33 protein-coding genes are annotated in these 57,671 nt (G+C 57.1%); 26 read left to right on the forward strand and 7 right to left on the reverse strand.

Annotated elements, in window-relative coordinates; translation table 11 throughout:
- Positions 1–12 precede the first annotated feature (12 nt).
- The 8 genes from FHS18_RS25000 (at position 13) to FHS18_RS25035 (ending at position 28,841) form a co-directional block, all read left to right on the forward strand.
- Positions 13–7,524: a non-ribosomal peptide synthetase gene (locus FHS18_RS25000; protein ID WP_246427898.1), complete on the forward strand. Its 7,512-nt coding sequence runs from the start codon at positions 13–15 to the stop codon at positions 7,522–7,524.
- Between the two features lie 46 nt (positions 7,525–7,570).
- Positions 7,571–18,337, forward strand: coding sequence for a non-ribosomal peptide synthetase (locus FHS18_RS25005; RefSeq protein ID WP_183603124.1), 10,767 nt, complete (start codon positions 7,571–7,573; stop codon positions 18,335–18,337).
- 69 nt (positions 18,338–18,406) lie between these two features.
- Positions 18,407–22,327 (forward strand): non-ribosomal peptide synthetase, encoded by a 3,921-nt coding sequence (locus FHS18_RS25010; RefSeq protein ID WP_183603125.1) that lies wholly within the window; start codon positions 18,407–18,409, stop codon positions 22,325–22,327.
- A gap of 11 nt (positions 22,328–22,338) precedes the next feature.
- Positions 22,339–25,515, forward strand: a complete 3,177-nt coding sequence (locus FHS18_RS25015; RefSeq protein WP_183603126.1) for a non-ribosomal peptide synthetase — start codon at positions 22,339–22,341, stop codon at positions 25,513–25,515.
- Positions 25,516–25,529: 14 nt separating this feature from the next.
- Complete coding sequence (locus FHS18_RS25020) at positions 25,530–26,252, forward strand: 4'-phosphopantetheinyl transferase family protein (protein WP_183603127.1); 723 nt, start codon at positions 25,530–25,532, stop codon at positions 26,250–26,252.
- A gap of 11 nt (positions 26,253–26,263) precedes the next feature.
- Entirely contained in the window at positions 26,264–27,814 is a 1,551-nt protein-coding gene (locus tag FHS18_RS25025; protein WP_183603128.1) for a cysteine peptidase family C39 domain-containing protein, read from the forward strand.
- A 92-nt stretch (positions 27,815–27,906) separates the two neighbouring features.
- A complete protein-coding gene (panD, locus tag FHS18_RS25030; protein WP_183603129.1) occupies positions 27,907–28,293 on the forward strand; it encodes an aspartate 1-decarboxylase in 387 nt (128 codons plus the stop codon).
- Between the two features lie 26 nt (positions 28,294–28,319).
- Positions 28,320–28,841, forward strand: a complete 522-nt coding sequence (locus tag FHS18_RS25035; protein WP_183603130.1) for a YbaK/EbsC family protein — start codon at positions 28,320–28,322, stop codon at positions 28,839–28,841.
- Between the two features lie 497 nt (positions 28,842–29,338).
- On the opposite strand, the gene FHS18_RS25040 is transcribed toward FHS18_RS25035, so the two are convergent.
- The gene (locus FHS18_RS25040) at positions 29,339–30,280 is read right to left on the reverse strand and encodes a ribose-phosphate diphosphokinase (RefSeq protein WP_183603131.1); all 942 of its coding nucleotides are present in this window, start codon (positions 30,278–30,280) and stop codon (positions 29,339–29,341) included.
- 265 nt (positions 30,281–30,545) lie between these two features.
- Between FHS18_RS25040 and FHS18_RS25045 the strand changes: the two genes are divergently transcribed.
- Positions 30,546–31,730: a methyltransferase domain-containing protein gene (locus FHS18_RS25045; protein WP_183603235.1), complete on the forward strand. Its 1,185-nt coding sequence runs from the start codon at positions 30,546–30,548 to the stop codon at positions 31,728–31,730.
- A gap of 4 nt (positions 31,731–31,734) precedes the next feature.
- The gene (gene nudK / locus FHS18_RS25050; RefSeq protein ID WP_183603132.1) at positions 31,735–32,739 is read left to right on the forward strand and encodes a GDP-mannose pyrophosphatase NudK; all 1,005 of its coding nucleotides are present in this window, start codon (positions 31,735–31,737) and stop codon (positions 32,737–32,739) included.
- 104 nt (positions 32,740–32,843) lie between these two features.
- Here the strand turns inward: nudK and FHS18_RS25055 are convergent, their stop codons facing one another.
- On the reverse strand, positions 32,844–33,110 hold the full coding sequence (locus tag FHS18_RS25055) for a hypothetical protein (RefSeq protein ID WP_183603133.1): 267 nt from the start codon (positions 33,108–33,110) through the stop codon (positions 32,844–32,846).
- A gap of 251 nt (positions 33,111–33,361) precedes the next feature.
- Between FHS18_RS25055 and FHS18_RS25060 the strand changes: the two genes are divergently transcribed.
- The 7 genes from FHS18_RS25060 (at position 33,362) to FHS18_RS25090 (ending at position 43,798) form a co-directional block, all read left to right on the forward strand.
- A complete protein-coding gene (locus FHS18_RS25060) occupies positions 33,362–34,918 on the forward strand; it encodes a response regulator transcription factor (protein ID WP_183603134.1) in 1,557 nt (518 codons plus the stop codon).
- A complete protein-coding gene (locus tag FHS18_RS25065; RefSeq protein WP_183603135.1) occupies positions 34,915–36,630 on the forward strand; it encodes a cache domain-containing sensor histidine kinase in 1,716 nt (571 codons plus the stop codon). The genes FHS18_RS25060 and FHS18_RS25065 overlap by 4 nt, the downstream gene beginning before the upstream one ends.
- A 114-nt stretch (positions 36,631–36,744) precedes the next feature.
- Entirely contained in the window at positions 36,745–38,136 is a 1,392-nt protein-coding gene (locus tag FHS18_RS25070) for an extracellular solute-binding protein (RefSeq protein ID WP_183603136.1), read from the forward strand.
- 124 nt (positions 38,137–38,260) lie between these two features.
- On the forward strand, positions 38,261–39,217 hold the full coding sequence (locus FHS18_RS25075; protein WP_183603137.1) for a carbohydrate ABC transporter permease: 957 nt from the start codon (positions 38,261–38,263) through the stop codon (positions 39,215–39,217).
- Complete coding sequence (locus tag FHS18_RS25080; protein ID WP_183603138.1) at positions 39,214–40,017, forward strand: carbohydrate ABC transporter permease; 804 nt, start codon at positions 39,214–39,216, stop codon at positions 40,015–40,017. The genes FHS18_RS25075 and FHS18_RS25080 overlap by 4 nt, the downstream gene beginning before the upstream one ends.
- 945 nt (positions 40,018–40,962) lie before the next feature.
- On the forward strand, positions 40,963–41,496 hold the full coding sequence (locus tag FHS18_RS25085; RefSeq protein WP_343060671.1) for a collagen-like protein: 534 nt from the start codon (positions 40,963–40,965) through the stop codon (positions 41,494–41,496).
- 169 nt (positions 41,497–41,665) lie between these two features.
- On the forward strand, positions 41,666–43,798 hold the full coding sequence (locus FHS18_RS25090; protein ID WP_246427899.1) for a GMC family oxidoreductase: 2,133 nt from the start codon (positions 41,666–41,668) through the stop codon (positions 43,796–43,798).
- 129 nt (positions 43,799–43,927) lie between these two features.
- Here FHS18_RS25090 and FHS18_RS25095 read toward each other — a convergent pair whose 3' ends face one another.
- From FHS18_RS25095 to FHS18_RS25115, 5 genes are read right to left on the reverse strand one after another with little or no spacing between them, the layout of a single operon-like run.
- The gene (locus FHS18_RS25095; protein WP_221401457.1) at positions 43,928–44,842 is read right to left on the reverse strand and encodes an aldo/keto reductase; all 915 of its coding nucleotides are present in this window, start codon (positions 44,840–44,842) and stop codon (positions 43,928–43,930) included.
- Positions 44,843–44,869: 27 nt separating this feature from the next.
- Positions 44,870–45,775: an RraA family protein gene (locus tag FHS18_RS25100; RefSeq protein ID WP_183603140.1), complete on the reverse strand. Its 906-nt coding sequence runs from the start codon at positions 45,773–45,775 to the stop codon at positions 44,870–44,872.
- Between the two features lie 58 nt (positions 45,776–45,833).
- Positions 45,834–47,219, reverse strand: a complete 1,386-nt coding sequence (locus FHS18_RS25105; RefSeq protein WP_183603141.1) for a mandelate racemase/muconate lactonizing enzyme family protein — start codon at positions 47,217–47,219, stop codon at positions 45,834–45,836.
- Between the two features lie 39 nt (positions 47,220–47,258).
- The gene (locus FHS18_RS25110; protein ID WP_183603142.1) at positions 47,259–47,996 is read right to left on the reverse strand and encodes an SDR family NAD(P)-dependent oxidoreductase; all 738 of its coding nucleotides are present in this window, start codon (positions 47,994–47,996) and stop codon (positions 47,259–47,261) included.
- On the reverse strand, positions 47,993–48,796 hold the full coding sequence (locus FHS18_RS25115) for an SDR family NAD(P)-dependent oxidoreductase (RefSeq protein ID WP_183603143.1): 804 nt from the start codon (positions 48,794–48,796) through the stop codon (positions 47,993–47,995). Before FHS18_RS25115 ends, FHS18_RS25110 begins: the two co-directional genes overlap by 4 nt.
- Positions 48,797–49,073: 277 nt before the next feature.
- On the opposite strand from FHS18_RS25115, the gene FHS18_RS25120 reads away from it, so the two are divergent.
- The 9 genes from FHS18_RS25120 (at position 49,074) to FHS18_RS25160 (ending at position 57,645) form a co-directional block, all read left to right on the forward strand.
- Positions 49,074–49,721, forward strand: coding sequence for a GntR family transcriptional regulator (locus FHS18_RS25120; RefSeq protein WP_183603144.1), 648 nt, complete (start codon positions 49,074–49,076; stop codon positions 49,719–49,721).
- 66 nt (positions 49,722–49,787) lie between these two features.
- Positions 49,788–50,990, forward strand: a complete 1,203-nt coding sequence (locus tag FHS18_RS25125; RefSeq protein WP_183603145.1) for a helix-turn-helix domain-containing protein — start codon at positions 49,788–49,790, stop codon at positions 50,988–50,990.
- Between the two features lie 118 nt (positions 50,991–51,108).
- Positions 51,109–52,059: a carbohydrate ABC transporter permease gene (locus FHS18_RS25130; protein WP_183603146.1), complete on the forward strand. Its 951-nt coding sequence runs from the start codon at positions 51,109–51,111 to the stop codon at positions 52,057–52,059.
- The gene (locus FHS18_RS25135; protein WP_183603238.1) at positions 52,059–52,892 is read left to right on the forward strand and encodes a carbohydrate ABC transporter permease; all 834 of its coding nucleotides are present in this window, start codon (positions 52,059–52,061) and stop codon (positions 52,890–52,892) included. The genes FHS18_RS25130 and FHS18_RS25135 overlap by 1 nt, the downstream gene beginning before the upstream one ends.
- A 41-nt stretch (positions 52,893–52,933) precedes the next feature.
- Positions 52,934–54,271, forward strand: coding sequence for an ABC transporter substrate-binding protein (locus FHS18_RS25140; RefSeq protein ID WP_183603147.1), 1,338 nt, complete (start codon positions 52,934–52,936; stop codon positions 54,269–54,271).
- Positions 54,272–54,290: 19 nt separating this feature from the next.
- Complete coding sequence (locus FHS18_RS25145) at positions 54,291–55,253, forward strand: mannonate dehydratase (RefSeq protein ID WP_183603148.1); 963 nt, start codon at positions 54,291–54,293, stop codon at positions 55,251–55,253.
- Positions 55,254–55,290: 37 nt separating this feature from the next.
- Complete coding sequence (locus tag FHS18_RS35030; protein ID WP_183603149.1) at positions 55,291–55,533, forward strand: ATP-binding protein; 243 nt, start codon at positions 55,291–55,293, stop codon at positions 55,531–55,533.
- A 171-nt stretch (positions 55,534–55,704) separates the two neighbouring features.
- On the forward strand, positions 55,705–56,835 hold the full coding sequence (locus FHS18_RS25155; protein ID WP_183603150.1) for a Gfo/Idh/MocA family protein: 1,131 nt from the start codon (positions 55,705–55,707) through the stop codon (positions 56,833–56,835).
- Between the two features lie 51 nt (positions 56,836–56,886).
- Positions 56,887–57,645 carry a sugar phosphate isomerase/epimerase family protein gene (locus tag FHS18_RS25160; protein ID WP_183603151.1) on the forward strand — a complete coding sequence of 253 codons (759 nt, stop codon included), beginning with the start codon at positions 56,887–56,889 and terminating at the stop codon, positions 57,643–57,645.
- Positions 57,646–57,671 lie beyond the last annotated feature (26 nt).

Raw genomic sequence — 57,671 nt, forward strand, 5'->3', positions numbered from 1 at the left:
AGGAAGCAGTACATGCTGCAGGACAGCGGGGCGAAGGTGCTGGTCAGTTGCGGCCAGACGAAGGATGGAGCGTCCTTGGGCGTGCCGGTGCTCGATTTGTCGCAGCCAGACACCTGGGCGCTTACCGAAGGAGAGACACCGTCAGTAAGACGCGGAGAATCGGATCGGTTGGCGTATATCATCTACACCTCGGGAACGACCGGAGAGCCGAAAGGAGTTATGGTCGAGCATCGCAGCGTCGTGCGACTGGTGCAGGGGCTGTGGGAGCGCGTGTACCGGGAGTTCGAGACGCCGCAGCCAGTGGCGCTGGTGGCGCCGTATGTATTCGACGCTTCGGTACAGCAGATATTCGGGGCGCTGCTGCTGGGGCATGAGCTGCATCTGGTGCCGGAGGAAGCACGGCGCGACGGGGCGAAGCTGGCGGAGTATTACCGGCGATACGGCATACGGGTATCGGACGGGACACCGCTTCATGCGCGGATGCTGTCAGAGGCAGGGGAACGGCTGGAGGTGCGGCGCTTCCTGATCGGAGGCGATGTGCTGACGGCGTCGACGGCGCAGGCGTTGATGAGACAGTGCAAAGAAGGGGCGAAGGTGTTCAACGTCTACGGCCCGACGGAATGCTGCGTGGATTCGACCTGCTGGCAGGTGGACGCGGCAGACTTGGAAGGCCGGGAGGAATCGCCGGTCGGGCGTCCGTTCGTCAACCGGATTCGGATCCTGGACAAAGGCGGCCGATTGTCGCTGCCGGGCGTTCCCGGAGAGGTATATATCGGCGGACCAGGTCTCGCACGCGGATACCGAAACCGCGAAGAGCTGACAGCGGATCGATTCGTATCGGACCCGTATACGCCTGGAGAGCGGCTGTACCGGACGGGTGACCGCGGAAGATGGCTGCCAACCGGCGAGCTGGAGTACGGGGGACGTCTGGACGAGCAGGTGAAGGTGCGTGGCTATCGGATCGAGCTTGGGGAGATCGAGAGCCGGTTGCTGGAACATCCAGCTGTGCTGGAAGCAGCGGTTACGGTCCGCAGCAATGCGGAAGGCGAGAAAGAACTGTGCGCCTATGTGCGGACGGCGGGTTCGGTGAACGTAGTGGAGCTGCGGTCGCATTTGTCCGAGAAGCTGCCGGAGTATATGTTGCCGTCGCACTATACGTCGGTGGAGAAGCTGCCGATGACGGTGAATGGCAAATTGGACCGCAACGCGCTGCCAGAGCCGCAAATGAACGTGGAGAGCGGTACGGCGTACGCTGCGCCGCGAACGGAGATCGAGCAGGAGCTGTCGGAGATTTGGACCAAGCTGCTCGGCCGCGAGCAAGTCGGCATTCACGACAATTTCTTCGCGTTGGGCGGCGACTCCATCAAAGCGCTGCAAATGGCGGCCAAGTTGCATAAATTAAAAATTACGCTTGAGCTGGAGCATATTTTTAACTATCCGACCATTGCGGAGCTGGGCCTGCGGGTGAAGAAGGGGCAAGCCCAAGGGGAAAATGAGCTCGTCACCGGAGAAGCGGTGCTGACGCCGATTCAACGGCTGTTCTTCGATAAGCGGTACGAGCAGGAGCACCATCGGAACCAGTCGATTATGTTGTACAGCCGCAAGGCGCTTGCGGAGGCAGCGCTGCACAGCGCAGCGAGGAAGCTCGCGGAGCATCACGACGTGCTGCGGATGGTGTTCAAGCGGGAAGCGGACGGCACGGCAACCGCCTACAACCGTGGAATGGAGTCCGAACCTTATCGCCTGACGGCGCTGGATCTGAGAGGGCAGGAGAACGTATCGGACCGGATCGAAGCGGAAGCCGGACGCATCCAAGCCGGCCTGGATTTGGCGAACGGTCCGTTGTTCCAGCTAGGCTGGTTCCGCACGGACGCAGGGGATCATCTGTTGCTGGTTGTCCACCATTTGGCGGTGGACGGCGTGTCGTGGCGGATCCTCTTCGAAGATTGGACATCCGCTTACGAGCAGGCGGCGGCCGGGAAGAGCATCGAGCTGCAAGCCAAGAGCCATTCGTTCCGGACCTGGGCGAAGGAGCTGCACGCCTACGCGCAGAGCAAGGAAGCGGCGAGAGAGCTGCCTTACTGGCGGGAAGTGGACCGGAAGAAAGTAGCGGCGCTGCCGCGAAGGACGAGCCTCGCGAGCAAACTGAAGGAGAGCCGGACATTGTCGGTCGACTTGGACGAGACGTACACGAAACGGCTGCTGCAGCAGAGCCACGGCGCGTACAACACGGAGATCAACGACCTGCTGCTGACGGGACTGGGCCTTGCGATCCGGGAATGGAGCGGGCAGGAGGAAGTGGCGGTCAATCTGGAGGGCCATGGCCGCGAGAGTCTGGTGAAGGGGATGAATATCACCCGGACGGTGGGCTGGTTCACGGCGATGTATCCGGTCGTGCTGGATATGCGGAAACCGGAGGATGTCGGGTACCAGATCAAGGTGGTCAAGGACGGACTGCGCAAGGTGCCGAACAAAGGGATCGGCTACGGCTTGCTTCGGTATATGCGTGAGGATGCGTCTGGTTCGAATGAAACATGGCAGCTGGAACCGGAGATTAGCTTCAACTATATGGGACAGTACGATGAGGATTTGCAGCAGGGACAAGGCTGGATCGAGCTGTCGGGCGAAGCGATGGGGCCGCAATACAGTCTGGACATGGAACGCGATCATGTACTTGATTTTAACGGCGTCGTACAGGGCGGTCGGCTGACGATGACGTGCAATTATAGCGAAGAAGCTTATGCGGAGGATGAAATCTCCTCTTTGCTGGCCGCTTATTGCAAGCAGCTGGAACGCATCGTCGACCACTGCGTGGCGCGCGAGGAGAGCGAATTGACCCCGGGCGACTTGCTGTATAACGAGTTGACGATCGAAGAGCTGGAGGAGCTGGGACCGAAGAATATCGCCGATGTCGGCCCATTGACGCCGATGCAGGAGGGCATGCTGTTCCAGCATCTGTTCGATCAGCAGTCCGAAGCTTATTTCACGCAGATGTTCTTTGAAATCAGGGGATCGCTGCATGCGGACCTCCTTGGCCGGAGCTTCCAACGCCTGATTGACCGGCATGAGGCTCTACGGTCGGTATTTAATTATGGCAGGGACAAGCGCAATCTGCAGATTGTTCTGAAACAATGCCAGGCTGATTTTAAGGTGATTGAGCTGGTTGAACTGGATGAGGCGGAGCAGCGTCGACGGCTTGAAGCTTACAAAAAGGATGAACGCGCCGCAGGCTTCGATCTAAGTTCGGATCGGCTCATTCGGGCTACCGTATTCCGTTTGGCGGAAGAGCGCCATGCAATACTGTGGAGCCATCACCACATTCTGATGGACGGCTGGTGCATCGCGGTATTGGCCAAAGAATGGCTGGAGATGTACGAAGCGCTGCTACGCGGCAAGGAGCCGGAGTTAATTCCGGTGCCGCCATACGGCGGGTATATCCGCTGGCTGCAGCAGCAGGATAAGCAGACCGCGCTGGATTATTGGCGGACTTATCTGCAGGGCTACACTCGCGCTGCAAGTCTGCCTCGCAAAAGCGTGCCCGGGCCTTCGCAAAGAGCCGTTCATCTATTCAAGCTAGATGAACAGATGACGCAGGGGCTGAACCAGCTGGCGCAGCGTCATCAGGTGACGGTGAACACCGTTCTCCAGGCGCTCTGGTCGGTCATGCTGCAGCGATACAGCGGTGCCGGCGACGTGGTGTTCGGCACGGTCGTGTCGGGACGTCCTCCGGAGGTGGATGGCATTGAACGGATGATCGGCCTGTTCATCAACACGGTTCCTGTACGGGTAAGGACGGAGGCAGGGCAGACGTTCGGACAGCTGATCGGACAGCTGCAGAAGGAAGCGGGAGAATCGACGGCGTACCACCACTTCCCGCTGTATGAAGTACAGGCGCAGAGCGAGTTGAAGCGTGAGCTGCTGAATCATCTGTTCGTATTCGAGAATTATCCGGTGGACCGGGAGCTTACGGGCGTAAGCGAAGCAAGCGAGGCGCATATCGGAGAACGGATCGGCAGCGTCGAGGTGTTCGAGCAGACCAATTACGAGTTTGAAATCGTGATCTCCCCGGGCACGGAGATCGAGATCCGGTTGAAGTACGATGCCGGCGTGTATGATGAGAAGCTGATTCGGAATATCGGGAGTCACTGGCAGCAGGCGGCGAGCTTCGTTGCGAGCGGCCCGAATGCCCTGGTGGCCGACATTCCTCTGCTGACCGAACAGGAACGCGAGCTTATCCTGGGGGATAGCCCGCGACCGGCTGCATCGTATCCGCAGGACAAGACTCTCATCGACCTCTTCATCGAACAGTCGGAACGGGTGCCGGACCGTATCGCGGTTACGGGAGCGGGAGAGCAGCTGACCTATCGGGAGCTGAATGCCCAAGCCGAGCAGGTAGCGCAGGCACTGCGAATGAAGGGCATTGGCCCGGAGAAGATCGTCGCGATTATGATGGATCGATCGCCGGCCATGATCGTCGGCATCTTGGGGATTATGAAGGCCGGAGGCGCTTATTTGCCAATCGACCCGCAGCTGCCTGTCGAAAGGAAGGCCTATATGCTGGCTGACAGCGGCGCGCAAGCGGTACTGACGCGAAGCGGAGCTGGCGAAATAGCCGGCGTGCATGTCGAGGAGCTGGGCGTGGAACCTATTCTTAACGGGGCCGAGTTCGATCGTCAGGCGATAGGCGCTGAATCTGCGGAGCATGCCGGAGCGGGCAAGGCCGTCCCGTCCAGCCTGGCCTACGTGATCTATACATCCGGGACAACCGGCCAGCCGAAAGGCGTGATGATCGAGCACCGCAATGTCGTAAGCCTCTTCTTTGGTCAGTCCGACATGGAGCGGTGGTTCGAGTTCAATGAGCATGACGTATGGACGATGTTCCATTCCTTCGGATTCGACTTCTCCGTATGGGAGATGTACGGCGCGCTGCTGTTCGGCGGCAAGCTGGTGATTGTTCCGCACGAGACCGTCCGGACGCCGGCCGCATTCCGAGAGCTGCTCGTTAGCGAGCAGGTAACGGTGCTCAATCAGACGCCGACGGCATTTCAGTCTCTGTTAAAGGAAGAGACCGCTCACCGCGATTGCGGATTGGGCTTGCGCTATATTATTTTTGGCGGCGAAGCGCTCATCCCTTCGATGTTGAAGGATTGGTATGCCAAATACGGCGAGGCGACGCTGCTTGTCAATATGTATGGCATTACCGAAATCACGGTGCATGCGACATTTAGACCGATGACGCCGTTAGACACGACGCGAAGCGATTCGCCGATCGGCGTTCCGCTTCCATCCTTGGCCGCCTATGTGCTCGGAGCTGACCGCCAGCTGCTGCCGGTAGGCGTACCAGGTGAGCTCTATATCGGCGGGGCGGGCGTAGCGCGCGGCTATCTGAATCGTCCGGAGCTGACGGCAGAGCGGTTCGTGCCTAACCCGCATGTGTCGGGAGAGCGGCTCTACCGGACCGGCGACCGCGCACGATGGTTGCCAGACGGCGAGCTGGAATACGGGGGCCGATTGGACGAGCAGGTCAAGATCCGCGGCTACCGGATCGAGCTTGGGGAGATCGAGAGCCGGCTGCTGGAGCATGAGTCGGTTAAGGAAGCGGCCGTAATCTTGCGTACCGCTGCCGACGGGGAGAAGGAACTGTGCGCCTATATGCGGACGACAGGTTCGGTCAACGTGGCACAGCTGCGGGCGCATCTGCTTCGCTATTTGCCGGAATATATGCTGCCTGCCCGTTATACGGTGCTGGAGCGCATGCCGATGACCGTGAACGGCAAGCTTGACCGTTCGGCATTGCCCGAGCCGCTCGGCAACGTGGACAGCGGGACGGCGTATGCCTCTCCGCAGAATGCTATCGAGCAGGAGATGGCTGACATTTGGTCCAAGCTGCTTGGCCATGATCAAGTCGGTATTCATGACAATTTCTTCGCTCTGGGCGGAGACTCGATCAAAGCGCTGCAGTTCTCCTCACGATTAAACAAGCAGGGATACACGTTGGAGCTCAAGGATCTGTTCACTTATCCGACCATTGCGGAGCTGAGCCTGCGGGCGAAGAAGGGGCAAGCCGAAGGGGAAAATGAGCTCGTCACCGGAGAAGCGGTACTGACGCCGATTCAACGGCAGTTCTTCGATAAGCGGTACGAGCAGGAGCACCATCGGAACCAGTCGATTATGTTGTACAGCCGCAAGGCGCTTGCGGAGGCAGCGCTGCACAGCGCAGCGAGGAAGCTCACGGAGCATCACGACGTGCTGCGGATGGTGTTCAAGCGGGAAGCGGACGGCACGGCAACCGCCTACAACCGCGGAATGGAGTCCGAACCTTACCGCCTGACGGCGCTGGATCTAAGAGGGCAGGAGAACGTATCGGCCCGGATCGAAGCGGAAGCCGGACGCATCCAAGCCGGCCTGGATTTGGCGAACGGTCCGTTGTTCCAGCTGGGCTGGTTCCGCACGGATGAAGGGGATCATCTGCTGCTGGTTGTCCACCATTTGGCGGTGGATGGCGTGTCGTGGCGGATCCTCTTCGAAGATTGGACATCCGCGTACGAGCAGGCGGCGGCCGGGAAGTGCATTGAGCTGCAAGCCAAGAGTCATTCATTCCGGACCTGGGCGAAGGAGCTGCACGCCTACGCGCAGAGCAAGGAAGCGGCCAGAGAGCTGCTTTACTGGCGGGAAGTGGACCGGAAGAAAGTGGCGGCGCTGCCGCGAAGGACGAGCCTCGAGAGCAAACTGAAGGAGAGCCGGACGCTGTCGGTCGACTTGGACGAGACGTATACGAAACGGCTGCTGCAGCAGAGCCACGGCGCATACAACACGGAGATCAACGACCTGCTGCTGACGGGACTGGGCCTTGCGATCCGGGAATGGAGCGGGCAGGAGGAAGTGGCGGTCAATCTGGAGGGCCATGGCCGCGAGAGTCTGGCGAAGGGGATGAACATCACCCGGACGGTGGGCTGGTTCACGGCGATGTATCCGGTCGTGTTGGACATGCGGAAGCCGGAGGATGTCGGGTACCAGATCAAGGTGGTCAAGGACGGACTGCGCAAGGTGCCGAACAAAGGGATCGGCTACGGCTTGCTTCGGTATATGCGGGAGGATGCGTCTGGTTCGAATGAAGCATGGCAGCTGGAACCGGAGATTAGCTTCAACTATATGGGACAGTACGATGAGGATTTGCAGCAGGGACAAGGCTGGTTCGAGCTGTCGGGCGAAGCGGCGGGACCGGAGTTCAGTCCGGATATGAAGCGAGATTACGTGCTTGATGTCAGCGGCAAGGTGCAAGACGGATGCCTGACCATGGCATGCGCCTACAGCCAAGCCGATTATGAGGAAGAGGAAATCCGTCGCCTGTTGACAAGCTTCCGGCAGCAGCTGGAGCGCATCGTTGACCACTGCGCGGAGCGCGGCGAGACGGAACTGACTCCGGGTGATCTATTGTACGACGATCTGACGATTGAGGAGCTGGATGATCTGGCCGAAGAGCTTGGCGGCATCCTAACGTTAACGGGCCAGACGAAGAGGTAACTGAACGCTACGCTTGTTTGTAGACTTGGTAGTCGAAGGAGCACATATGTCGAATAAAGCGCAAATCGCCAACATTTATCCATTGACGCCGATGCAGGAAGGGATGCTGTTCCAGCATCTCTACGACCCGCATTCGGAGGCGTATTACATTCAAATGTCGTTCGAGCTGACAGGATGGATATCCGTATCCATCCTGCAGCAAAGCTTCCAACGCCTGGTTGACCGGCATGAGGCGCTGAGGAGCGTATTCAAGTACGACCGGGACAAGCGAAATCTGCAAATCGTATTAAAGGAGCGGCAGGCGGATTTTGCCGTGGTGGATCTGAGCGGCCTAGATCAAGCCGAGCAGCTTCGGCATATGGAGGATTACAGGACGCGCGAGCGTGCGGCCGGCTTTGATCTGAGGTCGGATATGCTGATCCGGGTGACGGTGTTCCGCTTGGCGGAAGATCGCCATGCGGTACTGTGGAGCCATCATCATATTCTGATGGACGGCTGGTGCGTCGGCCTGTTGTCGAAGGAATGGCTGGACCTGTACGAAGCGCTGCTGCACGGCCGGGATGCAAGACTGGGCTCGGTGCCTCCGTACAGCGGATATGTAAGCTGGCTGCAGCGTCAGGACAAGGAGGAGGCGCTTTCCTACTGGCGATCCCATCTGGAAGGTTATAGTCAAGCCGCCGGTATCCCCCGGAGAAGCGTGCAGGGGCCTTCGCGGCGGTGCGAGCATGTTTTCAAGCTGGACGAGAAGATGACCCAGGGGCTGAACCAGTTGGCGCAGCGTCATCAGGTGACCGCGAATACGGTTCTCCAGGCGCTCTGGTCGGTGTTGCTGCTGAGGTACAGCGGTACAGCCGACGCGGTGTTCGGTGCAGTCGTGTCGGGACGCCCCCCGGAGGTAGACGGGATCGAGCGGATGGTCGGCTTGTTTATCAACACGATTCCCGTCCGGGTAAGGACGGAGGCAGGGCAAACGTTCGGACAGCTGATCGGACAGATGCAGAAGGAAGCGGGAGAATCGACGGCTTATCACTACTTCCCGCTGTATGAGGTGCAGGCGCAGAGCGAATTGAAACGCGAGCTGCTGAACCATCTGTTCGTGTTCGAGAATTATCCGGTGGACCGTGAGCTTGCAGGCAAGGCCGGTGCAAGCGAGGGACATCTGGGCGAGCGGGTCGGGCATGTGGAAGTCGTCGAGCAGACCGGCTATGCGCTGGAAATCGTCGTATCGCCGGGCACTGAGATCGAGATTCGGATGAGATACGATGCCGGCGTATACGAAGAACAATTTATCCGTCGGATCGAAGGCCATTGGCAGCAGGCCGCGGGCTTCGTGATCCAGCATCCGAACGGTCAAGTAACGGATATTCCCATTCTGACCGATGCGGAGCGCAAGGCGATTGAGCAGGCCCATTTGGTTACGGAAGCAGCGTATCCGCAGGAGCGGACGATCGTTGATTTGTTCGAGGAACAAACGAAACAGTCCCCAGGCCGCATGGCCATCAGGGGAGAAGGCATGCAGCTGACCTATGGAGAGCTCGACGCTGCGGCTGAACGGGTAGCGAAGGTACTGCGAGCGAAAGGAGTAGGCCCGGAGAAGATCGTCGCTGTCATGATGCATCGTTCGCCAGCTATGATTGTCGGCATCCTGGGGATTATGAAGGCGGGCGGCGCTTATCTGCCCATCGATCCGGGGCTGCCCTTGGAGCGCAAGGCGTACATCATGGCGGACAGCAGCGCATTAGTCGTGCTGACGCGAAACGGCTGTGGCGAAGCAGCAGGCTTGAATATCGAGGAGCTGGGCGTCGAGTCCATAACGAGCGGCGCAGAGCCCCTTGCGCTGGAAGAATCCCTGGGGCATGCGGAGAATGATCGGCCGGGCAAGGCTTCCCCGTCTAACCTGGCCTATGTCATCTACACGTCCGGGACGACAGGACAGCCTAAGGGCGTGATGATTGAGCATCGTTCGCTGGTGAACCGATTGTATTGGATGCAGAACGAGTACCGCCTAAGCGAATCGGATGTCATTTTGTTCAAAACGCCGTTTACCTTCGATGTTTCGGTATGGGAACTTCTGTGGTGGATGATGGCGGGGGCCTCCTGCGCGGTGCTTGATTCGGGCAACGAGAAGGACCCGTCCGCAGTTGCGCAGGCAATCGCGCGATATGGCGTGAGCCACATTCATTTTGTCCCGTCCATGCTTCATGCCTTCTTGGATGAGTCGGAAGTTTCGGGGACTGCATATGCGGCTTCACTGAAGCAGATATTCGCCAGCGGGGAAGAGCTGAAAGTTGCGCATGTCGAGAAGTTCAATCGGCTGCTGCGGGACACCCTTGGCGTGGAGCTTCATAATCTTTATGGACCAACGGAGGCGACGATTGATGTAACGGCCTACGATACGGCGGACTTGGCGGGCGGATCGGAGCGCGTTCCCATCGGCAGACCGATTGCCAATACGCAAATCTACATCCTGGATAGCAGCCGGAAGCCGGTTGCGGAAGGCGTAACGGGCGAGCTGTACATCGCCGGCGACGGATTGGCGCGTGGCTATCTGAACCGGCCGGAGCTGACGGCCGAGCGGTTCGTGGCGAACCCCTTGCGGGAAGGACGCATGTACCGCAGCGGCGATCTGGCGCGCTGGCTGCCAGACGGAACGATCGCCTACGCAGGACGCGCAGACGATCAGATCAAAATACGGGGCTATCGGATCGAGCCGGGGGAAATCGAGCATCGGCTGCATGAGCATGAAGCGGTAAGCGGCGCGATCGTGCTGGGCGAAGAGGGCGAACTGACCGCGTATATCGTGCTGAGTCGCGAGACGACGGTGCAAGAGCTGCGGGAGCATGTGCAGGCAAGCTTGCCGGCATACATGACGCCGGAGCGGTTCGTGCAAGTGGAGACGATTCCGCTGACGGCCAACGGGAAGGCGGACCGGCGGGCGCTGCGGGAGCAGGGCCAGCGGCTGGGAAGCGCCGAAGCGGCGGCGGAGCCTGCGGACGAGTTGGAAAGCCGGCTGGCCGGGATGTTCGCGGAGGTGCTGGGCCATGAGCGCGTCGGCGCGACGGACGATTTCTTCGCCCTTGGCGGGCACTCGCTGAAAGCGACGGTGCTGGCTAACCGCCTGCGGCAGCAGATGGAAGCGGAAGTGACGCTGCGGGAGGTGTTCGAGCATCCGACGGTACGCAGAATGGCCGAGGCGATTCGCCGCGGCGCGAAACGCCGGGAGTCTCCGATCCCGACGGCAGCGGTACGGGACGTCTATCCGCTGTCCTCGGCGCAGAAACGGCTGTACATTCTGAACAAGCTGGAGGAAGCGGGCACCAGCTACAATACGCCGGGCGTGCTGGAGCTGTCCGGCAGGCTGGACGCGCAGCGGCTCGCGGGCGCCTTCGAAGCGCTGGTGCGGCGGCATGAGGTGCTGCGTACGTCCTTTATCTGGCAGGATGGAGAACCGGTGCAGCGAGTCCATGAGGAAGCGAAGCCGGAGTTCCTGGAGCTTGCGGCAGCATGCGAGAGCGAAGCGAGGACAATGGCGGCGAGCTTCGTGAAGCCGTTCCGCCTGGAGGAAGCGCCGCTGCTGCGCGCGGGTCTGATCCGGTTGAGCGAGGAACGCCATATCCTGGTGTTCGACATGCATCACATCGTGTCGGACGGGGTGACGCTCGATCTATTGGCGCGGGAGTTGGGCCAGCTGTACGCGGGGGTATCCGGGGAAGCGCCGCGCGTGCAGTACAAGGATTACGCGGTATGGCAGCAAGCGCGGCTGAAGAGCGGGGAGCTGGCCCGGTCGGAGGCATATTGGCTGGAGCGGTTCGCGGAAGGCGTGCCGGTGCTGGACTTGCCAGCGGACAAGCCGAGGCCGGCGAAGCCAAGCGGAGAAGGCGGGCGTGTCCATGCGGAGGTCGACGAGCAGACGCTGGCGGCGGTGAAGCGGCTGGCGGCGGAGAGCGGCTCGACGGTTTACATGGTGCTGCTGGCCGCGCTTCAGGTGTTGCTGTCGAAGCTGTCGGGCCAAGCGGACGTGGTCGTAGGGACGCCGGTGGCAGGCCGGACGCATGCGGATACGGAAGCGATGGCGGGCGTATTCATCAACATGCTGGCGATGCGCGGCAAGCCAGTGGGCGAGAAGCCGTTCGCGGCTTACTTGCAGGAAGTACGGGAGCAGGCGCTGGGCGCGTATGAGCACCAGGAGTATCCGTTCGAGGAGCTAGTGGCCCGGCTAGAGGCAAGGCGGGACATGAGCCGCCATCCACTGTTCGATGTGATGTTCGTCATGCAGAACATGGACGGGGCCAAGCTGGAGATGGGCGGCCTCCGTATCAGCGATTACCCGATGGAATACCGGAGGGCGAAGCTGGATGTCATGCTGGAGGCGTCGGAGGACGCCGGGCGGCTGCGGCTCATGCTGGAATACAGCACCGATTTGTTCCGGGAAGAGACCGCGCGGAAGTGGCTGCGGCGGCTGAATGAGCTGCTGCAGCAAGCGGGAGCGCAGCCGGCAAGCCGGATATCGGATCTGCAAGTGCTGCTGGCGGAGGAAGAGCGGACGCTTGCGGCATTCAACCAAACGGAGCAACTTTATCCGAAGAGCAAGACGGTGGACGAGTTGTTCCGCGAGCAGGCCCTTCGTACGCCGGATCGTCTAGCGCTGACCAAGGCTGGCGCGGGGATGACGTACCGGGAGCTGGATCAGCGAACGGAGCAGGTGGCGTTGGCGCTCAGGCGGCACGGCGTCGGTCCGGGAAGCATTGTCGGACTGCTGTTCGGGCATGAGCCGGAGGCGGTAGTGGCGATGCTCGGCACGATGAGAGCCGGTGGAACTTATGTGCCGCTTGATCCGGAACATCCGGCAGAGCGGATCGCCTACATGGTGGAGGACAGCGGCGCGATGCTGCTGCTGACCGACTGCAAAGGTGGCCAGTATGCAGGCACTGCTGCGCATACGTTGGAGGAGCTGTTGACCCGGGAGACTGTGGACGCCAACGGGGAAGAAGCTGCCGAAAGCGGCCTTAGCCTCATCGGGCAGGAGATTGGTGAGGCAGCCGACAGGCTGGCGTACATCCTGTATACGTCGGGCACGACCGGGAAACCGAAGGGAACGATGGTGACGCACCAGGGGTTGACGAATTATATCTGCTGGTCAGAGAAGACGTACGGGCAAGGCGCCTATCCGTTGTATACGCCACTTACATTCGATCTGACGGTCACGTCGATCTTCACGCCGTTGATCGGCGGGGGAGAGGTCGTGGTGTATGGAGGCGCAGACCGGAGCCACGTGCTGCTGCAGGTGCTGGAGAGCGACGAGGTGGATGTGCTGAAGCTGACGCCCGCGCACTTGAAACTGGTCCCGCAGGCGCGGAAAGCTCCGGAACGGCTGAGAGCGCTAATCGTAGGCGGGGAGCAGCTGGAGACGGAGGCAGCCCGCAGCGCATGGGCGTATCTGGGTGGGAACGTCGACATTTACAACGAATACGGTCCGACGGAAGCGACGGTAGGCTGCATGACGCATCGGTATGACCCGAGCCGGGACTTGGGCGCGGCCGTGCCGATCGGCGTGCCGGCGGCCAACACGCAGATCTACATCCTGGATAGCAGCCGGAAGCCGGTTGCGGAAGGGGTAACGGGCGAGCTGTACATCGCCGGCGACGGATTGGCACGTGGCTATCTGAACCGGCCGGAGCTGACGGCCGAGCGGTTCGTGGCGAGCCCCTTGCGGGAAGGGCGCATGTACCGCAGCGGCGATCTGGCGCGCTGGCTGCCGGATGGAACGATCGTCTACGCGGGTCGCGCGGACGATCAGATCAAAATTCGGGGCTATCGGATCGAGCCGGGAGAGATCGAGCATCGGCTGCATGAGCATGAAGCGGTGAGCGGGGCGATCGTGCTGGGCGAAGAGGGCGAACTGACCGCGTATATCGTGCTGAGTCGCGAGACGACGGTGCAAGAACTGCGGGAGCATGTTCAGGCAAGCTTGCCGGGATACATGACGCCGGAGCGGTTCGTGGAAGTGGAGACGATTCCGCTGACGGCCAACGGGAAGGCGGATAGGCGGGCGCTGCGAGAGCAGGGCAAGCGGCTGGGAAGCGCCGAAGCGGCGGCGGAGCCTGCGGACGAGTTGGAGAGCCGGCTAGCAGGGATGTTCGCGGAGGTGCTGGGCCATGAGCGCGTAGGCGCGACGGACGATTTCTTCGCCCTTGGCGGGCACTCGCTGAAAGCGACGGTGCTGGCCAACCGCCTGCGGCAGCAGATGGAAGCGGAAGTGACGCTGCGGGAGGTGTTCGAGCATCCGACGGTACGCAGAATGGCCGAGGCGATCCGCCGCGGAGCGAAGCGCCGGGAGTCCCCGATCCCAACGGCAGCGGTACGGGACGTCTATCCGCTGTCCTCGGCGCAGAAACGGCTGTACATTCTGAACAAGCTGGAGGAAGAAGGCACCAGCTACAATACGCCGGGCGTGCTGGAGCTATCCGGCAGGCTGGACGCGCAGCGGCTCGCGGGCGCCTTCGAAGCGCTGGTGCAGCGGCATGAGGTGCTGCGTACGTCCTTTATCTGGCAGGACGGAGAACCGGCGCAGCGCATCCATGAGGAAGCGAAGCCGGAATTCCTGGAATTTGCGGCAGCAGACGAGAGTGAAGCGAGGGCGGTGGCGGCGAGCTTCGTGAAGCCGTTCCGCCTGGAGGAAGCGCCGCTGCTGCGCGCGGGTCTGATCCGATTGAGCGAGGAGCGCCATATTCTGGTGTTCGACATGCATCACATCGTGTCGGACGGGGTGACGCTCGATCTATTGGCGCGGGAGTTGGGCCAGCTGTACGCGGGGGTATCCGGGGAAGCGCCGCGAGTGCAGTACAAGGATTACGCGGTATGGCAGCAGGAGAGGCTGAAGAGCGGGGAGCTGGCCCGGTCGGAGGCATATTGGCTGGAGCGGTTCGCGGAAGGCGTGCCGGTGCTGGACTTGCCGGGGGACAAGCCGCGGCCGGCGAAGCCGAGCGGAGAAGGCGGGCGTGTCCATGCGGAGGTCGACGAGCAGACGCTGGCGGCGGTGAAGCAGCTGGCGGCGGAGAGCGGCTCGACGGTGTACATGGTGCTGCTGGCCGCGCTTCAGGTGTTGCTGTCGAAGCTGTCGGGCCAAGCGGACGTGGTCGTAGGGACGCCGGTGGCAGGCCGGACGCATGCAGATACGGAAGCGATGGCGGGAGTGTTCATCAACATGCTGGCGATGCGCGGCAAGCCGGCAGGCGAGAAGTCGTTTGCGGCTTACTTGCAGGAAGTGAGGGAGCAGGCGCTGGGCGCGTATGAGCACCAGGAGTATCCGTTCGAGGAGCTGGTAGCCCGGTTGGAGGCAAAGCGGGACATGAGCCGCCATCCGCTGTTCGACGTCATGTTCGTCATGCAGAACATGGACGGGGCCAAGCTGGAGATGGGCGGCATCCGCATCAGCGATTACCAGATGGAACACCGGAGGGCGAAGCTGGATGTCATGCTGGGGGCGTCGGAGGAAGACGGGCGGCTGCGGCTCATGCTGGAATACAGCACCGACTTGTTCCGGGAAGAGACCGCGCGGAAGTGGCTGCAGCGGCTGAATGAGCTGCTGCAGCAAGCGGGAGCGCAGCCGGCAAGCCGGATATCGGACCTTCAGGTGCTGCTGGCGGAGGAAGAGCGGACGCTAGCGGCATTCAACCAAACGGAGCAGCCTTATCCGAAGAGCAAGACGGTGGACGAGTTGTTCCGCGAGCAGGCCCTTCGCACGCCGGATCGTCCAGCGCTGACCAAGGCTGGCGCGGTCGCGGGACTGACGTACCGGGAGCTGGATCAGCGAACGGCGCAGGTGGCGCAGGCGCTCAGGCGGCACGGCGTCGGTCCGGGAAGCATTGTCGGACTGCTGTTCGGGCATGAGCCGGAGGCGGTAGTGGCGATTCTCGGCACGATGAGAGCCGGTGGAACTTATGTGCCGCTTGATCCGGAGCATCCGGCAGAGCGGACCGCCTACATGGTAGAGGATAGCGGCGCGATGCTGCTGTTGACCGACCGCAGCGGGGGCCAGTATGCAGGCACTGCAGCGTATACGCTGGAGGAGTTGTTGGCCCGGAAGGCCGGGAGTGTCGCATGCCGCGTCGAGCAGGATGTTGTGGAAGCAGCCGACAGGCTGGCGTACATCCTGTATACGTCGGGCACGACCGGGAAGCCGAAGGGAACGATGGTGACGCACCAGGGGCTGACGAATTATATCTGCTGGTCGGAGAAGACGTACGGGCAAGGCGCCTATCCGTTGTATACGCCATTCACGTTCGATCTGACGGTTACGTCGATCTTCACGCCGTTGATCGGCGGGGGAGAGGTCGTGGTGTATGGAGGGGCAGACCGGAGCCACGTGCTGCTGCAGGTGCTGGAGAGCGACGAGGTGGATGTGCTGAAGCTGACGCCCGCGCACTTGAAACTGGTCCCGCAGGCGCGGAAAGCTCCGGAACGGCTGAGAGCGCTAATCGTAGGCGGGGAGCAGCTGGAGACGGAGGCAGCCCGCAGCGCATGGGCGTATCTGGGCGGGAACGTCGACATTTACAACGAATACGGTCCGACGGAAGCGACGGTAGGCTGCATGACGCATCGGTATGACCCGAGCCGGGACTTGGGCGCGGCCGTGCCGATCGGCGTGCCGGCGGCCAACACGCAGATCTACATCCTGGATAGCAGCCGGAAGCCGGTTGCGGAAGGGGTAACGGGCGAGCTGTACATCGCCGGCGACGGATTGGCACGTGGCTATCTGAACCGGCCGGAGCTGACGGCCGAGCGGTTCGTGGCGAGCCCCTTGCGGGAAGGGCGCATGTACCGCAGCGGCGATCTGGCGCGCTGGCTGCCGGACGGAACGATCGCCTACGCGGGACGCGCAGACGATCAGATCAAAATACGCGGCTATCGGATCGAGCCGGGGGAGATCGAGCACCGGCTGCATGAGCATGAAGCGGTAAGCGGCGCGATCGTGCTGGGCGAAGATGGCGAATTGACCGCATATATCGTGCTGCTCTGCGAGACGACGGTGCAAGAGCTGCGGGAGCATGTGCAGGCAAGCTTGCCGGGATACATGACGCCGGAGCGGTTCGTGCAAGTGGAGACGATTCCGCTGACGGCCAACGGCAAGGCGGACCGGCGGGCGCTGCGAGAGCAGGGCAAGCGGCTGGGAAGCGCCGAAGCGGCGGCGGAGCCTGCGGACGAGTTGGAGAGCCGGTTGGCCGGGATGTTCGCGGAGGTGCTGGGCCATGAGCGCGTCGGCGCGACGGACGATTTCTTCGCCCTTGGCGGGCACTCGCTGAAAGCGACGGCGCTGGCCAACCGCCTGCGGCAGCAGATGGAAGCGGAAGTGACGCTGCGGGAGGTGTTCGAGCATCCGACGGTGCGGGGAATGGCCGAGGCGATCCGCCGCGGAGCGAAGCGCCGGGAGTCTCCGATCCCGACGGCAGCGGTACGGGACGTCTATCCGCTGTCCTCGGCGCAGAAACGGCTGTACATTCTGAACAAGCTGGAGGAAGAAGGCACCAGCTACAATACGCCGGGCGTGCTGGAGCTATCCGGCAGGCTGGACGCGAAGCGGCTCGAGGGTGCCTTCGAAGTGTTGGTGCAGCGGCATGAGGTGCTGCGTACGTCCTTTATCTGGCAGGACGGAGAACCGGCGCAGCGCATCCATGAGGAAGCGAAGCCGGAGTTCCTGGAGCTTGCGGCAGCAGACGAGAGCGAAGCGAGGGCAATGGCGACGAGCTTCGTGAAGCCGTTCCGCCTGGAGGAAGCGCCGCTGCTGCGCGCGGGTCTGATCCGGTTAAGCGAGGAACGCCATATCCTGGTGTTCGACATGCATCACATCGTGTCGGACGGGGTGACGCTCGATCTATTGGCGCGGGAGCTGGGCCAGCTGTACGCGGGGGTATCCGGGGAAGCGCCGCGAGTGCAGTACAAGGATTACGCGGTATGGCAGCAAGCGCGGCTGCAGAGCGGGGAGTTGGCCCGGTCGGAGGCGTACTGGCTGGAGCAGTTCGCGGAAGGCGTGCCGGTGCTGGACTTGCCAGCGGACAAGCCGAGGCCGGCGAAGCCGAGCGGAGAAGGCGGGCGTGTCCATGCGGAGGTCGACGAGCAGACGCTGGCGGCGGTGAAGCAGCTGGCGGCGGAGAGCGGCTCGACGGTTTACATGGTGCTGCTGGCCGCGCTTCAGGTGTTGCTGTCGAAGCTGTCGGGCCAAGCGGACGTGGTCGTAGGGACGCCGGTGGCAGGCCGGACGCATGCGGATACGGAAGCGATGGCAGGAGTATTCATCAACATGCTGGCGATGCGCGGCAAGCCGGCAGGCGAGAAGCCGTTCGCGGCTTACTTGCAGGAAGTACGGGAGCAGGCGCTGGGCGCGTATGAGCACCAGGAGTATCCGTTCGAGGAGCTGGTATCCCGGCTGGAAGCACGGCAGGATATGAGCCGCCACCCGCTGTTCGATGTCATGTTCGTGCTGCACGGGCAGCGAAAGCTCGAGCGCCGGTTCCACGATGTCTCCATTAATGACAGCTATGAGGTGACGGGCGCCCATGCCAAGTTCGACCTTATGCTGGAGGCGGTCGAACAAGAGGGTTCGTATATGCTGTCGTTAGCCTACCGGACGGCTCTTTATTTGGAGTCGACCGCCGCGGAATGGCTCAAGGATTATATGAGCCTGCTGGAGCTGGCCGCAGCCGTTCCGTCCGCGACGCTTGACCAGCTATGGGTGAGCTTGAATGACCTTAAATACGATATGGCGGGCGTGAAAGAAAATATGGAGCTCGCATTCCGGCATCATTTTACGTTCTAAGCTAGCCGCCGGATCCATTCAGCCGTTACGGGCGGAAGGATCCGGCTCAATGCCGACAGGGGGATAGGAATGGTTACGATAAACGAGCAAGTCGCGGGCGGCCCGTCATATTGGGTGAATAAGCTGCATGCATGGAAGAACGGTGCGTCGCGCGCAGCCGCATGGGATATTAAACGGGCGAGCGCCGGAAGATTGAACGTACCGTTTCAACTTCGGGAGGAGCTTACAGAGCGGCTTCTCCAACTTGCGAAGCATGATCCGTACGCTTTGTTCGCGCTCCTGACGGCTGCCTTTGGCCTTACGGTTCATAAATCGACGGGGATGAAGCAGGTCGGGCTTGCTATTCCGCAGCTGCGTCAGGCCGGAGCCGGGCCGCAATCGAGCGTATTTCTCAAGCTGGAGCCTATGTCCGACATGGCCGTTCCCGCATACTTGAACGCCGTTATGTCCGAGATGAGAGAATCGTATGCGCAAGCGCCTGCTGCGGCCGCCGAATACCGGCGGCTTGATCAGGACGAATTGCGCGATGTCCACCGGTTTGGCGTTGGTTTCGCCCCGCTTCATCATGTGGACGCTTTCGTGGAGACGGCCTATAGCTATGATAATCGTCTCACGCTGCTCTTCTCATTAGAGAACGACTCGATCGCCGGCGAACTGCTCGGCGGAGATCACGGGATTGACCGCATAGAAGCCGATTCTTGGATTAGCGGGACCATCCATATCCTGGACCAGCTCAGTCGAGGGAAAGAATACGTTCTGGCGGAAATCTCCCTGTTGACGGAGGAGGAGCAGTCTCTTATCGCCGGCTTGAATACGACCGAAGAGCCGCTGCCTTCCGTTAATACGGTGCACGAATGGTTCGAAGCGACAACGATGCGATTTCCTGACGCTACCGCACTCGAGTGCGGTGCGGTCCGCATGACCTATGAGGAGCTGAATCGGGCCGGGAACCGCGTCGCCGCAAGACTGGCCGCCGCCGTCCCCGAGAGTGGTCAGCCGAAGCGGTACGGCGTCATGCTCAACCGTTCTCCGGAGTTTGTTGCAACGATTCTCGGCATACTCAAGGCGGGGGCTGCCTACGTTCCGATCGATCCCGCCACGCCAACCGAGAGGGTGCGGTTCATCGTGGAGGATAGCCAGCTTGCAGCGTTGGTGTGCGGCGCCGGGCTAGCTCCTGACGGTCTGGCTTGTCCCGTTATCCTTGCCGTGGAAGACACAACGCCGACGGATAGCGAAGCCGGGGTGGGCCGCGGAGGACTCGCAAGTGAACAGCGGACAAGCGCGGGCGCTGATCAAGCGGCTTATCTGATCTATACATCCGGGTCGACCGGCCAACCGAAGGGGGTCGTGATCTCGCACCGGAATTTGCTCAACTACTTGGGTTGGGCCAGCCGAATCTATACATCGGGCGAACGTATGACCTTCCCGCTGTATTCGTCCATTGCGTTCGACCTGACGGTAACATCGATTTTCCTGCCGCTTGTCACGGGCGGATCTATTATCGTGTACGACGGCGAAGATCCGGCCACTACGCTGCTCCAGGTGGCGCAGGATAACCGATCCGAAATTATCAAGCTGACGCCATCTCATCTCAAACTATGGACACAACTGGAGAAAGCTCCGTCCGTGCGGAAAATGATCGTCGGCGGCGAGCAGCTTTCCTGGCAATTGGCGGAGGCTGCGCATGCTCAGTACGACGGTAATCTGCACCTCTATAACGAGTATGGACCGACCGAAACGACGGTTGGTTGTATGACGTATACCTTCGACCCCGGGAAGGACGCAGGGGATGCGGTGCCGATCGGCCGGCCTGGCGGCAATACAGCCATCTACTTGCTGAACGACAACCTTGAGCATGTAGCAGCCGGGATGACCGGCGCGCTGTATGTCGGGGGACTGGGCGTGGCGAAGGGCTATTGGAACCGGGATGCCCTTACGGGCGAGAAGTTCGTCGCGGATCCGTTCCGGCCCGGAGAAGTGATGTATCACACCGGCGATTTGGCCAGACGGCTGGCGAACGGCGTCATGGTCTACGAGGGACGAACGGACGAACAGATCAAACGGAACGGTTACCGGATCGAGAAGGATGAAATTGAAAGCCGCCTGCGGAGCTGCAGTGGCGTAAGGGACGCTAAGATCGTAGTCCGGCAGTCGGGTCTGGTGGCTTATGTCGTGGCCGATGAGCCGTTCGACGAACAACGGCTTGCTGATGAGATGAAGCAATGGCTGCCGGATTATATGCTGCCTGACGGCTATGTCCGATTGGATCGTTTCCCGCTTACCCGGAACGGGAAAATCGAATTGTCCGAATTGCCGGAGCCTTCGCAGCCGGGCAACACCTCCGATACCGAAGCCAGCGAAATGGAGCTGCGGCTGTTGGCAGTCTGCAAGGAGGTGCTCGGCCTTGAAGAATTAGGCGTACATGACAATCTCGCTTTTGCCGGGATGGATTCCATTAAAGCGATCCAAATTTCCGCGAGGCTGCACAAGCAAGGATATGCCGTAGATCTGCACACCTTATTGCTGCAGCGTACCGTCCGGGCGATGGCATCGGCCGTGCACAGTTCCGACAAACAGGAAGAGCCTGGCGAGGCAGACGGCGAGCTGCCGCTGACGCCAATCCAGCTTCGCTTCTTTGAGCGGCATGGCATGCTGAACCATTACAACCAGTCGGTGATGCTGTATAGCCGGAAGCCGTTTCAAGAGGAAGCGCTGGAGGCGGCCCTGCAGGCGCTTGTCGCTCATCACGACATGCTGCGAAGCGCCTTCGAGCTGGAAGATGGCCGTATCCGCGCGCGTTACTGCAGCCTGGGAACACAACCGCAGCCGATACTTCATATGCGCATCTACGGCGATGAGCCGGACCGGGACGTAATCGACGAAGAGGCAACAGCGATACAGGGGAGCTTCGATCTTGCCAAGGGTCATTTGTTCAAAGCAGCTTTGTTCCGCTCGGCAGGAGGGGATCACCTGCTGCTGGCCGCTCATCATCTCGTCGTGGACGGGGTATCATGGCGTATTCTGCTCGAGGATCTGGCTGCGGCCTACAAGCAGGCATGCGGCGGACAGAAGATTGTTATGCCGAGCAAGACTGTTTCATACGCGAGGTGGGCAGCCGGGTTGCGTCCGTCCGAGCGGGAGGCGCTTGGCCACAAGCTGCCCGAATGGACAGTGGAACAGCGGCAAGACTCGTCTGCACTCCCTCCGTTAGAAGCGGATGAGGGCAAATGCGGCGACGTGCGGACCCGTTCGTTTACCTTGAATAAAGAGACGACGAGGAAGCTTCTGCAGCAGTCGACGGAGCGTTACCAAGCTCGCATGGATGAGCTGCTGTTGACGGCTATGGCGCTTGCCATCCGGGATCAATACGGCCTGCGGAACATCACGGTTGATCTGGAGGGACATGGCAGGGACGCCGGTTATGAAGCGTTGAACGTGAGCAGAACGGTAGGGTGGTTTACGTCGATCTACCCGCTTCTAATCCAGGTTGATCCTGGCTCGGATATGCGCAAGCATGTGAGCGATGTTCAAGCGCGATTCCGGCCGGCGGGGGCCAACGGATGGAAATACGGCGTCTTGCGGTATATGGATGCCGAACCGGCTCCGACGGAACGGGAATATGGATGTGCGCCGATCAGCTTTAACTACTTGGGGCAATTGGGATCGGAGTTCGAAAACGACTTATTCGAGATGTCGGACTGGCCGATGGGCAGACTCGTGCGGCCGGAAGCCCCCCGGGATTACCAGCTTGAATTCATTGCTGTCATTGCGGGAGGCCAGCTGTCGGTTCAGGTCGTCTATAGTCCTTCCGAGCGCGCGGATGAGCGGATGAGCGCATTGATGAGCTCCTGCGAGCAGTATATTGTGACTCTGGTCGAGGAAGGCACCCGAAGACCCGCCGATTCGAGAAGGGATATGAATCAGCTGGACTCGCTGTCGCCGGAGGAAGCGCAGCTTATCTTACTGCGGCGCAATACGAAAAAAGATTAGGAGAGCAGCCAATGAATCAATCAACCGTTTCTTCAGACGACTATAACGCCGTCCACCAGATGTACCCGCTATCGCCTATGCAGGAGGCGATGGTATACAGCGCATGGTCCGGCATGGATAACAAAGCCTATTTCGTCCAGTATGCCTATCGCGGGGAGGGAGAGCTGGACCCTGCCTTGCTGCGTGAGAGCGTTCGGGAGCTCGCCAGGCGGCATGATATTCTCCGGACTCAAATCATTTATGAACGGGTAACGCGTCCTCTCCAGGTTGTCACGAATGAATCGAACGCAGAATGCGTCTATGAGGATCTAACCGCAATGACCGATGAGGAGCAGGTAGCCTACATCGACAGCATGAAGCGGCGGGACAGGGAGAGGGGGTTCTTGCCATCCGATTCGATCCTGATGCGGATCAGAGTCTTCCGGCAGCAGAGCAGCCGCTTCACCTTATTGTGGAGCTTCCATCACATTCTAATGGATGCTTGGTGCGTGCCGATGATAAGCCAAGAGCTGCTGCACATTTATGCGGCGTTGAAGAGCGGGAGGCATCCTGCGCAGCGGCAGCCGCAGCCATACAGCCGTTACATCCATTGGCTGGAACGGCGCTCGAAACAGCAGAGCTTCGACTATTGGGAGCGGCTGCTGGAAGGGTACGATCAGATCGCCGCGCTCCCGATCCGCTGGCGGGAGGCCAAGGAACAGACGGGTAAGGACAACTATCGGCAGCAGGATCTGATCTTTCAGCTGGACCGATTCACGACAGAACGGCTGCATGACGTAGCCCGGGCGAACGGCGTGACCTTGAACACGCTGTTTCAAGCGATGTGGGGGATTCTGCTGCAGCGCTACAATAATACGAACGATGTCGTATTTGGCGCGGTCGTGTCCGGCCGGCCGCCCGAGGTGGAGGGTGTCGAGGAGATGGTCGGCTTGTTCATCAATACGATTCCAGTACGCATCCAGGCCTCCGACAAGGTCCGCATAGGCGAGTTGCTGCGTAATGTGCAAGAACGAATGAGCGCTTCGCTCGGCCATAGCTATTTGCCCCTGTTCGAGCTTGCCGCGAAGTTCTCGGCAAATACCGGCAGCAGAAAGCTGCTCGATCATCTGTTTCTATTCGAGAATTATCCCGTATTGGCGGATTCCCAAGACTTCGGGACGGATGACCTTGGTTTTCTTCTGCAGATGGAGGAGGAATTCGAGCAAGCTGATTTCGACTTTAATATTATAGTCGTGCCTGGCGAAGAGATGAGAATCGTGTATCGCTTCAATGCAAACGAATATGAGCCGGCAATGATCGAGCGCATGAAAGAGCATCTGCTGGCGATTGCGACGCAGATCGCAGACAAGCCGGATATGTCTGTCGGGGAAATCGATTTGCTCACATCCGCCGACCGGGAGCTTCTTCGGGATTTCGATCGGATCGATCAGGCCGAGCAGCCGACCGGCCGCCTCATGGATGGGTTTGCGGCCCAGGCGGCGCTTCATCCGCATCAAACGGCCGTTATTTGCGGAGAGCGGGAGGTAAGCTACGGCGAGCTGAGCCGCTGGGCGGGCTATATTGCAGAGGAGCTCCGAAGACGGCAGGTTGGTCCTAACGATAAGGTCGCCTGCTACATGGGGCGTACGCCGTTATTGTTGGCGGCATTGCTTGGCATCTGGCAGGCGGGGGCGGCTTACGTGCCGCTGGACCCGGACTACCCGGCAGAGCGCATCCGCTATATGTTTCAGGACAGCGGCGCTAAGCTGGTGCTGACGGATGCGGCGAATGCGTCCCAATTGCCAACGGATGCTACGCCGCTGCTGGCGGGAGAAATCATCGATGCTTCGGGGGCCGAAGCGGAGCCTTCCTTGGACGGACATAACGTCCGGCAGGAGCAGGCGTATATCATCTATACCTCCGGTTCGACGGGCCAGCCCAAGGGCGTCATGGTGGGGGCCGATAATGTCCAGTATTTCTTCGCGGGCGTGTCCGAACGGATCCCGTTCCCGGCTAACAGCCGTGTGCTCAGCGCGGCAAGCGTTTCCTTCGATATTTTTGTGCTGGAGGCATTGCTTCCGTTATGGAAGGGACTTACCGTCGTGTTGGCCGACGACCAAGAAGCAGCGCGTCCCGATCTGTTGAATGGGCTATTGGCCCGCCATGGCGTGAACGTGTTCCAGACGACCCCTTCACGCTTGCAACGAATGCTGCTTGCCGATGAAGCGAGCGAATCCTTCGCCGCACTTGACATGCTTCTGGTCGGCGGGGAATCGATTTCGGTTGAACTGCTACAGAGCTTCAAGTCGGTTTCTTCCGCAAGCGTCTTCAACATGTATGGTCCGACGGAGACGACCGTATGGGCAACCGCGGCTGAGATTAGCGGCGAGGGGCGAATCAAGATCGGTTTGCCTTTTAACGGGGTATCGATAGCGATTGTCAATCCGGACGGACGCGAGCAGCCCGTTGGAATAACGGGGGAAATCGTCATTGGGGGGCCGGTCGTTACGCAGGGCTACTGCAACCTTCCCGATCTGACGGCCTCGCGTTTCTGCGCCCTCCCAGGACGGACTGCGAACAAATGGTATCGAACAGGCGATATAGGCGTTGTGATGCCGGATGGAAGTTTGATTTACGCCGGACGAATGGACCATCAGATCAAGTTTCTCGGACATCGTATCGAGCTGGGGGAAATTGAAGCTTGCCTTGCGGCTTATCCAGGGATCAGGCGCGTCTGTGTACTGCATCAGGTCAGCGCGAATGGCCAGCCTTTCCTTCGCGCTTTTATCGAAACTACTGACCCGAGGGTTATTGACGCGCTGCCGTTATTTGCAGCCGACAGACTGCTTCGTCATATGCTGCCCGGCGACTGGGTGCGGGTGGAACAGTTCCCGCTTACGCCTAGCGGGAAGCTGGATCGGCGTGCTCTGGCGGAAATTCCGATGAAGGCCACTGCGTCCGAAGCGGATAATCCGGGGATCGATCTTCAGTTGGTCGACCAACTGAAGGCGTTATGGCAGAAGGTGCTGGACACTCAGGATGTGGGGCTTAAGGATAGTTTCTTCGAGCTCGGCGGGAGCTCGATTCATGCAGCCAAAGTCGAGATTATTCTGGAAAGCATGGGTTTCTCCACGGAACCGCTGCTGCTGTACCGATATGAGACGATCGAGAAACTCGCGAAATATCTTAACGCCTTGTCGACGGTCTGATGGAGGAGAGACTCATGAGCGAAGCGTGGAAACCGCTTGTTTATGCCGCTCGTGTGCCGCATGAGATCGATCCGCCTTTGCTCGCGCAAGGGCTGAGCAGGATTTCCGCGGAGCGGAGACAGCGGATCGAGAAGTTCCGTTCCCGGGCAGACCAATACCGTTCGATATTGGCGGAGCTGCTCGTGTGCCGCGTTCTGCGCGATTCATTCGGCCTGGATGACACGGATATCCGATTTTGTACGGGTCCTTATGGCAAGCCGTATTTAGCAGGAAAAGGCCCGTTCTTTAATTTTAGCCATTCGGGGGAATGGGTCATTGCGGTGTTCCATCACAATGAAGTAGGCATCGATATCGAGCAAATACGTCCGATGGAGCGGGATATGGCCGCGCGTTTCTTCGCTCCGGAGGAGAATATGGCCCTTGCCGAGCTGAGTATCGAGGAGTGGACTCCGCGGTTTTATCGGCTGTGGACCATGAAGGAAGCCTATGTGAAAGCAAGCGGATCCGGGCTGCGCATTCCGCTTCATAGCTTTACGTTTCTTCCGGATCAGGATGCAGTCGAACGATTCTGCGTTGTGGAGCGGGGTCAACTAAAGGATGTCAATGTCTATGTATTGCCATGGGGGAACCATTACGCCTGTGCGATTTGCTGTTCCGACAATACGCAGCCCGAAGCGCCCGTAATTATGCAGCCCGAAGCGTTGTTAAGCTCGCAAGTAGACCTAATTTGGGGATAGGGGGTTGAATTATGATTGAACTGCAAGTCCGTCAAGACTTGGCGATCAGCATGAACCATTTGCCGACTTGTTTCGATGATATCGTTGCTACGATTTCCGCTTACTGTAACCGGGACTACGAGTTGATGTACATCAATATCTGGGATTTCCTGGATCTATCAACCGTGAATGGGGATCAGTACTTACAGCGGAAGAAAGATAATCTCCGAAAATACCATGGGATTCATATTGAGTTCAAAGCGGCTTCTTTCTCCGATATGATTCCGGTTATTCAACGAAATGTAAGTCGCGGCATCCCGGTCATTATCGGTTTTGACGGATACTATTGCGAGTGGGATCCGTTTTTTGGGAAGACGCATAACAATCATGCTTGCGTTGCAATTGATATCGATGTCCAAGCACGAGAGATTACGCTGGCGGATCCTTATTTCAACAGAACGAAAGAGAAGGTATCGTTTGACGTTCTCGCAAGAGCGTCCAATCATTATGGAGAGGTTCATATTGGGGGCCAACCTGATCTGGCTGATCGCATGGCGATTCTTCAGCAGGGGTTAAAGCGCATCCAAGAGAACGGCATGATTGAACGGATGCGGGATTTTTCGAATTATATTTCACGTCTATCGGATGAGGACATGGATGCCTTTTACCGTGACGCTATTGAGAGCGCTTCTGGCATCTACAACTACTTTAAGCAGACCATACTGGGCAGGATGCATTTTGGCGTGATGCTGAAATCCTATTGCGAGATCTATAAGACCGAAGAATTCCGAATCTGGAGTGATGAGCTATACGCAATGGCTATATATTGGGAGAGCATTCAGAATCTCTTCATTAAAGCCTTGTATATTGGCAACTTAAAGTCGGTCCAGGAAGAATTGGTCGAAAGAATCCAGGAGGCTGCCCGGATTGAAGAGCGGCTGGTAACCCGTTTCTATCGAAGGGAACAAGTAAAGGAAGAGAATCCGACTGTACAACAAACGCAGTCTGCAAGGAAAACTTATGTCTGCTTTGATCATATCCCGCTGGAAGACCATTACAACAATAAAGGTTTCGCATTGGACCTGGAGCAAGCTGATGATGCGGACTTAACGGGGCTGAACGAATTTTTTCTCATCGATCGAGACTATGACCACATCGTGTTAACCGGTGAGAATTACAGCTTCCAGCTGCCGTGCTTCTCAACCGGAGAGCCGGACAATGTGACATGTGGCAAACAGGAGATTTCGGTTTCAGATAAGGCGTATAGCGGAATCCTGTTGCTGGGTTGCTCGGAATGGGGCCATACAAAAGGCGATATTACGCTGCGTTACAAGGACGGGACGTCAGAGAAGATAGCCGTTCTTATGCCAGATATGGCTACAAAATCTGATGAAATAGATCCTGCCTCTGTCGTCGTTAGCGGACAAACGTATGCGCGAGAGGACGGCCAATGCAGCATAAGGGCGGAGAAGGCTAATCTATTTCGGCTCTTCCTTCCGATCACGGGCGACAAGAGGCTGGCCGGTTTCATGCTGCCGAAAGGCAGTAACATGCATATTGTTGCCCTGACGCTTTGCTGCTAGCAAATGGACGTACATAACCCGATTGCATGCGCCGGTATAATACCCGTCCCATAACCATGACAAGCCAAATTCTTGAGCCGGAGGAATTCACGATGTTTAGAGAAATGCATAAATCGAAGATTCATCGCGCGACGGTAACCGAAGCTAACCTCAATTATGTCGGAAGCATTACGATTGATGAAGAGTTGCTGGAGCGGTCCAATATCTATGAGAACGAGAAAGTCCAGGTGGTGAATATCAATAATGGCGCTAGGCTAGAGACTTACGCCATAGTAGGGCCCAGAGGCAGCGGTGTCATTTGCTTGAATGGCGCTGCCGCGAGATTGGTTCAGCCTGGGGACAACGTGATCATTATTTCTTATGCGTTAATGACCGAAGAACAGGCAAGAAAGCACAGACCGACAGTAGTCGTTCTGGATGAAAATAATAGGATCACCGATGCGCACTATACGGAGGAGCATTCCGTTTCAATTTCATAACCATGAAGAAGAGTGGAGGTCTTTTTTTGGCTACTTATGAACGGATATCCATCTATGAGCGCATCTGCGGGGTCTTGAAGGATAACGGAATCGAGTACAGGGTAATCAACCACGAACCGGAAGGAAATACGGCAAGAGGAAGTCTGCTTAGGGGACATCCTCTCCATGAGGCGGCAAAATCGATGGTTATCGAGGCGAGAAGGAAAGGCGACGTTGGTTACTATTTAGCGGTCATTCCCGGAGATCGACGAGTTCATCACAAATTGCTCAAGAAAACGCTTGGTGTCGAGGATGTTACTCTCGCTTCGAAAGAGACGACGAATCGATTAACCGGCTGCGGGATCGGGGCCATCCCTCCATTCTCGTTTAACCCTGAACTTCAACTCGTCGTGGACTCCAATTTATTGGAGAACGATGAAATCGTGTTTAACGCGGGGGTATTGGACATCTCGTTTACGATCAGCGCGAATGATTATTTAGCGCTTGTCGCCCCGCGATTAGGTTTGTTCACAAAAGCCGATGTGAAAGAATTAGAACTCATTCGATAAGAACGCTAGAACAAAGAGTAGTGATGGCAAGAGGGTGTCCCAAAAGTCATCAAAAAGATGACTCTTGGGATACCCCCGTTTTCAAATATACTATTTGGTTACCGCATCCACTGCGAGGTCGCATGTTCTTCCGATCGCTGTTGTTCCCGGATTCCTTGAATGTAATGGGTTAAGGTAGGAATCCGCCCACGAAGGCGAACGCTATCGCTTCTCCAGAATCATGCGACCTCTCCGTTAGGGGTAACTTTCTCAAAATTTCAAAGCCTGGAGGTTGGGTGGCTTTCGCTTGCCTACAATCTACTGAAGAAAGCAGCAACAGATAAAATAGCAAAAGTGACCGGCAGGTTTAGGACCCGCTCGGTCACTTTTTTGTTCAAATCGAGCTATTTAAGGGTTCACAAGAGTGAAATTGAACCCTTATGGGACAGCTTCTTTGTCCGCGTGCCACACTCGGGCGGCTCACCACTAGATGATGAAGGTCCGCGTGTTCCGGTGCGTTAACGGGGAGCATGCAAGAGGGTATCGATCGATCCGCCTTCGTAAATAATCCGAATCGCGTTCGCAAGGAGCTGCGAAGAGGAGAGGACGCGCAGCTTCGCGTGCCGCTCCGGCGTCTGCTCGATCGTATTCGTTACGACGATCTGCTGGATATGCGCTTCGTGCAATTGGTCCAGCGCGCCGCCGGAAAACAAACCGTGCGCCACGCAAACGTAGGCCTCGTTAGAGCCTTGCCGCTTCAACGCATCTACGGCACGGAGTACCGTATGACCGGTATCGATAAGGTCCTCGATCACGATCGGAGTTCTGCCGCGCACGTCCCCGATAACATGCAGCTCTTCTACAGGGTTTACCTTCTGACGTTCTTTAAGCATGATCGCGAACGGTGCGTCGAGATTCTCCGCCAGTTTCTCCGCGATTTTGGCGCGTCCGGCGTCCGGTGAGACGACGATCGGGTTCGGTATGTTGGCATCCGATAGATACTTGGTGATCAAATCAAGCGTAGTCAAGTGGTCGACCGGGATTTTGAAGAAGCCTTGGATCGCGTCCGCGTGCAAATCCATCGTGATTACGCGATTCGCGCCTACGGAGGTCAAGACGTCGGCTACCATCTTGGCGGAGATGGGGTCGCGCGGCGCGACCTTCTGCAGTTGTCTCGCATATCCAAAGTATGGGATGAGCACGTTGACGGTTTTCGCGGAAGCTCGTTTGGCCGCATCGATCATGACCAATAGCTCGATCAAATTATCGTTCACCGGGTGGGAGAGCGATTGAACGATGAAGACGTCGCACGTACGAACCGGTTCCAGATATCTAACGTAAATCTCGCCGCTCTTAAAGCGAGAGAGCTGGATTTCCCCTTGCTCGACGCCGAGATTCGCGCAAATCTCAGCGGTTAAGGACGGGTTCGACGTACCTGCAAAAATTTTGATTTTCGACATGACATCCTCCAATTAATTGCGTAAAGCGAATGCGGGTTTCTGTCAGAAAACGTTCCATTCGCCAATGTTATGTCTATTATACCCCTAAACGTTGGACATACAAGATTCTTCTCCTCTCGGGAAGAGTTCGGCTCGCAGTCCTTGAGTTGGCGCTTGGCGTCCGGACGAATTCTTAATTGAAAAATAACGCTTGCAGGTTACGTTACGTAACCCGATATACTAGCTTTAACCAGTCAAGCATTCCAAACGGAAGGAGGAGGGCGTAATCGAAACGACTTATTTCACGACGGGACAGTTGGCGAAGTGGACGGGGCTGACGCTTCGGACCTTAAGGTATTACGACCAGATCGGACTATTGATTCCAGGCGAGGACCAAATAGGTGCGGCGCGAAGATACAACGTGAATGATCTTAGACGGCTGCAGCAAATCCAGACGCTAAAGTATGTGGGGTTGTCGCTCGAGGAGATCGGACATCTTCTCGCCGCAGAGAGGGACGCGGGACGGGAAATTCGGGACTCGCTTCTTGCTCAATTGGATGTGCTGCGGCAAAAAATGATGCATACCGAGAATGTCGTCAAGGCGATCCGACGGGCATTGGAGGAGGGCGAAGGGTCTGGCGAGAAGGGCTGGAATCATCTCGCGAATATTATTCAGGCCGTGCAGACGGAGCAGAAGTGGGGAGAACAGTATCGGAGCGCCGCGCGCTTACAATCGCGCATCCACCTGTATGATCGATTCTCCGTCAATCGGCACGGATGGCACAGATGGGTTTTCGAGCAACTGGGGACGGAGCCGGATGTACATGTGCTCGAGGTAGGCTGCGGGGACGGTTCCTTATGGCAGCGCAATGCCGATCGCATACCGGAGAGTTGGCGCATCACGTTAACGGATCGTTCCGAGGGGATGTTGGATGAGGCGCGGAGCCGGCTTCAAGGGCTGCCCCAGTTCAAATTCCTGGTCATCGATGCGCAGGACATCCCTTTCCATGACGGGCAATTCGATAAAGTGATCGCGAGCAATATGCTTTACCATGTGCAGAACATCCCGCAAGCCATCAAGGAAATCCATCGCGTTCTCCGAAAAGGCGGTCAATGCTATACGACGACGATGAGCTTGCGACACCTGCAGGAGGTAGAGCGGCTGGGAACGGATTTTGACCCGGAGATGGAGGTGCTGGATCGCGTCATTGAGCGATTTCATATGGACAATGCGGCCGAGCAGCTGTCCCCTTTCTTCCATGAGATTCTACCGTTCCACTACGAAGACAGTCTGATCATTACCGAATCAGAACCCCTGATCGAATATATGACCTCTACGCCAATGAATGCGCGGTCACGACTGCAGGGAGCGACGTTGGATCGTTTTAAGGCCTACGTGGAGCAAATTCTGGAGCGGGAAGGCGCTCTGCGGGTTTCGAAAGAAAATGGTTTGTACAAAGGGAGGAAATGACAAGATGGACAATCACCCTAGAATTCGCAAGATTACCGAGGAAGTGCTATCCGACAATTGGTATGTGCTTAAGAAGGTTTCGTTCGAGTACCAAAAAGAGAACGGGGAATGGGAAAAACAGGAACGCGAAGTTTACGATCGCGGCAACGGCGCGACCATTCTTCTCTATAATCGGGACAAACAAACGGTCGTGCTGACCCGCCAGTTCCGGATGCCGACTTACAAGAATCACAATCCTTCCGGAATGCTGATCGAAACATGCGCGGGATTGCTGGATCAAGAGACGCCGGAAGCCAGCATCATTCGCGAGACGGAAGAAGAGACCGGATACAAGCTCACGAAGGTCCAACAAGTCGGAGAAGCGTATATGTCTCCAGGGTCCGTAACGGAGATTGTTCATTTCTATGTCGGGGAGTACGACGAGACCATGGCATCGGGCACGGGTGGCGGACTTGACGAGGAGCAGGAAAACATCGAAGTGTTGGAATTGCCGTTCGACCATGCCTTAGAGATGATCCGAACCGGCGAAATTCGGGATGGCAAGACCATTCTGCTGCTTCAATACGCTGAGCTGCACGGCCTGCTGGGTCGGAAGGAAGTCGATGAAAAAGAGCGCGGCCCCATGCATATTCTCGTCGCAGGACCGTATCGGTCGGGAACCGGCGATGATCCGGAGAAAATCGAACAAAACGTCCAGTACATGAACCGAATAGCCCTGCATCTTTATGAAGCCGGACATATGCCGGTATTAGGGGAATGGTATGCGCTGCCGCTGGTCGCTACTGCAGGTTCCGCAGGCATTGGCGACGAGATATTCAATCGCATCTTCCATCCGTCATCCGAAAGGCTCCTCCGCCATTGCGATGCCGTAGTGAGGGTAGGAGGTCCTTCGGCAGGCGCCGACCAAATGGTGAATGCCGCGAAAGCGATGGGGAAGATGATCTATGAGAAACTCGAGGATATCCCGAAGGCTGCATGCTTAGCGTTGCCGGTGCAAGGTTTGGACTGAGAGCTTAAGTTATACACACAGAGGAGCAGTATGCCAACATGGCAGCTGCTCCTCTGTCATAAAGCGGAACTTACATCGAGATCATCCGCTTCGGTTCATGATAATTAGGGTTTGTACACCGTTCCCGCAAATTTGCAGTAATATTGCTGCCCGTTGTTATACCCGCCGTTATAATTCCAGCCGCCGCCGTCGTACAGATACACAACCCCGCTATAACCGTCCGCATCCGAATAATAGGTGCTGGTCCCGCATTGATTTCTCCAGATTCCAAAATCCACATACTTCGATCCTTGCGCGAAAGCAGATACGGGAAGGCTTAATGCCACGGCCAGCACGCCTGCGACAAGTATGGATTTTTTGAATATCTTCATCAGTTTCACCCCCTTTCATAGTAGGGAATTAGTAGAGGCGAATTGTGCCGTTTCGTAGTTGTAACTAGATATTACTATAAAAATCCAAAAGTGGAAGAGCCAACGCCGCGACTTCACTAAAGAGGTTGAAAAAACGATATAAAACCAAAAAAAATGGTATCTAGGAGCATCCGCTGATCGCAGTTAATAATGAATTGCTCCTGTCCCCAAACTCAGGTATCGTAACGGTATATTGGTAATGGAGGGAATTCATGGACCGAATAACCGTCATGATTGTAGACGATGAGGTGCTGGCGATCGAGCATCTCAAGCAAATGCTGGATTGGGAGTCGGAAGGTTTTCGAATCGTCGGTTCGTCCTCCCGTCCATTGCAAGCGCTTACCAAAGTGGCCGAGCTCAAGCCTGATTTGATCATTGCGGATATCCGGATGCCCCAACTGGATGGCATTTCATTCAGCAAGCGGGTAATCGCCGCCGGACACCGCTGCCGGATTATTCTGCTCACCTCGTACAAAGAGTTCGATTATGTCAAAGAGGCGCTCTCGATTGGCGTTGCCGAATATTTGGTCAAGCACGAACTCGAGCCGGAAACCCTGCGCCGGGAGTTGATCAAAGTGAGGACGGCTGCCTTAGAGGAGCGGAGGAGAAGCGCCATGATGTTGCGGCAGTATCTCAAAGAGCTGACCGAGGGTAATACGCCGGCAGCAGAGCTTGAGGCGGCATCCGTGGAGCAGGTGAACGTCAAAGGCCGGGAGTTTACCTATGTGCTGTTGTCGGCGGAAGGGCATTTGTCGGTATTGCCGGTATTCGAGGGACTTGAGGTACCAGCGTTATCGAACATCGAGATTCCACGACTGCCATTCCACGAAATTGAGCTAGCCTACAAGAAGAAGGGCCGAATCGGCTATTTGCTGTCGGCCGAACCGGTCGCAAGCAAGAAGGAAGCGGCTGAGCGGAATCTCGAGGCCGCCGTGATGGTGCAGCGTGATGTGCAGTCTACCGGCAAGGCCCGCCGGATCGCCGTTGCCTATTCCGAGCCGTTTAATCGTCTTGCCGATCTGCAGCGGATACACAAGGCAACGATGGAACAACTGACGGCAGGCGTACTGTTCGATGATGCCGCTGTCGTCGAACCCGGTTCGTCACGCAGCTCCACCATGCGCCGCGAGCAAGTCGCGGTCACGCGAGACAGGGTTGCTGAGACCATAGCCAGCGGGGATGCCGCGGCGATCGCAACTTATCTTCATGCCTCCTTCGATCACGTAATTCGGACGAGGAGTCTTGGCGAGGTATCCGAACTGTGCGAGGCATGGACCTCCGCGCTGGATACGTTCCGGGTTGAACGCGGGCTGCCTGCACTGAAGCAGCTCATGGAGGAGGGCGGCATCCGGACGGACCAATGGCGGACGTTGGCAGGCATACGGGCGTGGTTGCATGGGAAGCTGGAAGAGGCATTTGCCAGCGGCACACATCAGGGGTACAGCCGCAAGATCCGGGAGACGATGGAGTATATTGCCGCCCATTACGCGGAAGAACTGAGCGCGGAGTCGATTGCGCTTCATCTTGGCATCAGCGGCGAGCATCTGCGCCATTTGTTCAAGCAGGAGACCGGCCAGACGCTGCTCGACTACATTACGATGTATCGAATCGAGAAGGCGAAATCGCTGCTCGAGAGCGGCCGATTCAGGCTCTACGAGATTGCCGGGAAGGTCGGCTACAAGAGCAGCCATTATTTCAGCAAAGTATTCAGCAAGCTTGTCGGCATGTCCCCGCTCGATTATGCGGAAGCCAAGGGTACCGTGCAATGAAAATGACGATTCGGACCAAAATCTTGGGCAGTACCGTGCTCGTCGTCTCGTTGTCCCTCATTCTCAGCAGTTATATTGTTTTTACCAATATGGCCCGAATCGTACGGGAGCAAGCGGTCAAGGACAATATGACGAAGCTTGCCCAGACGTCGTCATCACTCACGCGCATGCAGGACCGGCTGTTCAAGACCGCGGAGACGATCATCGCCGATGATGAGATCAATACCCAACTCATCCGTAAACCCGAAGCTTCGATGGCGGAAGCCTATTTTGATCAAGTGGCGGTCATGAAGCAGCTGAAGCGTTTCGTCGCGTTGGACGCCAGCCTGCTCAACATTATGATCATTCGCTATGACGGCAAAGTGTTCTCGAACTACAGCGGGTATGACAGCTACTATGAAGCGTACCTCCAGGAAGCGTGGTTCGCGCCGTTCAAGAGCGGCAGCGGCGGGACGCGCTTCTCCGAAGTGCACGAATTCAGCTATATCAATGGCGAGCAGGACGTGATCAGCTACGTCATCCCGTACCGGAACTGGGAAGACAAGACGCAGGACGAACCGTATTACCTGGTCATGGATATGAAGCAGAATGAGATCGCCAAGGTGTTCAAGGAGAGCCGGGAAGATTTCGAGCGCATCGTGCTGCGAAGCGGGGATGGCCGGATTATCTACGATACGGAAGCTGCGTCGCCCGGGCAAGGTCTGCAGCCAAGCGGCGACTTTCTCGCGCTTCGTTACGACGCCATGAGCGAAGGGTGGAGCCAGGAAGCTTTTATCTCGAAGCGCAAGCTGTACGAGAGCATCCGTCCGCTGCTTCTTTTTCACCTGGCCATCGCCGCAGCCGGATTGCTGTTCATTCTGCTCTTGGTGCTGCCGCTGATCTTGAATTTCACCAGGCCGATCACCGTCCTGGCCCGCGCGATGCGCAGAGTGTCCGCCGGAGAGCTGCGCACGAGCGTGAACATCCGGAGCGGGGACGAGATGCAGGTGCTCGGCGAGGGCTTTAACCAAATGGTGCATGAGCTCGATACGTGGATGAAATCGGCGATGAGGGAGGAGGAGATGAAGCGGAATATGCAGATCAATCTGCTTCTCTCCGAGATCAATCCGCATTTCATCTACAACACGCTGAATACCGTCATCTACCTCTCTCACGCCGAGCGCAGCAAAGATACGATCACGATTACGAAGGCGCTGATCGATATCCTGCAAGATACGATCAAGACCGGGGAGCAGGCGTTCTTCTCCACCCTTGCGCAAGAGCGGCAACTGGTCGAGAAATACGTCAGCATCCAGCAGTACCGCTATCCCGGACGGTTCCGTCTCGAATGGGAAATTCCGGAGCAACTTGGCTCATGTGCCGTGCTTCGGCTGATGATTCAGCCTCTGGTGGAGAATGCGCTGTTCCACGGTATCTTCGATCTGGAGGAGGAAGGGGTCATCACCGTGACAGCTCGTGCAGACGATAGCGACTTGTTCGTAACGGTGGCGGATAACGGAATCGGGATCGATGACCGGCCGTCGGCGCTGGATTGGAAGCGCAGTCCCGTCCATTCCGGACAGACGAAAGGGATCGGTCTTGCGAATATACAAGAGCGCATCCTCTTCCATTACGGCGAGCCGTACGGCATCGCCTTCGAGTCGATCTCAGGCGAAGGAACCTCGGTCACGATTCGGCTCCCGTATATCGCCGAGGCGGAGCGAACCGCTTGAAGCCAGGTAGCCGGATTGTGAGGCAAATAACCGTTTCGGTTTATTTCTGCCTGGCCATTAAAGCGCTATCATAATCGTAGAAAGCGAATTCATCACGCAAATGGAGGGGTTCACGTGAAACGGAAACGCATATCCTGGCTGACGACGCTTGTATCGCTCGGGCTGGTCTTTGCGCTGGTCCTGACAGGCTGCAGCGGCAACGGCAACAACGGCGGAAAAAAGGAAGGCAATTCGGCTGGCGCCGGTACGGAGGGCAATACCGCTGAAGAGGGAGCGACGGACGGCGCAACATCGGCTGCCGACCTGAAAGGCACCATTAAAGTGTGGGACTGGGACGAGGCGTTCCTGCAGCGAATGGTGCCGGAGTTCAACAAGCTGTATCCGAACGTGAAAGTCGAATACACGGTCGTCAACAACAACGACTACATGCAGAAGCTGCAGAGCGGGATCGCGTCGGGTTCGGACGTGCCTGACGTGCTGCTCGGCGAGATGAACTACCGCGGCCAGCTTTTCGATCTCGATGTGCTCGATAACCTGGAGGCGGCGCCGTACAATTTCTCCAAGGATCAGCTGCTTGATTACTTGCCGTCCATCCTGTCCAACTCAAAGGGTGAGCTCGTCGGCGTCGATCAATCGATAACGCCGGCTGGTCTGGCCTTCCGTCGGGACCTCGCGAAGCAATATCTGGGTACGGAAGAACCTGCCGAAGTCGCGGCGATGCTCACCGATTGGGATACGTTTATTGCCAAAGGCAAAGAGGTGCTCGCGGCCAGCGGCGGCGCGGTGACGATGTTCGCGAGCTTCGATGACGCTTATCGCGTTATACGGGAGCAGAACTCCAAGCCGTACGTCGACGGCACGACGATCAACTTGACCGACCGGCTGCAGAAGCCGCTGGAGACCGTCTTCAAGATGAGAGACGCCGGCGTGCTGGGCAAATACGAAGCGTACACGCCAGGTTGGAATGCGTCGTTCGCCAAAGGAGATAACCTCTTCTACCCGATGGCGCCTTGGAGCGCCAAATGGAATATCGCCGCCAACGATAAAGACGGCATCGGCCGCTGGGGACTCATACCGGCTCCGGAAGGCAGCTATACGTACGGCGGAACTTCGGTCGGCGTGTACAAAGGCAGCAAGAACAAGGAAGCCGCATGGGCCTATATCAACTTCGCCTACATGTCGGATGAAGGAATGGCCGTCAGCTACAAGGAGTTCGGCAATATGGCCGGAACGAAGGCATTTTTCGAGAACCACAAGGATTGGATCGAGGCCGGCACGGATTATGATAAGTACTTCGCCGGACAGAACCTGAACAAGACGTTCCTCGAGGAGATCATCCCGACGGTCAAAGCCGATCACCAGACGAAATACAACGCCATGGTGCAGACCGCTTACAGTTCGCTGTATCCGCTCTGGATGAAGGATACGAGCATTACGGCCGCTGCCGCTATCGAGAAGCTGAAGAACGACGTGAAGAACTTGGCGCCGGAAGCGACGGTTAATTAAACGAGATTACGGTCCGGCTGCCGACGGCGGGCGGAATGGACAGACCTCCTGTTGTTAGAGCGACGGGGGGCTGTCGATTCCATGAAGCCAGGTGCTTGCTGCGACTTTGGAAGGGAGGATGCCCATGAGTACGGAAACGGCCGTGAAGCAAGGAGCGGCATCCCGGCTGCGTACCGCGAGATGGTCGGGGGTCAAGGTGTGGCCTTATCTGTTCGCCCTGCCGTTCATTGCGTTCTACTTCACGTTTCATTTCTATCCGCTTGTCTATTCGTTCTGGCTTAGTCTTCACGATTGGAATGGGATCGGCGCCAAGACGTTCGTCGGGTTGCGCAACTACGTCACGCTCCTGACGAAGGATCCGCTTTTCTACAAATCGCTGTACAATACGTTCGTCATGATGCTCATGTCCGTACCGCTGATGATACTGCTCGGCATGGTGCTCGCTTATCTGATTTTTCATCTCACGAAGGGCCGATTATTGTTCCAGACGATCAATTTCTTGCCCTACATTACGACCCCCGTGGCGATCGGATTCATCTTCTCGTTCATGTTCGACTGGCAGACCGGCATCGTCAATGCGATCTTGATGAAGCTCTCGCTCGTCACGGAGGGGTACTACTGGCTGCAGGATCCGTGGATGTCCAAAGCGATCATCGCGCTGATGATCATCTGGCGGAACCTCGGCTACTTCATGGCGATCTATCTGGCGGGCATGACCGCGATTCCGCAGGATATTTACGAAGCGGCCAAAGTGGACGGCTCCACCGGCTTGCACACCTTCACGCGAATTACGCTGCCGATGTTGCGGAACATCACGGTGTTCCTGATCGTCACCTCGATTATCGGAGGGCTGCAGTTGTTCGATGAACCTAAACTGCTGTACGGCGGCTGGTCGGCGAGCACGTCGGGCGGACCGGATAACGCGGCGCTGACCGTCATCTGGAAGTTCATCAATGACTCGTTCATTACCGGAACTCGATTCGGCTACGGTTCGGCGATCGCTTATACGCTCTTCGTCATTATCGTCTTGTTCTCCATTCTCAGTTACCGGCTCAGCGCGGGGAAAGGGGAGAAGTCATGAAGATCGTCAAGTGGATATTCATCATTGCGATTACGGTCATTTCGCTATTCCCGTTCTATGTGATGCTCATGATGTCGACCTACTACTCGGAAAATATTTTCAAAGGCTTGCCGCTGATCCCGTCGGACTATCTGATCGATAATTTGCGGACCGTCTTCAAGACCGACTTTCTGCGCGTGTACGCGAACAGCCTGACCGTCTCGATCGCTTCCGTCGTGCTCGGCGTTCTGACGAGCACCTTGATCGGCTATGCGGTGGCCAAGTTCCATTTCAAATTGAAGCATGCGCTGAACTACTTCATTATCATTACGATGATGGTGCCCGCTCAGGTCGGCCTCATCGGCTATATTATCGAGATGCGCCATATGGGCTTCGGCAATACGCTCATGCCGGTCATTCTGACGTGGAGCGCCTGGTCGTTCGGCGCGTTCTTCATGGTTCAATTCATCCGCGATACGGTGCCGGGCGAGATTCTCGAGTGCGCGCGCATCGACGGAGCGTCGGAGCCGAGAATTTTCTTGAATATCGCCCTGCCGCTCATCAAGCCGGGCATTGCTACCTTGTCCACCTTGGTCTTCCTATGGTCGTGGAACAGTTACCTGCTGCCGCTGGTCACGATTAATAATGCCAAATCGTTCACGCTGCCCGTGTTCATCTCCACGCTCGGCATCGTGCACCGGACCGATTACGGCGCGCGGATGGCCGCGCTTGCGATGGCTACGCTGCCGGTGCTGATCGTGTTCCTGATCGGGAGCCGCACCTTCATTAAGGGCATTACGGCCGGGGCCGTAAAAGGGTAGAGGTATGGTTCAGATAGAGTATTTTCAGATGTTGGATCAGAATGCTAGAGAAGGATATTATTAACGTTTGCATATGTGATATGGGAGCAGGTTAATAGGGTTATAGATGGTGCAGTTGATATGGAGCACTATTTACAATGTTTCATAATGTCCTACTTTGCGGTAATTCAATATGAAAACACTAAACTCTACTAAAGGATGGTATGGATGAACAACGGAGCTTGGGCAAAAATGAAAGAACGCATTGCGTCTGCTCGACTAAAAGTCGTATACAGCGGCTTTGCGATCGCTTATCTGTTTCCGATCATCTATGGAAGCGACTGGCCTGAGGTAGGCTGGTGCTAAGCGTCTAATCCCCGAATGTCAAAGGCCGAACCTTCTCGCGGAGGTTCGGCTTTTTTGACGTTTCACGGACGAAGAGCAGCTTAGATCGTACCATGGCGGCAGCTGCTAGTGAAGCAATAAAAAATAGGTAATCATAAAAATAGGATTACCTAAAAAGAAGATGTTGACTTGAGTTGTCTCTATTAATATATGCTAGCTGGAAGTATCCGTTATAGACGAAAGCTCTCTACTTCCGTTTGCCTATTTTTGATGATAATGGTTTATAGTCTACTATTCATATGATATTTGTCCAATCAATCGACATATAATGCGCGTAAGCTAAATCAAACATCAGGGAGGTGTTTGGAAATGAGTTGTCAGAAAAAAAGATGCATAAAGAGAACGGTTGTCGTTTGTCGTCCGAAAAAAAGAAAAAAGAAACCGATTGTACGTGTCATAAAAAAAATAAGGTTATCGTGTCCGCCGCCGAAAGTCAGAGTTGTAGCTCCAACTGTAGTGGGACCTATTGGTCCACAGGGGCCGATAGGTCCTGTTGGACCCCAAGGCCCAATTGGTCCGCAAGGGAATACAGGGCCGACCGGACCGGGCGGGCTGCCAGGTGTGGCAGGTCCTCAAGGTCCCCAAGGTTTAACGGGTCCGCAAGGACCTGCAGGTCCCCAAGGTCCAGCCGGAGTCGGGCAGATCGCTTTCCGTTGCAGCGATGAACAACAAACCATTGCTCCGGCCTTAGTTGCGGGAGGCCAAGGCGGCGCCGTTTCATTCACAGATTCAATCAGCAATACAACAGCGATCTCATTCCCAGGGCCGACGACCATAAGCATTAACCAAGCCGGCGTTTATCATATAAGCTGGGAGGTATTCCCGGTAGAAGGCAACACCGTGTTCGGATTGTTCTATGACCCGGATGCCGCCGGGCCAACGCCTCCGTCTCTGGTCCTTTGCAGTAACTACGGTTCTGGCTCAGGCAACCAGTCCTATCAAGGGCAAGTTGTAACTACCTTGGCGGCTGGCGGCATTCTAACATTAAATCGTATGGATTCAATGGGGACGGTCATTTTACAGAATGGTATCAGTGGCGGCGGGGTTACGACGCCAACGGTAAGCGCTTCAATCGTAATCGAAAAAATAGCGTAAGGTAGTCATAGAGGCAGCCGGTCTGTGTTAGTGAGACCGGCTGTCTTTGTCGTAATCAGAGACGGGAAGTGCTTGAATTATTAGAGATAAAGGATAAGATGGAAATAGACTTATCCTGCATAGAATTTATCGGTTGAACGCAGTAGAACAAACGGGCGGAGGGCGTTGAATGAAGCATGGGGACCAGATGGTTTTTCTAAATGAGATTTACCCGATTTTGAAAGCGGTTTCTGATCGAATGATTCCGGAAGATGACTGGCCTTCGGCGACCGATGTCGGCGTCCTGACCTACTTGAAGAATCGCGCCGAGGAAGATGAGACAACATGGAGATCGGTGATCGTGCCCGGGCTTCGCGCTTTAGATGCGGCTGCGGTAGCCCGCCATGGCCGGCAGTTTCCGGAGCTTGCTTCTCAGGAGCAGGACGGTCTGCTGCAGGAGGTGGAGCAGGACTCCTTCCGGGACTGGCCGGTGTCGTCCAAACATTTCTTCCATACGCTATTAAGCTTCGTTGTGGAGGGGTATTACGGTAGTCCTGAATTGGGAGGGAATCGGGAGGCTAAATCATGGGCAATGATCGGCTTCCGGCCGGGTCCCGTATCGGAGAATCATCAAACCGTCCAGGAGACTGAGTTGCCGCAAACGCGATTCGATCAGCTTCGCGACCAGTATGATGCGATCATCGTAGGCGCGGGGGCTGGCGGCTCCGTCGCGGCAGCTGTATTGGCCGAGTCGGGACTTCGCGTTCTGGTCGTCGAGCGCGGAAGCTGGCTGCCCTACAGCCAAGTCGGCAACGATCATCTGCGTAACCATCGCTTCAGTAAGTATGGCCATAACACGGGACCGACGCTCGAAGGGAATCCGCGAACGATCCTGCTCGCGGACGGGAATGAACGGATCACGAGGCCGCATGAGGGCGATTATCACAATAACGCGATGACGCTTGGCGGAGGCACTCGCATATACGGTGCGCAGGCGTGGCGTTTCCACCCGGACGATTTCCGTATGGCAAGCCGTTACGGAATACCGGAGGGCAGCTCGCTTAGCGATTGGCCGATTCGTTATGAAGACCTTGAGCCTTATTACGAGCGGGCCGAATGGGAAATCGGCGTGTCCGGCGATGGTGATGCTCATCCTGGACGCGGGGAGCGAATGCGCACCTATCCGATGCCGCCTCTTCCGAGAACGCTGGAAGCCGAACGTCTTGCCCTGGCGGCGGAGAAATTGGGATGGAAGGCGGGCCCCGTACCGCTTCTCATCAACTCCGTCGACAGGGATGGCCGGCCGGCTTGCGGACGATGCGGCCAATGCGTAGGATTCGCTTGTCCGACCAACAGTAAGAATGGCGGGCACAATACGATGCTCTTACGGGCTGTCGCATCCGGTAATTGTGACCTGATCTGCGATACGATGGTCGAGTCTATTAGCACGGAGGACGGCAAGCATGCCACAGGCGTTCGTCTTGTACAGCAATCGGAGGGATCGATTCAGCGGAAACAAGTACGGGCAGCGCATGTGGTAGTTGCCGCTGGCGCGATCGAGAGTGCGCGTCTTCTGCTGAACTCGGCGAGTGACTCGGAGCCGGATGGGATCGGCAACCGCTACGGGCAAGTAGGCAGACATCTCCAAGGGCATGTATATTCGGGGGCTTACGGAATCTTCGATGAGCCGGTTCAAGACGGTCTAGGCCCGGGTGTAAGCATTGCCACTTTCCACTTTGACCATCGCGGCGAAGAAAGCGTGATCGGGGGCGGGCTGCTGGCCAACGAGTTCACCCGTCTGCCGCTCATTCATTGGCATCGGGCGCTGGCGCCGCATGCTCCGCGATGGGGGAGCGCGGGTAAATCGGCGATGCGGGATACTTATTTGCGTACCGGTCAAATTATGGGGCCGATTCAAGAAATTCCGACTCCCGACTCGAGAGTGCGTTTATCCCAGTCTGTCAAAGATCGCTTCGGGATCCCTGTCGCTCAGCTCTCCGGAAGCGTTCACCCCGAGTCCATTCGCGCTTCGGCCATGCTGGCCAAGCAAGCGGAGAAGTGGCTCCGGGCCGCGGGCGCGCGCGAGGTGTGGCGGAGCGAACCGGGAGGCGGACTTAGTGCCGGACAGCATCAGGCGGGCACCCTGCGCATGGGCCATGACCCAGCGACGTCGATAACGGATCCGGAAGGCCGTGTTCACGGGTACGACAACCTCTGGGTATGCGACGGTTCGGTCCATGTGACCAACGGCGGCGTGAATCCGGTCCTTACGATTCTTGCCTTGGCATTCCGCACGGCTGAGAACTTGGTGAAGCAAAGGTAGACACCAGATGCGCATACGTAAAGTGTATTGGCGAAACAGCAACTCATCCATCATCCTGAAGGAGAGGTTGTAAGCGAAAAATAGGCCTCCGCGGTTGCGACAAGTCGCTTCTGCGGAGGCCGTTTATGCTTACGGGGGCGTAATCGCGTTCGGCGCGATCGCGTCCAGACGTTTCTTTGCTTCGGTATAGACATCATCCGGCAGCTTGCCTTTGGCGGCATGCCTCAGGTTGTCTGACAGATGCTCCGGATTCTTCGTGCCGACAATAGTCGTGTCCATATGAGGATTCGCAAGCGTGAATCTGAGCAGGAATCCGGTCCGCGTCTCGCCCTCGCCGAGCAGCTCGTCGAGCTTGGCCTGTTCCCAGATCGACCAGCGGTCTTGCGAACCGCGGCCATAACCGGGCTCCCCTTGCCCGACGCCTCCCCGGACGATGACGCCCGCTCCGCGCTCGCTTGCCGCCGCAATCCATGGTTCGTGTTCGCGTTCGAGCCCGGAGTAGGGAATCTGGTACGTATCGAACGCGTCCTGAGCAATGAATCCGGGCAAATTCGGCATGTAGGAGGATACCCCGATCCAGCGTACCTTGCCCGTTGCCTGGATTTCCTTCAGCACGTCGACTAATTCGCCGTCTTCCGCCTGTTGAACGGTAGGTCCGTGGAGCTGCATCAGGTCGACATAATCGGTCTTAAGCCTGCGCAGGCTCGTATCGATATTGTGCAGCAGGTTATCGCGCGTCCACACGTGCGGCGTCTCGTCATGGTCGCCATGATCGACCAGCGTGCAGCCGCACTTGGTCGCCAAGTAATATTCCGCTCTGCGGTGGCTGATGAACTTGCCGATCAATTCCTCGCTTCTCCCGTAATCATAGGACGTGTCGATGAAATTGATGCCGGCGTCAAGCACGGCATTCAAGATCCGCGTCGATTCCTCATCGGAGACCGGCCTGCCACTCCATACTCTGGGGCCCCGTATTTCCATCGCGCCGTAGCCTAGCCTTGTCACTTGAAGGCCGGTTCGGCCAAGCGCAGTTTTCTCGATCATAGTAAACTCCTTTCTTCGTTCGAGCTTCTAATGACGGACATCGCTGGAAGGGCCGCCGGTATCGGTCTTGCGGGCTTGGGCCAGCTCGTCATCCCACGTCAGATGGCGATAGGGGGCGGCGGCTTCGTCTTGCTCGAACCAGCTCACGAAATCCTGCCACATGGCGACGCTCCAGGTCGAATCGATCTGGGCAGTCGTGTAGACCTGCTCCTTCAGCCGGATGAAGCCGAACACATCGCGCACCTGCGATTTCTCGGCATGAACGACCGTCAGCTCAGCCAGATGAGCGGGAATGAACATGACGCCGGAGGGAGTGCCGAGCACGACGTCGCCGGGGAGACATACCGCACGGCCGATGCGGGTCGGTACATTCATGCCGACCATCGTGACATCCATGATTGGCGTCGGGTCGCTGCCGCGATAATACACGTTGATGTTGTCGATCTCGACGATTTGCTGATTATCCCGGATGCCGCCCCAGATGACGGCGCCTCCTTGCTTGGTGCGGGTGGAGATCGCCGTCGACAAATTGCCGCCCACATAGGTCCCTTGATACACCTTATCGAACATGTCGACAACGACCACATCGTCTTCCTCGAGCGAATCGATTACCCACTGGTTGAAAAAGCCTCTGCGTCCTTCATGCTCATGGCCGTAATTGAGCAGCGTATCGTGCAGATCCGGCCGCTTCGGCACCATAACCGCCGTAACGGCGCGCCCGACCATCGTTTTCGACGGATGGATGATCTTGAGATCGCCTTCGAATTGGGCATGGTAGCCTTTGGACCAGAGCGGTCCCCAAGCCTCCTCCAGCGTGATGCGACGAAGCCGGCGCAGTACGTCGGCAGGCACTTTCGGCCGTCCGTTCGGGAATCGTTCGCCCTTCCATAGCGGCGTCCATTGCAAGATATCCTCAGGATTATCGAATTTCATGTATACGCACCTCCGTATAGGTTATGCCCGTTTTTAGGCATTTTCGTACATGCCTTCATTAACTCCAAAGGCGGTCATGCGACCAGTGTTGATTCCACGAATCGGTCTCTTCCCACAGTCCCGGGATCTCCGGGTGCAGATGCTGAGCGATCACTTCGTCGTTCAGCGCTTCGATGCCAAGGCCAGGCGCGTCCGGGACGGCGATGTAGCCATTCTGCACGAGCGGCTTCGGCAGCTTGCTGACGATAATGTCATCCCACCAATCGATATCGACCGAGTGGTACTCCAGCGCCAGGAAGTTCTCGGTCGCCGCGGCCGTGTGCACGGCGGCCAGACAAGCGATCGGGCTTTCGGCCATGTGGATGGCCATCGCTACGCCATATTCCTGCGCAAGGTCGCCGATTTTCTTCGTCTCCAGGATACCGCCCGTCGAGAGCACGTCGGGATGGATGACGGATACGCCGCCGGAAGCGAGGAGGGGCTTGAAATTTTCCTTCAAATAAATATCCTCGCCGGTGCAGATCGGCGTCGTGACCGCGCGTGCCAGCTGGGCATATTGGTCGGTATACTGCCATGGAATCATGTCTTCCATCCAAGCCAGATTGTACTTGTCGATCCGGCGTCCAAGCTTGATGCAGTCTTGAAGTCCGATATGGCCGAAATGGTCGATGGCTAGCGGAACCTCGCTGCCGATGACCGAGCGCACGTCGGCGACGTACTGCTCGAGCATCTCGAGGCCTTTCTCCGTTACATGAATGCCGGTGAAAGGGTGGGCGATGTTATAGATATCGTATAGCCGGCTCCGCAGCTTGCGCAGCTCAAGATCGGGCAGATTGGCATTTTTCCGGTTGTACCACGCCTTGGACAGGGAGCGCATCTCTTCGATGAAGCCGAGCGGGGCGCTAAGCGTACCGGGCTCATGAATAATCTGGTTGATGCCCAGATCCATCTTGAGGAAGGTAAAGCCCATCTCCATCCGCTTCTTCAAGGCTTCGCCCATCGCTTTGCCGGTGTCCTTGCCGTTGACGTCGGTATCGCAGTACATCCGGATTTTGTCGCGGAATTTACCGCCGAGCATCTGATAGATCGGGATGTTGTACGCTTTGCCGGCCAGATCCCACAGCGCGATCTCCAGACCGCTGACGCCGCCGCCTTGACGCGCATGGCCGCCGAACTGCTTGATGCGCCGGAACAGCTTGTCGATATGGCACGGATTCTCGCCGATCAGCCGGCTTTTGAGCATAAGGGCGAACGTTTTGTCCGCGCCGTCCCGCACCTCGCCGAAGCCGACAAGCCCTTGGTTGGTATACACCTTGATCAGGCTGCAGTGCATCGGGGCGCCGGCGATGTCGGCGAAACGGATGTCGGTAATGACGAGCTCCGACGGTTTAGAAAAGGTATTGACGTGAGCCAAGGTACCCTCGAATGTTTGTTGTTCCAGCATCGGATCTGCTCCTTTATAGGTAGTGGTGGGGTGGTGCGGTTACATCAGCATGCCGGCCCCGTCGAGCCGAATGGCGGTCCCTGTCATGAAGGACGATTCCTCGGAGGCGAGATAACAGACCAGCGAAGCGACGTCGGCTGGGAGTCCTACGCGGCCGAGCGGAAATTTGCGCCGATCGGGAGCTCGGTGGGATTGTCGATACTTGCCGACGTCGACGGCTCCGGGTTCGACCGTATTGACGGTAATGCCGTATTGGGCAAGCTCGATCGCGCTCTCGCGTCCGAGCATCTTGATTCCGCCCTTGGTCATGGCGTACACGACGTCAAAGTCGGTCGGCCGCTTGGCATGAATGGAAGAGATCAGAATGATGCGCCCGGACTTACTTACTTTCATATAAGGAATGACGGCCTGCATGCATTGCCAGTAGCCTTTCAGATTGGTTGCCATCACCTGTTCGAATTGGTCCTCGGTATAGTCGCGCCAGTCTTGGTTGAGTTGAAGCGCGGCGTTGTTCACGAGAATATCGATGCCGCCCCAATGCGCAGCGGCTGCGTCTACCATGCGCCGTATGTCCTGTTCCTTGGATACGTCTGCCTGTATGAGGAGGCATTCGCCGCCCGAGGCTTCGATCTGCTTGCACGTATCCAGCGCGCCGGCTTCGCTTGCGTTATAATGGACGCTTACCTTCGTGCCGCGCGCCGCCAATGCGAGGGCGATGCCTTTGCCGATGCCGGTCCCGGCACCCGTCACGATCGCGGTTTTTCCGCTCAGGCTCATGTCTTACTGTCCTCCTCACCGACGGGCTTCGCCATTTTGTGATCCATGTAGTGGAGCAGGAACCCGCCGTCTAACCGAAGACAGGCGCCATTCAGACAGCGGGCTTCGCCTGTGCCGAGAAAACTTATGATGCTGGCCAATTCGTCATAGGTACCCACGGCCCCGCCGGGAATTTTGCGCCGATAATTGTCGTACAGCGCAGAGATCGTGCTGCCGAACATCCGGTCGGCATCGTCCATGGGCCCCAATTGCAAATAATTGACCTGCACGCCATGCCGTCCCAGGAACAGAGCGGCCTCCTGGGCCAGCATCTGGATCGCGCCCTGCGAGACGCTGTACGAGAAAGCGGCGCCGCTCGGCTTCTCGGCATGAATGGAACCCAAGTACAGGACGGTTCCCGAGCCTCGATCCGCCATTTGCCCGCCGATCGCTTGCGTGCAGCAGAAGGCGGTCTTGGCATTCTCTCGGAGCACGCGCAGGAATCCGTCTTCCGACCCGTCTTCCACGCTAGCCCGCTCGTGGGAGCTGTTATTATGAAGAAGAATGTCGATGAAGCCGAGCTGACCGGAGACCTGCTCCAGCACGCCTGCAATGGAGGCGCGATGGCGCAGATCGGCACGAACGACCACGACCTGCGAACCGAATGCGCGGCAGGCTTGGGCGAGATTCGGTATTCCGGCATCATTTGCCTTGCTGTTCAGGACCAGATGAGCGCCATCCTGCGCCAGACGCAGACTGAGCGCGCGGCCGGATTCGCTGCCGGCATCCGTGATGAATACGACCTTGTTCGATAACCTCATATGCGCCTCCCCGTCACTGGGCGATCCGAGTGAGTGTTGACCCCTTGCAGCGGTTACGTGACCATCTTACAAAGGGCTCAGCCGGTTCTGCGACGGGGCAAAATTATGATTTTGTTTGTTTTTATTCGATTGCGAGCGGAAGCGAATTTGCCTTGGGTCTCCTAAAAATTTACTGGTTGACAAAAGAAAGGGACTGCTCTTAGTATCGAGTTATCGATTATCGATAATCGCACCGCCAATACAAGTACCGGATCTGTACAGGGGGGATATGACGAAGATGAAGAACGCTCACCTGGCGCTGCCGCCCGTGTCACGAAGCGAGCATATTTATCTAGCCTTGAAGAAACGGATCATGAGCGGGGATATGCCGCCGGGACACCGTCTCATCGTCCTCGAGATCGCCAGGCAATTCGATGTCAGCCAAGCTCCGGTTCGCGAAGCGATGGAGCGCCTGAAGCAGGAGATGCTCATCGTGGGGAAGCCGAACAAAGGCTCTGTGGTCTCGGAGATTACCGCGCAAGAGATTCGCGATATCTACGAGCTTCGGCAGCTGATCGAAGGGCATGCGCTGCGGGCGACGATGAAAGCGCTGACGGAGAGCGACATCAAGAAGCTGGAAGCGATCGTCATCGGGATGCGAAATTCGGTGGACGATGGGGATCCCTACCGTCTTGTCGAGCGGGATATGGATTTTCACGGTTTCTTCTACGAGCATAGCGGCAACGCGCTTTTCCTGGAGATATGGAACAGCATCAAGACCAAGATCATGCGGTTCATCTCCATCACGAACCAGGACCATCCGGGCTACACCCTCCCGGATTCGCACACCGAGCTGCTGGATCTCATCAAGGCGGGGGATGTGGAGCAGACGGAGAAGAAGCTGATCCGCGGACTGGATTTCTACAAGCAATACACGGGCGGATAGCCATAACGTGAATACGGCACCCGTATTTTTCAAAAGCCATCTTTTCGCATGAGAGGAGAATGGGGATTGAATAAGAGCGTATCGACAAGCAGCGCAGCGAGGGTCATAGGCAGAGAGATCGCACCCGCTGAACTGTCACTAGCGGAGCTGATCCGCAGCGAGCAAGCGACTTCCGAGCAAATCAGAGACAGGCTGAAGCAGCTCGGCCATCATTATCACTACGCTTATCCGACCTTGGCGTTATGCGCAGTCGGAGCAAGCGAGGGGGCTGTGGCCTATCCGCAGGCCCATTTACTTGAAATCTGCAAGGCGCTTGAACGGATTGCGCAGGGAGGCTGCGCCGTATTCCCGGATCCGTTCGGCAGGGATATCGGCATTTTGTTCTCTTGGGATAACCGTTCCTTTCTCGAACGTCTTCATGAAATCACGACCCTTCCTTCACACGCACTCACACTCACATCCTCGTCCACGCTTACGATCGGAATCGGCAATCCATGCCAGCACCTCCACGATCTCCACCAAAGTTTAAGCCAGGCGCAAACGGCGCTCGAGCATAAGTTCTATGCCGGGACACGGCAAGTGATCTTCTTCAGCGGTCTAAAGCCACATACAGTTGTCGACAAGTATCCGGAACAACAAGAAAATAGTCTGCTTAGTTTGATGCAGGAGCAAGCGGCAGAAGCGATCGAACCGGCGATCGAAGCTTATTATGAAGCGTTATTGGAGCGAGGACCGCTCCGCAGCAACGACGTCAAGAATGCGACACTTCGGCTTTTGATCGGTCTGGAACTTCAAATGAAAGCGTCATCATGCCAACGAGTAAGTGCCGCAAGGCCAGATTTGTTGTCGATTCTCCGGATGGAAACGCTCCAGGAAATCAAGGCATGCGCTGCGCATTTTATTCGAGGCCTCATGGACACGGGTTCAAGCAAGGAGGGCATGAACAGCAGCCTAATTAAGAAAGCGCTTACGTTTATGGAGAACGAATATGACAAAGCGACGCTCCATTATGTGGCCGAGAAGGTATTCCTGACGCCTGCCTATCTGAGCTCCTTATTCAAGAATCATATGGGCGTGACGTTCATCGAGCATCTGACCGAGATCCGCATCAGCCATGCGAAGAAGCTGCTGAAGCAAACTTATCTGAAAAATTACGAGGTTGCCGAGCAGGTAGGTTATCACGATTCGCGCTACTTCAGTCAAATTTTCAAGCGAAAGGTAGGGTTGTCGCCAAGCGAATTCCGCGATTCCTTCCAGCTTGCCAACTAAAAAAATCAAACATAATCAAAAAAATGCCTCGTGGGCAAGCCGCTTCCGGTTTGATAATTTAATGCTAGCGGTTGTAAGCGCTATCTAAATTGAAGTTCGGAGGAAGGAGCATGTTCGAATGGCTTCAAAATCATCGGTTGTCACCCTGCCGGCCAAAGCGCGAGCGCGCAGAAGCGTCATCTCCGGCAGGCAGCACCTTGCCGGCTACCTGTTCATCGCGCCATGGCTGATCGGGTTTTTCCTGCTCACCTTATGGCCGATCTTGCGCTCGTTCTATCTATCCTTCACGGAATATTCCCTGCTCGATGATCCAACCTGGATCGGCCTCGGCAACTACGAAGACATCTTCCTCAATGACCGGATCTTCGTCCAGTCGCTCAAGGTGACGTTCACGTTCGTCCTGTTGTCCGTTCCGCTGAAGCTGTTCTTCTCGCTATTCGTTGCGATCCTGCTCAATAAGAGCATCCGGGGAATCAGCTTTTATCGGACGGCGATCTACTTTCCTTCGCTGATCGGCGGCAGCATCGCCGTATCCGTGCTGTGGCGGAATATCTTCGATCTGAACGGCTACATCAACCATGTCCTCAGTTGGTTCGGCATTCCGGCGGTCGGTTGGCTGTCCAATCCCGATACGTCCCTTCTGACGTTGGTGCTGCTGAACGCCTGGCAGTTTGGCTCGACGATGGTCATTTTCCTGGCGGGGCTGAAACAGATTCCTAGCGATCTGTATGAATCCGCCTCGGTGGACGGGGCGACGAGATGGCGCCGGTTCTTCCACATTACGCTGCCGATGCTCTCGCCGGTCATGTTCTTCAATCTGGTGCTTGGCGTCATCGGGTCGTTCCAGATGTTCACGTCGGCTTTCATCATCACGAACGGGGGACCCGCCAATTCGACTTACATGTACGCGCTGTTCTTGTTCGAGAAGGCGTTCAAGAACTATCAGATGGGGTACGCCTCCGCATTGGCCTGGATTCTGCTCGTGATCGTGGCGGCGCTTACGCTGCTTAACTTCGCGCTATCGAAATATTGGGTGTATTACGAAGCGGAGGGGGGACGTTCGAAATGATGAATCGGGCTTATGCCAAGGGGCCGATGAGCCACCTGACGTTGACGGCGGTGTCGCTCATCATGCTCTATCCGGTCATCTGGTGGATCGGCGCCTCGCTCAAGAAGAACACGGAGATGGGGCTGCCGTCGCTCTGGCCGGATACGCCGATGTGGGACAATTACATCAAAGGGTGGCAGGTGACGGCCGAATACAGCTTTACGACCTTCTTCGTCAATACGTTAGTCATGGAATTCTGGAGCGTCCTGGGCGGCGTGCTGACCAGCGCGATCGTCGCCTACGGGTTCGGCCGGCTGCAGTTCGCGCTCCGCGGCTTCTGGTTCTCGATTCTGCTGTTGACCATGATGCTGCCCGGTCAGGTGACGATCGTACCGCAATACATCTTTTATAACAATTTGGGTTTCGTTGACAGCTATATTCCGCTTGTCCTGCCGCACTTCTTCGGCGGCGGCGCATTCTTCGTCTTCCTGCTCGTGCAATTCATCCGCGGGATTCCGCGAGAGCTGGACGAGGCGGCCAAGATCGACGGCGCTTCCGTCTACGGTATCTTCCTGCGCGTCATCTTCCCGCTGATCCGGCCCGCGCTCGTCACCGTTGCGATCTTCACCTTTATATGGAGCTGGGACGACTTCTTCGGCCAGGTGCTGTATTTGAGCTCGATCGAGAAATATACCGTCGGTCTCGGGCTTCGGATGTTCATCGACCAATTCGAGATTCAATGGGGCCAGCTGCTCGCCATGTCGCTCCTATCCGTGCTCCCGTCCGTCATCGTGTTTTTTCTGGCGCAGAAGCATTTTGTCGAGGGGATTGCAACTACCGGCATTAAGGGGTAGTCACAATACGAAATTACGAGAATGGAAGGGGATTGAGCGGTATGACCAAAGCAAGTAAAAAGAGCAAATGGAGGCTGGGCCTAACCCTGCTGACCGTTGCGCTGGCGCTGGCAGGCTGCAGCGGCGGCAATAACGGGGAGGGAGGCGGCGCGCCGAACGCCAACGATGAAGGAAGCGGCGGCAGCGCGGTCAAGCCGGTCAACCTGAAAATCATGTGGTGGGGACCGGATGCGAGGCATCAAGCGACCTTGAAGGCGTTGGATCTATATAGCAAGCAGACGACGAACGTTACCTTTACGCCGGAATATCTGGCCTGGGATGCCTTCTGGACGAAGCTGGCGACGCTCGCCGCCTCGAAATCGATGACCGATGTGCTGCAGATGGACGGCGCATATATTCAGGATTACGCGAAACGCGGACTGCTGGAGGATTTGTCCGACATCGACTTAAGCGGCATCGTAGATTCCAAGCTGATCGAGAAACTCAAGATCGACGGCAAATTATACGGGATTCCGCTCAGCCATAACGGGACCGGTCTCGCCTACAACAAGGCCGATCTGGAAGCGGCGGGCATCACGCTGCCGGCCAAAGACTGGACGTGGGACGATTACTTCGCCTTCGCGAAGGAGGCGCGCGCCAAGCTGCCGGAGGGCAAGTACGGCATCGCCGACAACTCGGCGGGCTGGGATTGGTTCCAATTCTATCAGACTTCCCAGGGCAAAGACCCGATCATGGTCGATGGCGTGAAGTTCAATCTGGATAAAGACTTGTGGTTCCAATTCCAGCAGACGTACGAACAATTCCGCAAAGATAAGATCGTGCCGCCGGCGCAAGTGCAAAGCGCCTTCAAGGAGAACGATCCGAAGGCCGATCCGATGGCATCGGGTACTGTCATGACCCGGACGGCGACGGTCGGTTCCGTCAGCGTCCTGGAAGGGATGCTGCCCGGCAAGGTAGGCGTCGTGAACAACCCGACCGGTCCGTCCGGCGGCGGCTGGGCGCAGGCAACGATTTTCTTAAGCGTCAGCAGCTCCTCCAAGAATAAGGAGGAGGCGAAGCAGTTCGTGCGTTGGTTCATCTCCGACAAGGAAGCCGGCCAAGCGCTCGGGATGACGCGCGGTATTCCGATCAACGAGGAAATCTATAAAGAGCTGGAGCCGACGATGACGAAGATGGATACGATCGGCAAAGACCTGCTGAACACGGCGCTGGATAAAGCGCTGCCGTTCTACCCGGCGCCTCCGGGCTGGGAGGACTTCGTGAAGACGTACCAGACGGAGATGGAGTCGGTCATGTTCGGCAAGCAGTCGCTGGAGAAAGCTTACGAGAACATCGTGGAGAAAGGGCAGGAAACCGAGGAGAAACTGAGCAAAAAGTAGAAAGGTGGCGCGAAGCGACATGCAATTAGCTGAATTTTTCCCGTCCCATCCGACCCGGCTATGGCATCTGGCCAAACAGATGGGCATTCAACACGCCGTAGGTCCTCTGCCAAGGGAAGAGAACGGTTGGAAGCCGTGGGATTATATGAATCTGCTCCATATGAAGAAGCGGTTCGAAGATTTCGGCTTCAATCTTGCGGTTATTGAATCGCTGCCGCCAACGAACAAGATCAAGCTGGGACTGCCGGGGCGCGATGAAGAGATTGAAGTCATGCAGCAATTCATCACCAATTTGGGGAAGCTGGGCATTGGGGTATTGTGCTACAACTTCATGGCACAGTTCAATTGGTTCCGGACGTCCACGACGACGCGGACGCGCGGAGGGGCGCTCGTCTCCAGCTATGATCATTCCCTGATGAAGGACGCTCCGCTTACCGAAGCGGGCATCGTTACCGAGGAGCAGCTATGGGAGAATCTGCACTATTTCCTGACGCGCATCGTCCCGGTCGCCGAGAAGGCGAAGGTCAAGCTGGCGCTCCATCCCGACGATCCGCCGATCACGCCAATCCGCGGCGTCTCCCGTATTCTGCGCAGCGCGGATGCGCTGCAGCGGGCAATCGATCTGGTGCCGAGCGAATACAGCGGCATCACGCTCTGCCAAGGGACGCTCGCGACGGCCGGAGAGCATATCCCCGACGTGATCCGCAGGTTCGCTGCCTTGGACAAAATCTTCTTCGTCCATTTCCGGGACGTCCGCGGTACGCCGGAGAAATTCGAAGAAACGTTCCATGACGACGGCGTGACGAATATGTTCGAAGCCATGAAGACGTACCGGGAGGTCGGCTTCGACGGGCCTTGCAGACCTGACCACGTGCCGACGATGGAAGGGGAGGACAATTCGAACCCCGGCTATGAGCTGCTCGGACGGCTCTATGGCGTAGGTTATATCAAAGGACTGATGGATGCGGCCATTGCGACCTAGACCGGAAACCTGCTAGTTTCATAGGCGGCTTCTCTATGTGAACAAGCGGCGCGAAGCGGGAGCTAGCGTGCAGCTGGAATTTGTCGTGGAAGATACCGGTATCGGCATCTCCTCGGATAAGATGGGCCACTTGTTTCAGCCGTTTACTCAGATCGACAATTCGGTCACGAACAATCTTGGCGGAACGGGACTTGGCTTGTCCATATGCAAGGACGGGACGATGTTTATTTTTACCGTTGTCGTAACGAAGCTTGCGGCCGATACCGCTATCCAAGAATAAATACCATGCAGAGCATGAGTGCAAACCACCGATTCCTGTCTAGTGATGGGGTCGGTTTATTTTTGTTTAGCCTAAATTTCGTTCATCGAATCGCTGCGCAAGCATAACAAGGCATCCCCTCAGAATATAGTAAACGGAACGCTATTAATCTGAAGAGAATAGGGGATTGCGATGAAGAGAGTGAATGTAGGCCTCATAGGCTGCGGCATGATAAGCGGCATTTATTTGAAAAATTTGACCCAAGTGTTCAACCACGTCGTGAATGTGACCGCTTGCGCCGATCTGGTTACGGAGCTGGCCAAGAAGCGTGCGGAGGAGTTCAACGTGCCTGCAGCTTGTACGGTGGACGAGCTGCTCGCCGATCCGGAAATTGAAATCGTTCTCAATCTAACCGCCCCAGCCGTACATGCCGCAATCAACCTGAAGGCGCTCCAAGCCGGCAAGCACGTATACACCGAGAAACCTTTTGCCCTGACGCGGGAAGATGCGCATGAGGTGTTGACGCTTGCCGAGTCCAAAGGTATGCTCGTCGGCTGTGCGCCCGATACGTTCTTGGGCGGCGCGCTGCAAACCTGCCGCAAGCTCATCGATGATGGTTGGATCGGTACCCCATATGCCGCTAACGCGACGATTATTATGGGGAATGCCGGAGACGGGATGCATCCGAACTTCCACAATTTCTTCAAGCTTGGCGGCGATCCGATCATGGATATGGGACCTTATTATTTGACGGCCTTGGTTCATCTGCTAGGTTCGGTGCGAAGAGTGACCGGTTCGGCACAGCAGCTCCGCCAAGAGCTGACGATCGAGAATCTCAAGTCGCCGCGCTACGGGGATACCGTTCCGATCGAAGCGCCTACCAACGTTACGGCGGTATTGGACTTCCACAGCGGCGCAGTCGCAAGCTTGCAGGCAGCCAAAGAAAGCTTCGGTTATAAGCCGAGATTGGAGATCTACGGGACAGAGGGGAATATGACGGTGCCCGATCCGAACTTCTTCGGTCCTGTACCGGGCCTTGGCAGCTTGATCACCATCCAGTCCCGCGGCGGCGAGACGAAGGAGCTTCCGCTGTCGCACGGATTCACGGAAGATAGCAGAGGAATAGGCGTCGCGGACATGGCGTATGCGATTCGCACCGGCCGGCCTCATCGGGCGAGCGGCCGATTGGCGGAGCATGTGCTGGACATATCGCTCGGGATATTCGAAGCTTCGACGACGAATCAGCACGTTCCTATCCATACGAAGGCAGACCGTCCCGCGCCGCTGCCGCTTGGGCTTAAATATAATCAGCTGGACAGCTAGCGATAACGAAGAAAGTCTTGCATTCTCAGTCGAGAGAAAGGATGATCAGATATGAAACCGTTTCCGATCGCATTCCAGCCTTATACGATTCACAAGCAGTTAGCGGAGGACTATGCAGGCTCCCTGGAGAAAGCCGCTCGGATTGGCTATCGGGGCGTAGAGCTCGGCAGGCCTCCGGAAGGCATGACCGTCCAGGAACAGAAGGCGCTGCTGAAGCGCCTTGGGCTGCAGGTGATCAATACGTGGGGCGGATTCAACAGCCTTGATTTCGATATCGAGGAGACCGCTAATTATCTGGATGAAGTAAACGGCAAGTTCGTGACGGTATCGATGCTCTTCGATGGTTCTATGGAGGACGTTCTGCGCAAGGCAAGGGAGATGAACCGGATTGGAGAAGCCTTCCGGCGGCTGGACAAGCAATTCCTGTATCACAATCATGATTGGGAGTTTAAGAAGATCGACGGCGAGTACATCCTCGATATCCTGCTTCGGGAAACCGATCCTGAATTCGTAAAGCTGGAGATCGATACCTACTGGGTGAGGCGCGGGGGAGAAGATCCGGCAGCTTATCTGAGTAAGCTCCACAACCGCTGCCCGCTGCTTCATATCAAGGACATGGAGCCGGGCGAAGAACAGTTCTACGCTGAGGTTGGCGAGGGGATTCTTGATTTTGCGGCAATCGCGGAAGTGGCTGAGGCTATCGGGACGGAATGGCTTGTCGTCGAACAGGATCTGAGCCGCCGGGATCCGTTCGATAGCCTGGCGATCAGCTATCGTAATCTAGGCCGACTGGGACTCGTACAACAATAGCGTGCGGAAGCGGGTTATCAGAGGAT

This window comes from Paenibacillus phyllosphaerae (assembly GCF_014192105.1).
GTDB lineage: Bacteria > Bacillota > Bacilli > Paenibacillales > Paenibacillaceae > Paenibacillus_Z > Paenibacillus_Z phyllosphaerae.

Coding starts and splice junctions, on each gene's coding strand:
- FHS18_RS25015 (WP_183603126.1), top strand. CDS start 22,339: ATGAATCAATCAACCGTTTCTTCAGACGACTATAACGCCGTCCACCAG.
- FHS18_RS25075 (WP_183603137.1), top strand. CDS start 38,261: ATGAGTACGGAAACGGCCGTGAAGCAAGGAGCGGCATCCCGGCTGCGT.
- FHS18_RS25080 (WP_183603138.1), top strand. CDS start 39,214: ATGAAGATCGTCAAGTGGATATTCATCATTGCGATTACGGTCATTTCG.
- nudK (WP_183603132.1), top strand. CDS start 31,735: ATGGACAATCACCCTAGAATTCGCAAGATTACCGAGGAAGTGCTATCC.
- FHS18_RS25060 (WP_183603134.1), top strand. CDS start 33,362: ATGGACCGAATAACCGTCATGATTGTAGACGATGAGGTGCTGGCGATC.
- FHS18_RS25000 (WP_246427898.1), top strand. CDS start 13: ATGCTGCAGGACAGCGGGGCGAAGGTGCTGGTCAGTTGCGGCCAGACG.
- FHS18_RS25160 (WP_183603151.1), top strand. CDS start 56,887: ATGAAACCGTTTCCGATCGCATTCCAGCCTTATACGATTCACAAGCAG.
- FHS18_RS25055 (WP_183603133.1), bottom strand. CDS start 33,110: ATGAAGATATTCAAAAAATCCATACTTGTCGCAGGCGTGCTGGCCGTG.
- FHS18_RS25065 (WP_183603135.1), top strand. CDS start 34,915: ATGAAAATGACGATTCGGACCAAAATCTTGGGCAGTACCGTGCTCGTC.
- FHS18_RS25155 (WP_183603150.1), top strand. CDS start 55,705: ATGAAGAGAGTGAATGTAGGCCTCATAGGCTGCGGCATGATAAGCGGC.
- FHS18_RS25105 (WP_183603141.1), bottom strand. CDS start 47,219: ATGCTGGAACAACAAACATTCGAGGGTACCTTGGCTCACGTCAATACC.
- FHS18_RS25110 (WP_183603142.1), bottom strand. CDS start 47,996: ATGAGCCTGAGCGGAAAAACCGCGATCGTGACGGGTGCCGGGACCGGC.
- FHS18_RS25020 (WP_183603127.1), top strand. CDS start 25,530: ATGAGCGAAGCGTGGAAACCGCTTGTTTATGCCGCTCGTGTGCCGCAT.
- FHS18_RS25025 (WP_183603128.1), top strand. CDS start 26,264: ATGATTGAACTGCAAGTCCGTCAAGACTTGGCGATCAGCATGAACCAT.
- FHS18_RS25100 (WP_183603140.1), bottom strand. CDS start 45,775: ATGAAATTCGATAATCCTGAGGATATCTTGCAATGGACGCCGCTATGG.
- FHS18_RS25005 (WP_183603124.1), top strand. CDS start 7,571: ATGTCGAATAAAGCGCAAATCGCCAACATTTATCCATTGACGCCGATG.
- FHS18_RS25095 (WP_221401457.1), bottom strand. CDS start 44,842: ATGATCGAGAAAACTGCGCTTGGCCGAACCGGCCTTCAAGTGACAAGG.
- FHS18_RS25120 (WP_183603144.1), top strand. CDS start 49,074: ATGAAGAACGCTCACCTGGCGCTGCCGCCCGTGTCACGAAGCGAGCAT.
- FHS18_RS25115 (WP_183603143.1), bottom strand. CDS start 48,796: ATGAGGTTATCGAACAAGGTCGTATTCATCACGGATGCCGGCAGCGAA.
- FHS18_RS25130 (WP_183603146.1), top strand. CDS start 51,109: ATGGCTTCAAAATCATCGGTTGTCACCCTGCCGGCCAAAGCGCGAGCG.
- FHS18_RS25140 (WP_183603147.1), top strand. CDS start 52,934: ATGACCAAAGCAAGTAAAAAGAGCAAATGGAGGCTGGGCCTAACCCTG.
- FHS18_RS25040 (WP_183603131.1), bottom strand. CDS start 30,280: ATGTCGAAAATCAAAATTTTTGCAGGTACGTCGAACCCGTCCTTAACC.
- FHS18_RS25135 (WP_183603238.1), top strand. CDS start 52,059: ATGAATCGGGCTTATGCCAAGGGGCCGATGAGCCACCTGACGTTGACG.
- FHS18_RS25010 (WP_183603125.1), top strand. CDS start 18,407: ATGGTTACGATAAACGAGCAAGTCGCGGGCGGCCCGTCATATTGGGTG.
- FHS18_RS25145 (WP_183603148.1), top strand. CDS start 54,291: ATGCAATTAGCTGAATTTTTCCCGTCCCATCCGACCCGGCTATGGCAT.
- panD (WP_183603129.1), top strand. CDS start 27,907: ATGTTTAGAGAAATGCATAAATCGAAGATTCATCGCGCGACGGTAACC.
- FHS18_RS25090 (WP_246427899.1), top strand. CDS start 41,666: ATGAAGCATGGGGACCAGATGGTTTTTCTAAATGAGATTTACCCGATT.